Source organism: Photobacterium phosphoreum, assembly GCF_002954725.1.
In the GTDB taxonomy this organism is placed as follows: Bacteria; Pseudomonadota; Gammaproteobacteria; order Enterobacterales; family Vibrionaceae; genus Photobacterium; species Photobacterium phosphoreum.
Window position 1 is genome coordinate 171,960 of record NZ_MSCQ01000002.1, and the last position, 57,671, is coordinate 229,630.

General features: G+C 36.6%; 52 protein-coding genes and 1 pseudogene (1 of these 53 only partly in view). 32 read left to right on the forward strand and 21 right to left on the reverse strand.

Features of this window, described 5'->3' with window-relative positions:
* Positions 1-561: 561 nt before the first annotated feature.
* The gene (locus BTO21_RS12900; RefSeq protein ID WP_105026844.1) at positions 562-951 is read left to right on the forward strand and encodes an MbcA/ParS/Xre antitoxin family protein; all 390 of its coding nucleotides are present in this window, start codon (positions 562-564) and stop codon (positions 949-951) included.
* A 181-nt stretch (positions 952-1,132) separates the two neighbouring features.
* Here BTO21_RS12900 and BTO21_RS12905 read toward each other — a convergent pair whose 3' ends face one another.
* Positions 1,133-2,278, reverse strand: coding sequence for a M14 family metallopeptidase (locus BTO21_RS12905; protein ID WP_045030010.1), 1,146 nt, complete (start codon positions 2,276-2,278; stop codon positions 1,133-1,135).
* A 313-nt stretch (positions 2,279-2,591) separates the two neighbouring features.
* On the opposite strand from BTO21_RS12905, the gene BTO21_RS12910 reads away from it, so the two are divergent.
* On the forward strand, positions 2,592-3,638 hold the full coding sequence (locus BTO21_RS12910) for an FUSC family protein (RefSeq protein WP_045030008.1): 1,047 nt from the start codon (positions 2,592-2,594) through the stop codon (positions 3,636-3,638).
* A 9-nt stretch (positions 3,639-3,647) separates the two neighbouring features.
* On the opposite strand, the gene BTO21_RS12915 is transcribed toward BTO21_RS12910, so the two are convergent.
* Positions 3,648-3,986, reverse strand: a complete 339-nt coding sequence (locus BTO21_RS12915; RefSeq protein WP_045030007.1) for a c-type cytochrome — start codon at positions 3,984-3,986, stop codon at positions 3,648-3,650.
* Between the two features lie 159 nt (positions 3,987-4,145).
* Positions 4,146-4,976: a DNA ligase gene (locus tag BTO21_RS12920; protein WP_065194255.1), complete on the reverse strand. Its 831-nt coding sequence runs from the start codon at positions 4,974-4,976 to the stop codon at positions 4,146-4,148.
* A gap of 428 nt (positions 4,977-5,404) precedes the next feature.
* Between BTO21_RS12920 and BTO21_RS12925 the strand changes: the two genes are divergently transcribed.
* Entirely contained in the window at positions 5,405-6,463 is a 1,059-nt protein-coding gene (locus BTO21_RS12925; protein WP_105026943.1) for a PTS sugar transporter subunit IIC, read from the forward strand.
* A gap of 131 nt (positions 6,464-6,594) precedes the next feature.
* Here BTO21_RS12925 and BTO21_RS12930 read toward each other — a convergent pair whose 3' ends face one another.
* Positions 6,595-7,101 carry a hypothetical protein gene (locus BTO21_RS12930; RefSeq protein ID WP_045030004.1) on the reverse strand — a complete coding sequence of 169 codons (507 nt, stop codon included), beginning with the start codon at positions 7,099-7,101 and terminating at the stop codon, positions 6,595-6,597.
* Positions 7,102-7,389: 288 nt separating this feature from the next.
* Here BTO21_RS12930 and BTO21_RS12935 point away from each other — a divergent pair, with 288 nt between their 5' ends.
* Positions 7,390-8,088, forward strand: a complete 699-nt coding sequence (locus BTO21_RS12935) for a hypothetical protein (protein ID WP_052672669.1) — start codon at positions 7,390-7,392, stop codon at positions 8,086-8,088.
* A gap of 83 nt (positions 8,089-8,171) precedes the next feature.
* Here BTO21_RS12935 and BTO21_RS12940 read toward each other — a convergent pair whose 3' ends face one another.
* On the reverse strand, positions 8,172-9,644 hold the full coding sequence (locus BTO21_RS12940; protein ID WP_045030002.1) for an FAD-dependent oxidoreductase: 1,473 nt from the start codon (positions 9,642-9,644) through the stop codon (positions 8,172-8,174).
* A gap of 561 nt (positions 9,645-10,205) precedes the next feature.
* Between BTO21_RS12940 and BTO21_RS12945 the strand changes: the two genes are divergently transcribed.
* The 4 genes from BTO21_RS12945 to BTO21_RS12960 all read left to right on the forward strand — a co-directional run bounded on the left by BTO21_RS12945 (position 10,206) and on the right by BTO21_RS12960 (position 13,290).
* Positions 10,206-11,240 (forward strand): OmpA family protein, encoded by a 1,035-nt coding sequence (locus BTO21_RS12945; RefSeq protein ID WP_045030000.1) that lies wholly within the window; start codon positions 10,206-10,208, stop codon positions 11,238-11,240.
* A 208-nt stretch (positions 11,241-11,448) separates the two neighbouring features.
* The gene (locus BTO21_RS12950; protein ID WP_045029999.1) at positions 11,449-11,877 is read left to right on the forward strand and encodes a hotdog fold thioesterase; all 429 of its coding nucleotides are present in this window, start codon (positions 11,449-11,451) and stop codon (positions 11,875-11,877) included.
* 5 nt (positions 11,878-11,882) lie between these two features.
* Positions 11,883-12,119 (forward strand): DUF3389 domain-containing protein, encoded by a 237-nt coding sequence (locus tag BTO21_RS12955; protein ID WP_045029997.1) that lies wholly within the window; start codon positions 11,883-11,885, stop codon positions 12,117-12,119.
* 172 nt (positions 12,120-12,291) lie between these two features.
* Positions 12,292-13,290, forward strand: a complete 999-nt coding sequence (locus BTO21_RS12960) for an outer membrane beta-barrel protein (RefSeq protein WP_045030019.1) — start codon at positions 12,292-12,294, stop codon at positions 13,288-13,290.
* Positions 13,291-13,455: 165 nt separating this feature from the next.
* Here BTO21_RS12960 and rodA read toward each other — a convergent pair whose 3' ends face one another.
* Positions 13,456-14,547, reverse strand: coding sequence for a rod shape-determining protein RodA (gene rodA / locus BTO21_RS12965; protein WP_045029996.1), 1,092 nt, complete (start codon positions 14,545-14,547; stop codon positions 13,456-13,458).
* A gap of 255 nt (positions 14,548-14,802) precedes the next feature.
* On the opposite strand from rodA, the gene BTO21_RS12970 reads away from it, so the two are divergent.
* Entirely contained in the window at positions 14,803-15,708 is a 906-nt protein-coding gene (locus BTO21_RS12970) for an ROK family protein (protein WP_045029994.1), read from the forward strand.
* A 73-nt stretch (positions 15,709-15,781) separates the two neighbouring features.
* Here the strand turns inward: BTO21_RS12970 and BTO21_RS12975 are convergent, their stop codons facing one another.
* Entirely contained in the window at positions 15,782-16,942 is a 1,161-nt protein-coding gene (locus tag BTO21_RS12975; RefSeq protein WP_202907346.1) for an MFS transporter, read from the reverse strand.
* A gap of 554 nt (positions 16,943-17,496) precedes the next feature.
* Positions 17,497-18,453, reverse strand: coding sequence for a ribosome biogenesis GTPase YlqF (gene ylqF / locus BTO21_RS12980; protein WP_045029992.1), 957 nt, complete (start codon positions 18,451-18,453; stop codon positions 17,497-17,499).
* A gap of 986 nt (positions 18,454-19,439) precedes the next feature.
* Here ylqF and BTO21_RS12985 point away from each other — a divergent pair.
* From BTO21_RS12985 to BTO21_RS13025, 10 genes are all read left to right on the forward strand, one after another.
* The gene (locus tag BTO21_RS12985) at positions 19,440-19,943 is read left to right on the forward strand and encodes a toxin-activating lysine-acyltransferase (RefSeq protein ID WP_052672670.1); all 504 of its coding nucleotides are present in this window, start codon (positions 19,440-19,442) and stop codon (positions 19,941-19,943) included.
* Positions 19,944-19,946: 3 nt separating this feature from the next.
* Positions 19,947-21,323: a protein adenylyltransferase SelO family protein gene (locus BTO21_RS12990; RefSeq protein ID WP_105026845.1), complete on the forward strand. Its 1,377-nt coding sequence runs from the start codon at positions 19,947-19,949 to the stop codon at positions 21,321-21,323.
* A gap of 11 nt (positions 21,324-21,334) precedes the next feature.
* Entirely contained in the window at positions 21,335-22,507 is a 1,173-nt protein-coding gene (locus tag BTO21_RS12995; RefSeq protein WP_045029989.1) for a glycosyltransferase family 2 protein, read from the forward strand.
* Between the two features lie 63 nt (positions 22,508-22,570).
* Positions 22,571-22,810 carry a hypothetical protein gene (locus BTO21_RS13000; RefSeq protein WP_045029987.1) on the forward strand — a complete coding sequence of 80 codons (240 nt, stop codon included), beginning with the start codon at positions 22,571-22,573 and terminating at the stop codon, positions 22,808-22,810.
* A 57-nt stretch (positions 22,811-22,867) separates the two neighbouring features.
* The gene (locus BTO21_RS13005) at positions 22,868-23,335 is read left to right on the forward strand and encodes a hypothetical protein (RefSeq protein WP_065194117.1); all 468 of its coding nucleotides are present in this window, start codon (positions 22,868-22,870) and stop codon (positions 23,333-23,335) included.
* Positions 23,336-23,369: 34 nt separating this feature from the next.
* Positions 23,370-23,975, forward strand: a complete 606-nt coding sequence (locus BTO21_RS20255; RefSeq protein ID WP_239998022.1) for a radical SAM protein — start codon at positions 23,370-23,372, stop codon at positions 23,973-23,975.
* Positions 23,975-24,358 (forward strand): hypothetical protein, encoded by a 384-nt coding sequence (locus tag BTO21_RS20260; protein WP_239998019.1) that lies wholly within the window; start codon positions 23,975-23,977, stop codon positions 24,356-24,358. Before BTO21_RS20255 ends, BTO21_RS20260 begins: the two co-directional genes overlap by 1 nt.
* 12 nt (positions 24,359-24,370) lie before the next feature.
* A complete protein-coding gene (locus BTO21_RS13015) occupies positions 24,371-25,639 on the forward strand; it encodes an HlyD family secretion protein (RefSeq protein ID WP_105026846.1) in 1,269 nt (422 codons plus the stop codon).
* Between the two features lie 3 nt (positions 25,640-25,642).
* On the forward strand, positions 25,643-27,775 hold the full coding sequence (locus BTO21_RS13020; RefSeq protein ID WP_105026847.1) for a peptidase domain-containing ABC transporter: 2,133 nt from the start codon (positions 25,643-25,645) through the stop codon (positions 27,773-27,775).
* Positions 27,776-27,779: 4 nt separating this feature from the next.
* Positions 27,780-28,421: a DapH/DapD/GlmU-related protein gene (locus tag BTO21_RS13025; RefSeq protein ID WP_045029986.1), complete on the forward strand. Its 642-nt coding sequence runs from the start codon at positions 27,780-27,782 to the stop codon at positions 28,419-28,421.
* Here the strand turns inward: BTO21_RS13025 and BTO21_RS13030 are convergent.
* Positions 28,419-28,592, reverse strand: a pseudogene (locus tag BTO21_RS13030) (transposase); the annotation flags it as partial. The gene BTO21_RS13025 and the pseudogene BTO21_RS13030 sit on opposite strands and share 3 nt — an antisense overlap.
* A gap of 799 nt (positions 28,593-29,391) precedes the next feature.
* On the opposite strand from BTO21_RS13030, the gene BTO21_RS13035 reads away from it, so the two are divergent.
* From BTO21_RS13035 to BTO21_RS13050, 4 genes are read left to right on the forward strand one after another with little or no spacing between them, the layout of a single operon-like run.
* Positions 29,392-30,171 carry a Wadjet anti-phage system protein JetD domain-containing protein gene (locus BTO21_RS13035; protein WP_105026848.1) on the forward strand — a complete coding sequence of 260 codons (780 nt, stop codon included), beginning with the start codon at positions 29,392-29,394 and terminating at the stop codon, positions 30,169-30,171.
* A 3-nt stretch (positions 30,172-30,174) separates the two neighbouring features.
* Positions 30,175-33,114 (forward strand): sbcc family protein, encoded by a 2,940-nt coding sequence (locus BTO21_RS13040; protein ID WP_045029984.1) that lies wholly within the window; start codon positions 30,175-30,177, stop codon positions 33,112-33,114.
* On the forward strand, positions 33,107-34,516 hold the full coding sequence (locus tag BTO21_RS13045; RefSeq protein ID WP_105026849.1) for a hypothetical protein: 1,410 nt from the start codon (positions 33,107-33,109) through the stop codon (positions 34,514-34,516). The genes BTO21_RS13040 and BTO21_RS13045 overlap by 8 nt, the downstream gene beginning before the upstream one ends.
* Positions 34,513-35,082, forward strand: a complete 570-nt coding sequence (locus BTO21_RS13050) for a condensin complex protein MksE (RefSeq protein WP_045029982.1) — start codon at positions 34,513-34,515, stop codon at positions 35,080-35,082. The genes BTO21_RS13045 and BTO21_RS13050 overlap by 4 nt, the downstream gene beginning before the upstream one ends.
* Before the next feature lie 59 nt (positions 35,083-35,141).
* Here BTO21_RS13050 and BTO21_RS13055 read toward each other — a convergent pair whose 3' ends face one another.
* A complete protein-coding gene (locus BTO21_RS13055; protein WP_045029981.1) occupies positions 35,142-36,809 on the reverse strand; it encodes an RluA family pseudouridine synthase in 1,668 nt (555 codons plus the stop codon).
* Positions 36,810-37,067: 258 nt separating this feature from the next.
* Here BTO21_RS13055 and BTO21_RS13060 point away from each other — a divergent pair, with 258 nt between their 5' ends.
* Positions 37,068-37,349 (forward strand): HPF/RaiA family ribosome-associated protein, encoded by a 282-nt coding sequence (locus BTO21_RS13060; protein ID WP_045029979.1) that lies wholly within the window; start codon positions 37,068-37,070, stop codon positions 37,347-37,349.
* A gap of 151 nt (positions 37,350-37,500) precedes the next feature.
* Here BTO21_RS13060 and BTO21_RS13065 read toward each other — a convergent pair whose 3' ends face one another.
* Genes BTO21_RS13065 through cyoA form a run of 8 tightly spaced genes read right to left on the reverse strand, consistent with a single transcriptional unit; the run spans position 37,501 to position 44,071 of the window.
* Positions 37,501-38,001 (reverse strand): hypothetical protein, encoded by a 501-nt coding sequence (locus BTO21_RS13065; RefSeq protein ID WP_045029977.1) that lies wholly within the window; start codon positions 37,999-38,001, stop codon positions 37,501-37,503.
* A gap of 13 nt (positions 38,002-38,014) precedes the next feature.
* On the reverse strand, positions 38,015-38,518 hold the full coding sequence (locus BTO21_RS13070; RefSeq protein WP_045029975.1) for a copper chaperone PCu(A)C: 504 nt from the start codon (positions 38,516-38,518) through the stop codon (positions 38,015-38,017).
* A 12-nt stretch (positions 38,519-38,530) separates the two neighbouring features.
* The gene (locus BTO21_RS13075) at positions 38,531-39,151 is read right to left on the reverse strand and encodes an SCO family protein (protein WP_045029973.1); all 621 of its coding nucleotides are present in this window, start codon (positions 39,149-39,151) and stop codon (positions 38,531-38,533) included.
* Positions 39,148-40,065 (reverse strand): heme o synthase, encoded by a 918-nt coding sequence (gene cyoE / locus BTO21_RS13080; protein WP_045029971.1) that lies wholly within the window; start codon positions 40,063-40,065, stop codon positions 39,148-39,150. The genes BTO21_RS13075 and cyoE overlap by 4 nt, the downstream gene beginning before the upstream one ends.
* A 13-nt stretch (positions 40,066-40,078) precedes the next feature.
* Positions 40,079-40,447, reverse strand: coding sequence for a cytochrome o ubiquinol oxidase subunit IV (gene cyoD, locus BTO21_RS13085; protein WP_045029970.1), 369 nt, complete (start codon positions 40,445-40,447; stop codon positions 40,079-40,081).
* Positions 40,447-41,091 (reverse strand): cytochrome o ubiquinol oxidase subunit III, encoded by a 645-nt coding sequence (cyoC, locus tag BTO21_RS13090; protein WP_045029968.1) that lies wholly within the window; start codon positions 41,089-41,091, stop codon positions 40,447-40,449. The genes cyoD and cyoC overlap by 1 nt, the downstream gene beginning before the upstream one ends.
* Positions 41,092-41,106: 15 nt before the next feature.
* A complete protein-coding gene (gene cyoB, locus BTO21_RS13095; protein WP_045029967.1) occupies positions 41,107-43,194 on the reverse strand; it encodes a cytochrome o ubiquinol oxidase subunit I in 2,088 nt (695 codons plus the stop codon).
* Positions 43,184-44,071 carry a ubiquinol oxidase subunit II gene (gene cyoA / locus BTO21_RS13100; protein WP_045029965.1) on the reverse strand — a complete coding sequence of 296 codons (888 nt, stop codon included), beginning with the start codon at positions 44,069-44,071 and terminating at the stop codon, positions 43,184-43,186. Before cyoA ends, cyoB begins: the two co-directional genes overlap by 11 nt.
* Positions 44,072-45,039: 968 nt before the next feature.
* On the opposite strand from cyoA, the gene BTO21_RS13105 reads away from it, so the two are divergent.
* From BTO21_RS13105 to BTO21_RS13130, 6 genes are all read left to right on the forward strand, one after another.
* Positions 45,040-45,483 (forward strand): DUF6789 family protein, encoded by a 444-nt coding sequence (locus BTO21_RS13105; RefSeq protein ID WP_052672668.1) that lies wholly within the window; start codon positions 45,040-45,042, stop codon positions 45,481-45,483.
* 198 nt (positions 45,484-45,681) lie between these two features.
* Positions 45,682-46,221, forward strand: coding sequence for a redoxin family protein (locus BTO21_RS13110; protein ID WP_045029964.1), 540 nt, complete (start codon positions 45,682-45,684; stop codon positions 46,219-46,221).
* A 216-nt stretch (positions 46,222-46,437) separates the two neighbouring features.
* The gene (locus BTO21_RS13115; RefSeq protein ID WP_045029962.1) at positions 46,438-47,403 is read left to right on the forward strand and encodes a LacI family DNA-binding transcriptional regulator; all 966 of its coding nucleotides are present in this window, start codon (positions 46,438-46,440) and stop codon (positions 47,401-47,403) included.
* A gap of 92 nt (positions 47,404-47,495) precedes the next feature.
* Positions 47,496-49,229, forward strand: a complete 1,734-nt coding sequence (locus BTO21_RS13120; protein WP_045029961.1) for an alpha-glucosidase — start codon at positions 47,496-47,498, stop codon at positions 49,227-49,229.
* A gap of 59 nt (positions 49,230-49,288) precedes the next feature.
* Positions 49,289-50,911 carry a PTS transporter subunit IIBC gene (locus tag BTO21_RS13125; RefSeq protein ID WP_045029959.1) on the forward strand — a complete coding sequence of 541 codons (1,623 nt, stop codon included), beginning with the start codon at positions 49,289-49,291 and terminating at the stop codon, positions 50,909-50,911.
* 90 nt (positions 50,912-51,001) lie between these two features.
* The gene (locus BTO21_RS13130) at positions 51,002-51,814 is read left to right on the forward strand and encodes an endonuclease/exonuclease/phosphatase family protein (protein WP_045029957.1); all 813 of its coding nucleotides are present in this window, start codon (positions 51,002-51,004) and stop codon (positions 51,812-51,814) included.
* Positions 51,815-51,893: 79 nt separating this feature from the next.
* Here BTO21_RS13130 and BTO21_RS13135 read toward each other — a convergent pair whose 3' ends face one another.
* Both BTO21_RS13135 and BTO21_RS13140 read right to left on the reverse strand, forming a co-directional pair.
* Positions 51,894-52,490: a DUF3157 family protein gene (locus BTO21_RS13135; RefSeq protein WP_105026850.1), complete on the reverse strand. Its 597-nt coding sequence runs from the start codon at positions 52,488-52,490 to the stop codon at positions 51,894-51,896.
* A gap of 185 nt (positions 52,491-52,675) precedes the next feature.
* Complete coding sequence (locus BTO21_RS13140) at positions 52,676-54,793, reverse strand: FUSC family membrane protein (RefSeq protein WP_239998017.1); 2,118 nt, start codon at positions 54,791-54,793, stop codon at positions 52,676-52,678.
* Between the two features lie 249 nt (positions 54,794-55,042).
* On the opposite strand from BTO21_RS13140, the gene BTO21_RS13145 reads away from it, so the two are divergent.
* Positions 55,043-55,702 (forward strand): nitroreductase family protein, encoded by a 660-nt coding sequence (locus BTO21_RS13145; protein ID WP_105026851.1) that lies wholly within the window; start codon positions 55,043-55,045, stop codon positions 55,700-55,702.
* Between the two features lie 18 nt (positions 55,703-55,720).
* Here the strand turns inward: BTO21_RS13145 and BTO21_RS13150 are convergent, their stop codons facing one another.
* Entirely contained in the window at positions 55,721-56,662 is a 942-nt protein-coding gene (locus BTO21_RS13150) for a LysR family transcriptional regulator (RefSeq protein ID WP_045029954.1), read from the reverse strand.
* A gap of 328 nt (positions 56,663-56,990) precedes the next feature.
* Here BTO21_RS13150 and BTO21_RS13155 point away from each other — a divergent pair.
* Positions 56,991-57,671, forward strand: part of the annotated coding region (locus BTO21_RS13155) for a GEVED domain-containing protein (protein WP_211298256.1) (this coding region is incomplete at its 3' end). The annotated region continues 1,567 nt past the right edge of the window; 681 of its 2,248 annotated nt are in view.

Consider the following 57,671-nt stretch of genomic DNA (forward strand, 5'->3'; position numbering starts at 1 on the left):
ACCGTTTCTCGACTTCCGAGATGACGGATATTGGGCTGAATGAATGCTAAGCTCAACGATCGCAAAAAAACATAGGACAGCCATAAAATCACACTAGATTTGACGGATAATAATACCGTCATTATTTTCCGTGAATGCCTGCGAGGGCAATAGGGAATCAATTCACAGCGATATGGGTGTCCAATGTTTAGCCATCCAATGTTTATCGAGTAACATCATAAAATTTGACGTGCTTCACTGGTGTCTTTAAGGCTCAATCACGCATTGAGTAGATCACGGATAGCCTCGTTTCTCGACTTCCGAGATGACGGATATTGGGCTGAGTGAATGCCAAGCTCAACGATCGAAAAAAGATAAGACAGCCATAAAATTTGTAAAGATATGGCTGCCCTGTGTTTTACTGTGTGTCTAAAGTAGATAGCTCTTACAGGACAAGGCTAGCGCTGTTTTAGGTGGTGGGAATTCGTTTTTTCAAAATAGTGTATTCAATTGTCATGGTATTAAAAGCGTTTACATTAGTCCTTGTGTGGACTAAATAAAACTCCATTTGAGGATTTTATTATGAGTTTAGCAAAAGAGAGTGGTTTTGATGCTAAGGCATTATCAAGGACAGGTTTTAAAGCTGCCGATAATATTTTATCGTCATGGGGATGTACTGCCCAACAAAGCCAGAATATTTTAAAGTTGTCAAAATCGTCGTACCATAAATTTAAAGCGACGCCTGAAACAACTAAGTTAAGTGATGATCAATTAGAACGTGTCAGTTATATATTAAATATGCATCAAGCATTACGTATTGTATTTAGTAACCCTGTCAATATCAGTAATTTTATGGGTATGAAAAATAACAATGATTATTTTGCAGGTCGTTCACCGTTGGAAATTATTGAATCAGGAAAGTTTGGTGATTTATATGAAGTTGCACGATGTGTAGATGCACTACGGGGATAGAAGATAGGTGAAATAAATAGGATTAATCATATGAATATTTAGCTGTCGCCACTTGCTAGTTTTTCTCTAAAGACGTTTTATAGTACCAATTTAATACTTTTATTTTGTTATTTATATGAGCAAATAAAAAACGGCCACCTAAAAAGGCAGCCGTTAATATTATACGTAGAAATAATCAGTATTAACGAAGATCATTAGTAACAGCAAGTACTGCTGCTAGGGTGTCGTGACCAAAGCCAACACTACGCTCTGGAGACCAGCCGTATAGGCTATCTGGATGTTTATTATGATCTTTAAATGGCATTTCAACAGTGTAAGACAAGCACTTAAATTGCTCACCCACCCAGTTTGATGCCACTGTTAGGTTCGCTTCGCCTGGCTTATCTTTGCCGTAGCCGTGTTCATCTTGGAATTCTGGCGTTACTGTTAATAGCGCTTGTTTGAATTTATTTTCAAGATTTTCAAGGCGCGCATCGTATGATGGAATACCTTCAGAACCTGCAACGAAGTTAAATGGAATTGCTTCATCGCCGTGGATATCAAGGAACATATCCACGCCAGTCGCTAGCATTTTCTCACGTACATAGAACACTTCAGGGCTGTTTTCTAGTGACGGTGTTTGCCACTCGCGGTTAAGGTTCACACCAATTGCATTTAAGCGTAGGTGACCACGTGCGCTGCCATCTGGGTTCATGTTAGGCACAACATAGAATACGGCTTTGTTCAGTAGAGCACGACCAACAGTGTCGGTTTCATCTAATAAGCGTTGTACTAGGCCTTCAACAAACCATTCTGCCATGGTTTCACCTGGGTGCTGACGTGCAATAACCCAGATTTTTTTCTTTGGTACTTCTTCGCTTTCAGTTGCTTGCTCATCACCGATCACTAATAGGCTTACATCACGGTTATCTAATGTATGGCCTAGTGTTTCTAAGCGACAGTTGTAATGGCTTTGTGCAAGGTGTAATAGATCTTGATGACGATCGTAGCTGTACGGGGCAAAGTAAGCGAAGTACATTGATTGATTTTCAGGAATAACAGTAAACGTTAATGTGTCACCATCAAACTCTGAAGGAACACGGAACCATTCTTCACGATCATAAGAAGCAACAACATCGTAGCCGTTCCAACCTTCAGGGTAGGCTGAGTTAGCAAGATCTAAGAGCTTAATAGTATGTGGCTGTTGAGCCTCAGATTCTAAACGAAAGTGAAACCATTGATGTAATTCAGATTGGTTATCGTTAGGAATGCTAAGTTGAATGTCGTCTTTGCTGTCTGCTTTAACAACATTGATGCTACCGCTTTCGAAGTTACTGAAAATTTTCATGGTGGTTACTCGTTATCGTTATAAGTATTGAATTAGGCTATCACAAACAATAGCAATCGATAATGATTTTTGTTCATCAAAATAAGGTTTCATTGTTAGGTTGAGTGATTAATCATCAACGATGCTGCTTAACTAACAATGTATAGCTCTTATTAAAACAGCGATTAAACAATGTTGATGTGATTAAGTTGGCTTTTAGAGTGATAATTTATGCACAGTGGCTGTGATGACATATTTTATGTGGCTGGTTATCTTGAAAATGGTGTGTTATTGGTAGTACTTAAATTGCGTCTTTGTGTGGTTACAGAACCGAATGAAAACCTTACACCAACAAATTATTAAGTACATGCGCTTATTTCATGTACTGCGTATTATTATCGCCTGCATTGTTGCTTTCTCTGTTGATATTATTTTTAAACTTCCCTATGGCACCTGGGCTCCGATTACAATTATTGTGGTGATGTCAGCCAAGTATTCAGGCGAAGTGTCAGATAAAGCCAGCCAACGGATTTTAGGTACAACAATCGGAGCAATATTAGGATTATCACTGTATTTTTTCCCGATTGATAATGTCTATTGGCACTATGGTTTATTGCTAGCAATGCTGAGTGTGTCACTTTATTTTACGCTTGGTAAATATTCATATAGCGCTATTTTAACCTCAGTAACATTAGTATTAGTGGCTGGTAGTGGTCCGGGGGATTTACATATCGCATTATGGCGTACAACCAATGTGCTATGGGGTGGGTTAGTGGCAATTATGGCGAGCCAATATTTATTTCCGGCTAAAGCGACGGATCATTTTAAATTAGCTTGTGGTGATTTCTTACGCTTATTTCATCAAAACTATTCAGAGCACAATGCACTCGTAAACAGTGATGACGATTATCGTGAAATTCAATTAAGTAAATTACGCCAAACATTAAATAAGATCACTGCGTTAGAATCGAGTATTGGTCATGAAACGCCTGAAATGAAGCTGTCGGTGAAAAAAGCGATTGCGTGTCAGGTGAGAATGTTTAACTTGCTGGAAAATATCATCCAAACTCAGTGGCGGCATCAATACAGTAAAGAAAAAGTGCAGGAAATACGGGCATTGTCACAAGCAAAAGAGCAATTATCACTGATGTGCGAATCATTAGGCGAAGATCTGCTTGCTCCTGAAAAACCACTAATGGTACTCAATAAGAAGCAGTTAGATATTTTAGCGTTATACCCTAAGTTGGCATCAAGTGTAGATAGCCGAACCGATATTAGTTATTACGGTTACTTGTGGCTAAATCGAGAATTGGCACGTCAGGTGGCAGAGCTTTCTGAGTGGTTGTGCCAATTTGAAACAATCAAAACAGACGTACTTTAATGTGAACGGCTATTTCATTGCTGAATAGTAAGCTGCGATATCAGCAAGATCTTGGGCGTTAAGGTTTTGTAATTGTCCTTTCATCATCGTTGCCATTGGGCCTATACGGGTATCATTGGTATAAGCGAGCATAGCGTCATAAAGGTATGCTTGCTGTTGCCCTGCTAGATTAGGATAACTGGGTTGTGGCGCAATACCATTACTGCCATGACAAAAACGGCAACTTGGGGTTTTTATTTCACCTTTGCTTGCATCGCCTTTTGGCATCGCATAAGCGTTACTGCTGATACCAACAATAAGCAGTATCGCTGTTGTTAGGGTGCGAAAACCGTTAAATATATCTGTCATTGTAAGCCATTATGTTGTGTGGAATAAGAAAGTTATAGTAAAGAGATACTATAACTAATCAATGACTTAATCTGTGTTTAGCCTGTAAATTATGTAACAATCAATGTCATAATAAATGCCGCAATAAATGACATTTAGGGCTATTTGTTATGCGTAATATTAGCTATCAGGATTGTTACGAACGCGAATAAATCGGGCGAAACGAGGAATGCCATTGTTAGTATAACCGTTATAACGATATTGAATGGTGGAACCAATAGCGGGTGGAACTTGTCGTTGTTGATCGTTAAAACCCGATCCTATTTTGAAGGTGTCATTGGTTGCGGTTCTCACCCAGACCGATCCCATCATGCCTTGGTATTTCCCATTACCTTCCTCATAGCCAATGATAATCGCTTCAGCATCCTGATGATTCTTTAGCTTTAATAAGTGTTCAGTGCGGCCTGCTGTGTAATTATTCGATTTGTGATGCAGCATTAAACCTTCGCCATTATGGCTACTAACAATATCTAACCATTGCTCTAATATGGCCAGATTATCAAGTGACTTATGTTCAACCCACTGCAAGTGATTAAGGGGTTGGTTATTTTGATCTCGCTGCTGCTGAATTAAGGTTTGTAATTGCTGGTAGCGGTCACTGAAAGGTGCGTTGTTATGAGGAAGATCAAACACCATATAATTGACACTTCTCCATGCTTTATCATTAGGCTCACTATCAAGCACAATGCGTGTTAGTGCTTGAAACTGACCCCGTTCTATCCACAGTTCGCCATCTAACGGAGTCGCTGGAAAGTTAGCGTAAAACCAGTTTGGTGCATGAATGATATTACCGGTTTTAGTGAGCAATTGCTGACCGTTCCAATAAGCTCGAATACCGTCTAATTTTTCACTGACTAAATAATCAGCTACGGTAAAAGTATCGTGAATTTGATTGTCATCACTATAGTGTGCTGGATTTAATCGATCATTAGGTAAGCTTTTAGCCAGCATTAATGGTGACTGTGCCGCGGTAATAGGAAAACTGATAGAGAGAGTAATTAATGCTGCAATAGGGGCTAAATGCTTATTAAAACGTTGAAAATTAGAACTATCATGACAATGTGACAGCGGCTGATATTGTAGTAAAGGCATGATATGTATTCCTAGTAAGCACAAGAGGTATAACTGTAAATAAATGCCATTAATGGGTAAATTATAATGATCTACTTTTGGCGATGTTTGTGTTGATGTTGGAGTTACTCAATGTGAATCAAGTTACAGTTACATAATTAATGTGTTGGAGGTGCTAAATAGGAATTAACTATGTTGAGTATTAATATAGCCAAAATGATAAAAAAAGTAACTAATTTGACTGTATTTATAAGCGGGCTAAGGTAAAATTCTGCCATTATTGAGTTCTTCATATGGTCTTTGCTGTTATGCCGCCTCCTTTGTCGCGTTTTTTTCTTGGTGTTAATCGTTTCCTCGTGTCTAAAAATATCAATATCTCTTTCCATTGTTATTTTATTCATGCAATGAGTTTTATGGCACTTGGGTTGTTTTCCTCGCTACTAATTGGCTCAATTCTAAACACGATTGGTATCAAATTTTCGATACCTTTATTGAGTGACGTACTGTGGCCTATCGCGAAGCAAATGACAGGGCCAGCCATTGGTGTTGCGATTGCTTATGCATTAAAAGCACCGCCTTTAGTTTTGTTTTCCTCAACGATTGCAGGTGCTGCGGGCGCGGCAATGGGTGGGCCTGTAGGTGCTTATGTCGCCAGTATTTGTGCGGTAGAGTGCGGTAAATTGGTTGCAGGAGAAACTAAAGTCGATATTTTAGTGACGCCAGCAGTAACGGTATTAGTTGGAGTGATGGTCGGCAGTTGGATCGGGCCTTTAGTGGGCGCGGTGATGACCCAATTTGGGCAGTTAATAATGTCGACCACACAATTACAACCGTTATTAATGGGGGCATTAGTGGCGGTCTTAATGGGGATGGCGTTAACCTTACCGATCAGCAGTGCAGCCATTGCGATTATGTTGAGCCTAAATGGTTTGGCTGCTGGTGCTGCAACCGTTGGGTGTGCGGCACAAATGGTGGGTTTTGCTGTAATGAGTTATCGTGTTAATGGCTGGGCGGGTATTTTTGCGCAAGGGTTGGGAACCTCGATGTTACAAATGCCGAATATCGTTAAGAATTACAAGATTTGGATCCCACCGATTGTTGCATCTGCAATCCTTGGACCTATAGCGACCGTTGTATTTCATATGGAAAATACACCACTTGGCGCAGGTATGGGAACATCGGGATTAGTTGGACAGATTCAAACATTGATTGCGATGGAGCAACCTGGGGTGAGTAGCGGTTATATTTATGGATTAATCGTCCTTATGCACTTTATCTTACCTGCGGTAATTACACTGATTATTGCATATATTATGCGTCGCCAAGGTTGGATTCAAGACAGTGATTTAGAGCTAAAACTAGGTTAATAACGTTAGGTGTTAGATGTTAGATGTTAGGTGCTAGGTGCTAGGTGCTAGGTGCTAGGTGTTAGATGCTAGGTGCTAGGTACTAGGTACTAGGTACTAGGTGCTAGGTGCTAGGTATTAGATGCTAGGTGCTAACGATTGGCTATAGTCGTTATTGATTGTTGTCCTACGCAGCGAAAAAAGGCGTCTGCTTGGCGTTGGCTGGCAATAAAAGCCAAAGGATTAAGCCCTTCAATGTACAATCTGGTTCGGTATCCGTGCAATTTAAACGCCTCTGTAAATTGTTGAGGACTGATATTATCATTAGCAATCGTGGTGGTATAAATAGCGGTTTGGTTATCTAAGCGTTTAAATAAGTTGTGGTCAACGACATAGTTAAGTTTTTGATCTTGTTCAGCATTATCAATTGAGTGTTGTAATAGCTTACCTCGAGAAGGTGCTTGAAGATCGTTTAGGTGATAGATTTTAACGTCGTAGTGATGTTGTCTGTCCGTTGACATTGTTAGCACGATATCATCTTGCAGACGTTCCTCTTTGACAGTGAGCGTACAGTTAGTCTCTGTTTGGCTATAGGTCGAATTTTCAAGTAAAGGGATTGAAAATGCTGAAACAGTTAAAACAAACAGTGGTGTGATCATAAATGTACCATTAGTTATACAGTGTATTGAAAGCTGTTAAATTAATCCTAGTTTGGTTGGATTGTATTTATTGGCTAATCTCACAATATATTATGGCTGAAACACATTATTAAAATTGAGAATTAAACGGTAATTTCCTCGAATTTATTCATTATTAAGGTTTTTTCCCAGAGATATAACATTATTTGATACAGAATTAACAATTTATCACAAGCAAAGTGTTAATCTCGTCAATAGTTAAATGTATTAGTTGTTCTTAATCCGAAAAATAAAATGGAGAAAGTGATTATGTCTACTATGGCGACACGTAAAACCCCTTTGTTATTCTCTCTTTTCGCGCTCGTTGTTGGCGGGGCAATTGGTTACGGGATTGGTGTGAAAGCGGAACAAAGCACGAGTGCACCGAATCTGCAAGCTTGTCAGCAGCATCTTCAGTCTCAAACAGAACGACTTGATCAACGTGCTGAACAATATCAAGCATTGGTGACCAGTAATGAGCAGCAAAGCCAGCAGTTAGCGCAAACAACGAAAGATTTAACAGCGATAACTGAGCAAATGGAGAAACAAAAAGCGGATTTTGCCGAACAATTAGCGTTGTTGGATCAGAAGAAGCAACAGTTATCGGTCAATCAAAAAAAATTAGAAGTGACTAAAAAGAAATTAGACACTGAAGTGGTAAAATTAAAAACCACCACCACTAAACAACAAGTGGTTATTGATAAATCACAACAGTATTTTAAGCGTCAAGCTGAGATGCAGGCGAATGTAAAAGAAACCCAAGCGAGTGTGACAGAATTAAACCAAGCTGCTAAAGGTTTTAAGAAAGCGTGTGATGAGTTTAAATCGGGTAATAGCTGGAATTGGGTATCAAAAAAAGATTGTGATAATTATGATCAGCAAATGAAATTATTAAAAGAAAAGCAAGCGGTTTTAGTGACTCAGCAACAAGCATTAGCGGCGATTAATGTTGAAATTGGTAAGAAATAACGTTCAATCTATTGAGACTGTATTGAAAGATAAAAATAGCTGCATTGGCAGCTATTTTTATATCTGCTGTGGTAACATTTTACTTAGTGGCCAATAGGACGCGCGAGGGAGGTTGGAAAACCACGCTCTGCTGCTAATTGTTCAGCATAACTGACAATATCGTTGAGGCTTAACTGTTGAGCAACAGGAAATTCATCTTCACGGGTTTGCGGTATGGGTTTTGAAATTAAATCCAATACGGCAAGTTGATCAAGGATTGCATCAGCGACAGATAACGCTGATGAGGCTTTTACAATTTCAGATCGTGCATAGCGTTGATGAGAATAAGAAACATCAGCCGCTCGCAATGTAGGATCACTGCCGGGAATTTGCTGGGCACCAAATAACGGCTTGCCACCGACAGTGGCTTGTTCAAACTTTTCAACAAACTGCGCCATGTGGTTAATTGCCCGCTGTGTGCGTTGTTCTATCTCTGGCTGTGTCCAATGCTGTTGTAATTTGGCTTTAAAAGAAGCATCTAATTGTGGCTGAGCACTGTTTGCATTTGATGACACTAACCCATTTTTAAATAGCGTAATATCTTGTGTCATGCCATGGAGTTGGAAAAATCCATCAGGGTAAGGGGTTAGTTGCGCCATACCATTTGGTGTACCTCGTTCACCGTGAAAAATTACTTCAGGCCATTGTGCATCACACTGCGCCCAATGAGTGATATAAGCCGCTTTAAACTCCACCATTCGTTGACGTGGAATATGCGCTAAGTCATCAATTGTCCCCGTTCGATAACCGCCAGCATTAACTAAATAGTCAACATTAATCTGATGTTGATCGCCCGTTAAATCTTGGTAGCTTATTTTCCAACCGGTGTTTTGTTCAGCTAAAGATGTCACTTTAGTATTGGTATGAACATGACACGCTGTCAGCTTTTGTAATGCGAGGGTTAAGGTTGCTGCAATTCTAAACACACTTAAACCATATTCTTGCACCATCACTAATGGGTATTTGAATTGATCTAAATTGATTGATTTAGCAACAGGGATCATCCATTGATCAGGTGTTAGCGGATGGCGAGGATTATCTTGTAATGCTAAGCGTTCCATATCATTACGCTGATACAGCTTAAAGTAATCGTTAGGCTCACCCAGCACTTTATTTTTAGGATCGTTTTCGACCAGTGCTTGGTATGTCTGTTGTAATAACGTTAAGCGGGGGAGTAAATCATTAGGATCACCTGCATCATTGCAAGGGATCGCAATAACTGTCGGTCTAATATTTGAGGTGTGTTGATAGACACGTAGCGTATCAATAGATTGCTTGAGTAGTGTCACACATTGTTGATCTGAGATCTCGCGATACAGATTTCCACCTGCATGTAAGTGACAAATTGGGGGGCCATTAACTAAGCTTTTCCCTTCTTCAAATAACTGAACATTAATACCTTGTTCTGCTAATCGAAGTGCAATGGTTGATCCAGCGATACCGCCACCAATAATACCAACCGTGATTGGTGAATTAGAGAGGGGAAACGATGTCGTTTTACTTTCAATTAAATTCATAAGGTTTGAACACGTAAATCAGTTAAAAACAACCAAAGGGTTTATTTGACAGAGGAATACTCAATAAATCCCTTGAATGTATGAATGGAACTATTTTACGTTGTAATGGGGTAAAGAGAAATAGCAGGATATTAAAATACTATTAAAAGCGTATTAGTATTATTCACTACGTCAATAATTTCTGTTAGCTATATGGGTAATATCTTCTAGGTATGTATTGGTTGTTTTACTCCTTTGTTAGTTTTTAGTTATCCCGTATTACGATATTTAAGGCATCATTCAGTCGTAAATGTAATGTTTTAAATACTTTTTAATAATAAATGATATGTTTTTTCGAATAAATACAGCAAAGTGACTTTCCATTAAGTTGTTTTTTATCAATACCTTATGATTTTAATGTGGCATTGGTATTTATTTATTCTGGATTTTTATTTTCCCTTTTGATAAATTAAATCCTGTTTTTTTGAACTTAAATATAAAAATGTGGTCGTGAATTATCTTTTTATATCGAAATGACGAGAAAACAGCAGTAGTGGTAATAATTATAATAAAGGATAAATAATGTCTAAAATGAATCTAGTGGTTTTACCTCTTGCACTTCTTGTTTCTGGTGCAGTAAACGCAGCCACTGTTAATCCATTCTATGTGGGTGCGCGTGCTGGTGGTGTTCATTACGCTGATTTCGATGCGAAAACAGGCAATGATCATTGGAACCCAAGTCACTCAACATCAATCGATAAAGATGATTTTGCTGGCGGTATCTTCATGGGTTACAACGTAACTCCTTGGTTTGCTGTTGAGACAGGCTATACTTGGTTAGGTGAAGTAAAGCTGAAAGAAGCGAATGCAAAAATAAAGCAACAAGCAATTGATTTTGTGGGTAAGTTTACTTATCAAGCAACCGATTCTTTAGATTTATACACTAAAGTGGGTGGCGCATGGCAGTTTTCTCATATTAAAGCTGAAGGCCTATCTGATCGTGACGATAGCTTAGTGGCGACTGCGGGTCTTGGTGCTGAATATCACTTCACAAATAACCTTTCTGTACGTGCTGAATACCAGTACTACCACGATATGGAAGTGAAACCAACTGGCGAGAACACTAAACTTAACTGGGATGCGCATTACTACGGTGTGAGCCTTGTTTACGGTTGGGGTGCACCAGCAGCCGTTGTTCCTGTTGTAGCGGAAGTGGTTGAAGCAACAACCGTTCAACTTGAGCCTATTTCGGTTGAAATGCCATTCTCATTTGATAGTAATGAACTATCAGCACAAGATAAGCAACGTTTAGAACCAATTGCACAGCGTCTTGTAAACTTCCCTGAAGCCCAACTTGTTGTTATTGGTCACTCTGATAGCACTGGCGCAGAAGCTTACAATCAAAAACTCTCTGAAGAGCGCGCATTAACAGTGGCAACGTACTTAACTAAGCAATTCAACATTGATCCTAGTCGTGTCTCTGCTGAAGGTCGTGGTGAACTCGATCCAGCAGCAACAAACGATACCACTGAAGGTCGTGCTGAAAACCGTCGTGCAGATGTAACAACCCCTGGTTTTGAAATCGAACAAGCGGCTGTAGAAGCTATTGCTCAATAACGATGAGTAAAACATAGTCTTGTTAAAAAGCGCCTGATTGGCGCTTTTTTTATGCCTGTCAAACTTCGGCATGCTGAATGTATCGTTTCATGGTGGCTATTGCCGTTAATAATGTGAATATTATTTTTTCTGACTTATCTTGAGAGTGATATTATAGCGAAATCACGTAAGAATAGATGTTATACCTAACCAATAAGCAGAGCATATTATGGCGATTTGGCAACGACCGTTTACGTTAGCACTTTTTAATCAGACCTCTAAAAATACCTTAGTTGAACATTTAGGCATTGAATATGTTGCGTTTGATGATTCTTCATTATCAGCGACGATGCCGGTAGATTGTCGTACCCATCAACCACTAGGCATGTTACATGGTGGGGCATCCGTTGTATTAGCAGAAACACTCGGTTCACTGGCCGCAAATTTTGCGGTAACTGACGATTATTATTGTGTTGGTTTAGATATTAATGCCAACCATATTCGCGCGGTTCGTAGTGGTTTTGTGACAGGAAAGGCGACACCATTACATCTTGGTGCAACTACCCAAGTATGGCAGATTGAAATTCGCGATGAGCGTCAGCGTTTGGTGTGTACCAGTCGTTTGACAATGGCCGTTTTGAAACATAAAAAGCAGTAAATACAATGATCATTACTTTTTCTCAAGGCAAAATTATTGCAACGCAACATGAAGTTGTTATCCGTATTGATGGCGACTGTCGAATAATGATGCAAGCGCAAGTGGACGAACTGACATTAATTGGTGGTGCGAATGTGATCACCGCTGTGGGCAGTGGTTTGAATTGGTCGGTTAAATTAGATACTGATGAACAGTTACAGCAATTAGCGACTGAAATAGGTATCGCTATCACCCAATATTAAGGTGTTGGTCTATTGTTTATACTAAGTGAGCGAATGGTGATATTTATCGTGATGGAATGATTTTATTTCTATTTACGTATGACAATGAAATGCTATTTTGGCATTATTAACTAAGTTTGCAGACCATTGCATTCAGAACTTATTTAATATTAATCACTATAAAGTAAATAGCATGTCTAATAAATATTTTGCACTGTTACCTCTCGCTGTTCTTATTTCTGGTGTTGCTCATGCAGCACCTGCTAATCCTTATTATGTTGGTGTGCGTCTAGGTGATGCTAACTATTCTCATTTTGAACAAAATAACCATGCTTCTAACCTTGGCCTAAAACAAAATGATCTTGGTGCGGGTATCTTTGCTGGTTATAACATCACTCCATGGTTTGCGGTTGAGACGGGTTATACGTGGTTGGGTGATGCACAAATTAATCATCAAAATATTAAACAACACGCGTTTGATTTAACCGGTAAGGCAACATGGCACGTTAATGATAGCTGGGGCCTATTTGCTAAAGCGGGTGGCAGTTACATGCTAACGGCTTACCATGGCAACGGTATTAGTGATACTGATGACCATCTTGTGGGTACTGTTGGCGCGGGTGTTGAATATCAATTAACCGACCACCTTTCAACCCGTGCTGAATATCAATATTATCATGACTTATCATCAAAACCTCGTGGTACTGATTTAAGCTACAAGTTTGATACTAATTTCTATGGCTTAAGCTTGGTTTATAACTGGGGTGCAGCACCGGTTGTGGTTGATACTATTGCTCCAGCAGTAGCGCAAACAGTGACAATTGAGCCATCGACATTATCATTAGGCTACGGGGTTAATCAGTATAAACTCACCACAGCAAATGAAAACGCACTACAGCCAATGATGAAGCGTTTAACTCGTTACCCAAGCGCTAAAATTGTGGTTACTGGTTATACTTCAAATACTGGTACTGCTGCTTATAATCAAACATTGTCTGAAAAACGTGCTCATGCTGTTGCTTCTGAGTTAGCAAAATATGTGGTTAATCCTGCACAAGTGACTGCGCAAGGTATGGGTGAACAACATCCTATCGCAACCAATGACACTACTGAAGGTCGTGCGCAAAATCGCCGTGTAGAAATTACTTCTCCTGCGTTAAAAATTGCAACAGAAGCTGCCTCTGAGCGTTAAGCTACAATTTATTCATTGAATGGTTGCTGCAGCATTGTGTCGTCAGAAGTGAATAAACAGAATTAAGCAATAGCATCATAAAAAGCCAGCCATGTGATTATTTTCTTCGTAATTAAAGAATAAACATGACTGGCTTTTTTTAGCGCTTATTTAAGGCGTAGCGCGTTATTTCTCTGGAGCACAAATAGACTTCTTGCGAAGGCACAGTGACATGATCATGCCAAATATTGCCCCCTGAGTAATAATGGCAGAACCACCATAACTAAAGAACGGTAACGGACTTCCCATAACAGGTAATACGCCACTCACCATACCGATATTAATAAAGCTATAAAGAAAGAAGCTTAATGCAAACGAGGCGCTGACTAAGCGTGCAAACGGTGATTTTGATTGATTGGCTAGCCAAATTACTCGAAACGTCATAAAGCCATAAATCCCAAGTAAGAATACACTGCCCCAATAGCCCCATTCTTCTGCGAAGGTTGAGAAAATAAAGTCAGTATGGCTTTCTGGAATAAACCCTAAGTTACCTTGGGTTGCATCTGTCCAACCTTTACCGCGTATACCTCCTGAACCAATGGCAATTTTTGATTGAATAATTTGATAACCCGAACCAAGAGGATCAGATTCAGGATCAAGAAATTGTAATACCCGTTTTTTCTGGTAGGTTTCCATTACAAAATACCAGGCTAAGGGTATTGTGACACCAATGATACCTAAAACAGTCGAAATTAACGTCCAGCTCATTCCCGCATAATAAAGTACAAATAGCGCATACAGAATGGTAAAAATAGCACCATCAAGATCGGGCTGAATAAAAATAAGTCCGGCTGGAATCGCTGTGATCATCAAACAAATCAGGACTTTTTTAAGTGTCGGACGTCCAGCTTCAGCAATCAGTATCCATGCCATCATTAACGGCACTGCGATTTTAACCAGCTCAGACGGCTGAAAACGAATCGGCCCAAGGGCTAACCAACGTCGTGAACCGTTAGTACTGTCACCAATGACAAATACGCCTAGAAGCAAAATAACGGTCACTATAAATAAATAAGGTGTATAGCGTTGGTAAGTCGTGGGAGAAATGGCTGACATGACAATTAATGCGCCAATGGCTAACAGACCACGAATAAGATGACGCTCAATGATGGGGACGCTAAAGCTACTTGCGCTCCATACAGTTAATGAACTAAATGTGATTAAAAGAAGAATTGATATACAAAGTGGCATATCAAGATAAGGACGGTATTTATTCATTAAGTACTACTGCAAACCACGCGTAATTGCGCACCGGTGAAAAGTACCGCTACTTTAAAATATTCTTGTTTCTCTACAAGGAATATTTTGCAAGAAAATGTATTTCTGTTGCATTAGCCGAATAAATGTACAAATTATTCGTTTAAATAGTCTTAATAAGAGACATTATCGTGTGAATTTTCGGCAATGTCGCAGTATTTAATACTATGCATCAAGTATAATTATCGAAAATAATAAAATAACAATGGAGTGGAAATGGATCGTTATTACTGGGGTGTTGATTTAGGCGGTACTAAAATTGAGTGTGCAGTTATTGAACGTAGCACTGATATGTGTGTTGTCAGGGAGCGGATCGCAACAGACAGCGATCAAGGCTATGCTCATATTTTAAATCAGATTACATTGCTGATTGACCGTTGTGCAGAACAATTAGGTCAGCGGCCTCTAGCGATTGGTTTTGGTACTCCCGGTACATTAGATCCTCATTATGGTGTGATGAAAAATTGTAATTCAACTGCGCTTAATGGCAAGCCACTTGATAAAGATCTGACAGAATTGCTGGGTGCAAAAGTTGTATTAGCCAATGATGCGAATTGCTTTGCTCTCGCTGAAGCACATTTTGGTGCAGCAAAGCGAGTAAAGCCTAATGCTGAAGTCGTGTTTGGCATCATCATGGGCACTGGCGTTGGTTCTGGTGTGGTCGTTAATGGTAAATGTCTATATGGTTGTCATGGCATTGCCGGAGAGTGGGGGCATAATGTTATAGAGCCTGATGGTGCACCTTGTTATTGCGGTCAATCTGGTTGTTTAGAAACCGTGATCTCAGGCAAAGGCTTGGAACGATTTTATGCTGAGCAGTCAGGACAAACATTATCATTACCTGAAATCGTCACTCGAGCGGCTGATAATGATCTTCATGCTCAAGCTACGATGGCAAGAATGTCACATTATTTTGGTATTGCTGCCGCACAAATTATCAATGTACTTGATCCTGATGTGATCGTTATTGGTGGTGGGGTGGGTAATATCGATGCTTTATACCAACAAGCAGAACAAGCGATTTTACCGCATCTATTTAACGGTGAATTAAACACTCAGATTGTGAAGCCTGATTTAGGTGATAGTGCTGGTGTCTTTGGCGCTGCTGCATTGGTAAAATAAGAACAAACTAACAAACTAACAAAAAGGGCACAACGGTATTAACCATTGTGCCCTTTTTTACGCATACTGTGTATTAGCTCGCCAATACTTGTGGCTTACGGTGTAAGCTTGCAATTAGCATATAAATGGCTGTTGCCAGTAGTACGATAAAGAAGAAGTCCATCAAACCATTCTGTTCAGCCATAAAGCTATTAGCACCAATAGGGCCAAGTGCTGAACCAATGCTGTAGCTAAAGAGCATCACTTGTGTTGCTGCTACAATGTAAGATGAATCTAAATTATCACACGCTAATGTAATAGCAATCGGATAAAGTGCAAATGCCGACATACCTAATAATGCTAATGCGCTGACTAGCATAATGTAATCTGACGATAAATACGTTAAACCCATTGCAAACACACCCAGTAATGACATTAACGCAAGTAATAACGTTTTGCTCATTACAATAGAAAGCTTGCTAATAATTGGCTGAATAACCATACCGCCAAGAATAACTGCTGCCATCAATACACCAACTTGATTGGTAGAAAGTGAACTGGCTTTAAGCGCTAATGGCATCAAACCATAAATACTTCCCATCACCACACCTGATGTGATGCAACCAATAATTGCTGGCTTACTTAAACGTGAAATTTGTTTAAGTGAAAGCACTTGGTGACCATGGCTGTTTGGCTGACCTTGCTTAACAAACAATGGTGGCAAAATGGCAATTAATAATAGTACTAAGATCACGATAAAAGGTACAAAACCTTGTACACCAAAGTAACCCACAGCAAGCTGACCGATAGTCGTACCGCCGTACAATGACGTCATGTAAAATCCAAGACGCTTAGCTCGCTCTTTTGCACTATCGCCAATCAATAACCATGATTCAACAACAACAAAAATACCGGCTACAGCCATACCTGCAATTAAACGTGAAAATAGCCATAGTTCTTTATGTGGAAACAAAGGTAATACAGCAACCGTTGACGCTAATAATGTAAGAAAGCTAATAAAGGCAATGCGGTGACCTATTTTAGCAATAATAGGTTCGATCATTAATGACCCTATTAATAAACCAAGATAATAGATACTCGCTAACCAACTGGCATAACTACTATCAATATTAAAATTTGCTAATGATAGTGGGATCAAGCTCATTAAGTAGCCTGAAGCGATTGCAAATACAGTTAGTCCTGCAACTGGCACGAACATGCCGCTGCTTTTTTGACAAGTAGTGGTTTGTTGCACTACCGTACTCTCCACATTAAATTCGGTTTAGATAATCTGTCTCTTTATAAAGGAGTAACCCTGAAAGAGTAGTCAAAAACCCGTCGACCGAAAAAGGCAGAAGGGAGGAAGAGACAGTGCTGTTTAAGTTTACTTCCGATTGAAAGCGGAGCGATTATTCACGCAACTGAGGTGGGAGTAAAATGAGAAAAACTAATCCGAAACTGTATTTTTATTTATAATATTGTTGATACTAAAAAAATGATTAGTGTTATGTTTAATCAAATATATTCAATAGCGTAGGTGCGGGGTAAAATTACAAGTTATTTAATGGGTTATAATCATTAAACGGGTGAATCAATCAACTAATTACCACAAAATCATTAGTGTTGTAATTGAGTTGATAAGTAATTATTTTCAAATTTTATACGAAAATAATTAATCATCGCCAATAAAAATTTTTCTTAGGAGAGAAAATTATCGAAGGCATAAAAAAAGTCACTCCATCAAGTATAAATTAATAAACAGATAGCAGTGACTATTAAATATTATGTAAAAAAATATTGTTTTATTACTTAGCGTTTATTTTTAAGGTAACGCTTACGACGCTCTTCTTTCTTCTTGATTTTTTCTTCAGTTTTACGCTCAGATGCAATCGCAACATTGATCAATTCTTCAGTGATCATATCTGGATGTTCAAGAGTGATGTTACCCAAGGTGCCATTACGTAATTCATTGATCAAAATAACAGAGGCCTTGTGTAAATCAACACGACCACCACTTTTTAAACAACCACGTTTACGACCGATCTCTTCGATTAATTCAATTGCAGACTCAGGCAAATCATCATCAAGGTTGTAACGGGTTTTGATCATTTCAGGATAGGCTTTGATCAGGTATTCAATAGTAAAGAAACCCACATCAATGTAATCCATGGCGGTATCTTTAATCGCACCCGTTGCCGCTAAACGAAAACCACTGTGAGGGTTTTCTACTTTAGGCCATAAAATTCCCGGAGTATCAGACAGTAAAATACCATTATCTAAATTAATCCGTTGCTGCTGACGAGTAACGGCAGGTTGGTTACCCGTGATCGCAACTGTACGGCCAGCAAGGGCATTGATAATGGTTGATTTACCTACGTTAGGAATACCCATGATCATGGTACGAATTTTCTTACCCGCTTCTTCACGCTGTGGCGCAAGCTTACGGCAGAGATCCATGATCTGGTTTACTTCGTTTAAGTTCTCAGTCGTAATAGCAATTGCCTTTACGCCTTGTTCTTTTTCAAGGTGATCAATCCATAATTGGGTCATTTCAGGATCAGCTAAATCACGCTTGTTCAGTACTTTAACAACAGGCTTTCCATCATTCGTTTCACGGAAAGACTTGATCAGCGGATTTTCACTACTAAAAGGAATACGGGCATCTAACACTTCGATGATCACATCGACTTTTGGCATTGCCTCTTCAATTTCTTTACGGGCTTTATGCATATGGCCCGGGAACCACTGAATTGTTTGACTAGTCATTTGATTTTTATACTCTTTATTTTTGCTAGTAGCCCCATGGGGTACATCAGGGGGTACTAAAAACTTTTGTAAAAGATAGCAGTGGACATTATTTTCTATCCACACTGGTAATGCTGCTATCGCTTACATACAAATACTTATCACTGAGTTTACCATAACTGCTAGGGGATGCTTGCCCGTTAATGTATTTAGACGTTACAGCGTAGTATGCATGGTTAGTTATTGTGCGGTTAGCTATTACCCTGTAGTTATTGTTCAAGCGCTATTACTCAGTCGCAGCTAAGGCCTGTTGCCAGATATTAACTAAGCTTTGATCAAATAAGTAAAAGCTAATATATAGGTTAACCTCTAAAATTACAGCCAGTATTTATTGACTATTACAATATTGAGTAATGATTTATTTGGTGTAATACCACCATATTCATCGCTGCAGAGTAGACTTGATCTAAAACGAATTGCTCGGATTCCAATTGAAATTCAGGGCATTCTTTTAGTCATCGTGTCAACCATTAAATTATAATGTGATGATATCATTTCTAACGAGCTAGCTAAATTAACTATGCTTTTTCCATCAGAGGTTTATATATAAAAATAGCCTTGATTTTTAAAAGGATAATTACATTGTACTTATAGGTATAAATAAAATATTGAACTTAATCATATGTAAAAAATAAAATAGTAGAAAGTTATATGTATATTTTGTTAAGTTATGGTTTGATCTGTTATAAATCTAAGTATTAACCTTATAATATGGCAAAGTAAGTCATGTTTTTAGCAAGTTAAATTTAGTGTAATAATATGGTTAAATTGTAAATTATAAAAAATAAATGCGAATATACTCACACTTTTAAAATAGCTTAATATTATAGTGTGGGTATGAATGTTAAAAAATATCATCACTTACTTATATTGAATTATATAATTTAAGTAGTTAATGATATTAATTAATAGAGTTATTTTTAAAGTTACTCATGGACGCTTTTATAATGATTTTAGATAAGTCAAATCTCTCGGTTAGCACTAAAAACTCTTTATTTATGGAGAGGGAACAATCAGGTAAAACTAAGAGTAATATATTACAAGAGATTGGGTTGTTATTAGAAGTAACAGTTAAAGATGGCAGTCATAAAAATGTAAATATTAATTCATTTTTATATTGGGTGAAGCCTGCTATATTACACGACCAATATATATTAATTAAAGGGAAAGGTGATATTAATCCAATCGGTTATGTTTTTTGGGCTTGGGTTGATAATAAAACACTTACTGAATATCTATATAATAATAAATTTATTCTTCATCCAATGTGTTGGAATGATGGTGATAATTTAATTATTGTTGACTTCATATGTGCAGAAAAACAATATTCTTCATCTGTAATTAAGAAGTTATATCGAAATGCAAGGCATAAAGCATTTATATCATGTAAAGATGTAAATATATGTATTCGAGATAAATCAGGTTTAGTAATTAAACACAATAGGAAATAACTTATGAGTGTTAACAAAATATCTGTGGAAAAAATAAGGCAGTTAAATGTTCTTGAAACAGGTTTACCTGATATAGCCTTTTCTTCTTTTGATACATTTCGATTAAAAGGAACAGAACTTATTTGGGTTAATAACGATTTGTTGAAAAAATATAATATTAATGGTTCAAAAGAAGAGATAGAAGAATTTTTATTAAATGAATATTCTTATGTGACATCAAATTATTTAAATTCTAATCGGTTAATTATTAATAATGTTAAAACTTTTTGGGCGGATCGCTATGGTTCTAGACATGAAGTTTGCAATGGGGGCAGTGCGCGTTGTGGATTTGATGGTGTTTTTCAAGTTAAGGGGATAGGTATAACACCGTTAGTTGCACAAAATATGAGTAAATCACATTCTCATGGAAAATTATTTTTAGATGAAGCAATTTCTGAAGCTATTTGGGGGGAAATTTGTCATCAACATTTACCTTTTGGATCAATTAGAACTTTAGCTATTATCAAAACAAATGTTCAAGAAGAGTTTTCATATTTAGATAATTGTCCTAAGAAACCATGTGCTTTAGCGATAAGGGAGTTTTCTATTCGTCCAGCACACTTTGAAAGAGCAACATTTTTTTGGCCCTTTCCTGAATATATTTCTTTAAGAAATGATGATACAGCTCGGGTGAAAGAGTGTATTAATTATTTACCGAGATCATTAGGTCTGAGTGATTCAATATTATCATCAAAAAAAGAGTTATTTGATTGTTTAAAAAACCTTGTACTTCGTATAGCAAAACAAATTGCATATTCTAGAGTAAAGGGAATACCACATGGATCTTTGACTAGTTCAAATATAGGCATTGATGGTCGTTTTCTTGATTTTGGAACTATTACTGCTGTTCCTGATTTTGGTAACTATGTTATTGCTGATGGTGTCGGTGCTGTTTGGGATGATCATTTATTAATTACACAGTGGTTGAAAAATTTATTTTTTAACATAAAAAAGTATTCATGTTTGAAAGATGATTTATCACGAAATGATATTAATACGTTAATTGATAATTTTATCAATGAATTGGATTATCAAGAAAATTATGCGATTTTAGAAGAGCTTGATGTTAAGAATAAAAGTGAAGATAACTTAATATTAGCAGATGAGGTGAAAAGAAGTTTGATATCTCGACATAGAAAAAATATTGGTGATTTTTGTGTGGATAAATTTAAAAGTAATATTATTAAACTAGCAAAAGAAAAAAAGTTGAAAATTGGTAATGTTAAGTTTGAACTTAGAAATTTTAAATACTCATCATTTACTATTTTGAATGATGAGTACTTAAGTAAGACAAAATACTCTAATGAATCAATTAAAATATTAATTGCCAAGTATTGTTAAGGTATCGTATCGTGTTTTATTTTATTGAGTTAACTTTAATAGTAATATCATCAATAACGTTGTTTACTACAATTGTATTATTCGTATTTTATAAGTATGGAAAAGAAAAAGAAAACTTAAATTTATTATCTTCAGTATCCATTTTTGTTCCTTATTATAACGAAGAAGCGGATATTTTATTGAGAACATTATCATATATAGAAAATCAAACATACCCATTGCTACTTGAGGTTTTAATAATAGATGATGGTTCAACGAATAATAGTACAAAAGTTATTGAACAATGGTTAAAAGCACCAAGGAATCAAAAATATTTGTTAATAAAAAAGAAAAATAATAATGGCCGTAAAGGTTTTGCGTTGGATTATGCTCTTAATTTAAATATAGCTACAGGAGATACTTATGTCATTGTTGATAGTGATACATTTATTGAACCAAATGGCATTAAAGCGTTAGTTAGTAAGTTATGGTCTGATGATAGATATGCAGCGGTATGCGGATATATTACTCCGAGCAATTATAAGGACAATTTTATTGGATTATTACAGCATTATGAGCATATCAGTTTTTATGGTGCGATAAGAGCCGCACAGGATAAATTAGGTTGCGTCCCTGTTTTAGCTGGCGCTTTTGTTGCTCATCGCGCATCAGTAGTTAAAGATCTTGGCGGTTGGAGTGAATGGTTGGTTGAGGATATTGCTTGGTGTTGGAAAGCAATATCGAATGGATATAAAACAGGGTATGCGCCAAAAGCAAAAGCTTCAACACAATGTCCAACTGATTCAAAAAGTTTATTTAATCAAAGACGAAGATGGGCAAGAGGGCGAGTAGAAGCGTATGTTGTCGCGTGGGAAACGCATTGGTTTGCTGGTTTTTGTTCAACCCCTTGGTTTGTTATTACAGCGTTACAATATATTTTTCCATCGAGTATGATTTTATTAGGGGTAATGGTGATATTTCATATTTGGATCCCTCTCCTTTTAGGTGGAATAAATATGATCTTTTATTTAATGCTTGTTCATTTATATATCAAAGAAAACAATTTACAACAGGAATTAACGACGAGTCAAATATTAAAGGCACCTTTGTTTTCATTAGTATTAGAGTCGATTACTTGGTTACCAAACCTTTTGGGATATATGGATGAAATATTAGGGAAAAAGAAAACATGGCTAACAAGGTAAATGATATTTTAGCCTTAAATGAGTGCAGTACTCTTTTACTGTAAAAATAAAAAGGAAACTATTATGTATAATTTAAATACAAATGAGATATTGCTGGTCGATGGTGGCGGTGATGGAGGTTCTTTAAAAGGGAAGATAGCTAAAGAGGTAATAAAATCTATCGGTAGCGATTATTTAATTAATAGCTTCGGTCGAGGTAATTATAATAATCATTCTGGTATTGGAATAGGTACAAGTCAAACTTATGGCAGAAATGGACTTTCTGTTGGTGGTCAGATGATGGGGGCTGGCCGTAGTTTTTAAAATTAAAACATATAAGGTAGGTGTATTTTACCTACCTTATAATATAAGGGTTGTTTTATGTTTATCTTAAACTGTAACTCTAACATCATGGTTTATATGGTTAAATCAATATTTTTGTGTGTTTTGACTGCATTTTTAATTGGTTTTATAACGTATTGTTTTTTTTATCCCATTATTGGTGAGGTAAGCTTAGAACGAGGTGATGGATATGTTGATTTCTTTGGTTCAATTATTTTGGCTCCTTTTTTTGAAACGCTGTTGCTCGTATTTTTTGTTTTTTTAACAAAAAAGCTAATATCAAATATGATGTTTGTTTCTTTGTTTGTTGCGCTTTTGTTTTCTATTATGCATTCAACAATATCTATATTATGGGGGGTGGTTGTTTTTTTTCCATTTTGTATTTATGTATTGTCGTATCAAGTTTGGTTATTTAAAAGTAACAAATATGGTTTTTTTACTAGTGCATCTATTCATGCAGGCGTGAATGCTACCTCTGTATTATTAAGTTCATTACTATTTAGTTGATTTTTTAATATTACACCTTGATTATGGTAAGTATATGTTTTTTAGTCTAAAAAATAAGTGTAACTATTTTTCAGTGAATTGGGCTTTAATGAATAACTGTAATTATAAATGCAGCTATTGTCATCCAGACTTAAATAGTGGATCAATTAAAGCGCCATCGTATGAAGTTGTGGTTCAGTTTGTAGAAAATATTAGTTCTCATGCCAAAAAGCTTGGTTTAACGCCTTATTTTGAGTTTGGAGGAGGGGAAGTAACTCTTTTACGTTATTTTAGTAAATTAATACAACTGATACATAAAAATGGTGGTTTAGTTTGTATTGTTTCAAATGGTTCAAAGTCTTTGTTATGGTGGCGAGAGAATGCTGAATATTTGAATGGTGTGAGTTTGAGTTACCATGTAAATGATATTAAGGATGAAGTTCATTTTTTGAAAGTTGCCAAAATATTAGAAAATTCGAATAATACTCGATTGCATATCAATGTGATGATGGATCCACATAAATTTAATGATTGTAATTCATTTGCTGAACGCTTAAAAAACAGGTTAAATGTTCAATTGCATTGCAACCTTTATTTGAAGGGTTTGGCAATGGTGCTATCACAAAAAAATATCAATACACCGATGTTCAAGAGTTATTGATGCAAAGTTTTAGAGGGCGACCAGACGGAAAAAATCTTCCAGAATCTAGTTCTTCTTTAGACATAGAATATACGGATGGCTCGAAAAAGACTGTTTCGACTTTTGATTTACTTATTAATGATCAAGTAAATTTCATTGGTTGGGATTGCTATGCAGGGGTTGAAAGCATAGTTATTACGTTTGCTGGTGAAATATATCGTGCATGGTGTATGCAAGATGGAACAATTGGTTCTATATATGATAAAGAAGTTATTTTACCGATAAAACCAACTCGTTGTCGTACTAAAATTTGTCAGTGTGGCGCAGATCTTTCTTCAACCAAAATTAATAAAAGTTTAGTTGAACAATTAAATAATCCTATTGCCGTAACGCAACTTCTTTAAGGGATTATAGCTATGGTTGCACGAGGGAAACATCTTTATCGACCAGAATATTTTGAAGCACAAAAAATAAGTAATGAAGGTCGTATTTTACTTAATACTTCCTTTAATCAAAATATTTATTTTGTGCTATCAATATTGGTATTGATAGCTGTTATTATTTTTATCTCTTTTGCCGAATATATAAGGCGAGAAACGTTAGTCGGTATTGTTAGTCCTATAGGTGGTATGGTTAAAGTTCAAGCTAATGATTCTGGCTTTGTAGAACAATTATTTGTCAAAGAAGGGGATCGTGTTGAAAGTATGACACCTCTTTATGAAATAAAAACAGAGAGGTTTGATGATACAGGTGTTGGTGTCAAAAAACGTATACTAGTATCTATTGAAAAGCAATATCAGCTTTTATTTGAACGTAAGAAACAAGAAATACAAAAGGCAGATTTTGAGCGAGAAGCGTTGACTGATGATATTAATAGATTAGATGACGAAGTTAGTATTTTACACAATGTATTAAAACTTTCAAATAGTGAACTTGAGCTTACCCGATCGTTATTTAATAAACAAAAACCATTATTTAATAAAAAATTCATATCAGAAGTTGAGTATCAAAAAAAACAACTTGAATTGTATTCTAAAGAGTCCCAAGTACAAATTCATAAATTAAATATTCAAAAATTAATAAGAGAAAAAGAAAAGCTCATATTTACGCTTAAAAGTACTGATATTAACTTGAGTCTTATGTTGAAAGATATTGATAAGCAACTTGAGGTTATTACACAGAATAAAGTGGAATTTATATCTCAGAGTGATAGTCAAGTTCTTTCTCCTATTAAAGGTGTAATAGCCTCAATACTTGCGGTTGAAGGACATTCTGTGAGTAATGGTCAGACTTTATTAGTTATTTCGCCTGACAGTGAAAAAGCATTTATCGAACTGTATGCCCCAAGTAGAAGTATTGGTTTTATAAAGGTTGGACAGAAAGTTAGATTGAGATTTGATGCATTTCCTTATGAAAAATTTGGGGTGCAGGCAGGGATTATTACTAGCATATCTAAATCAGCAATTGCAGCCGATATGATTTCAAATCACGGTTTGGTAAATAACACTGAAGTTGGAGGATTGTATCAAGTAAGGGTTGAACTATTGAAGCCAACAATAACGGTTTATGGGCGTGAAGAGCGTTTTGTTTCTGGTATGACTGTTATCGCTGATGTTGAACTTGATACTCGTAAAATATACGAATGGATGCTTGAGCCATTATATACAATCAAAGGGAAAGTTTAGTTCATGGAAATAAGAAATGAATTGGATTGGGGATGGGGAAATAAACTTTCTTTAGTGCGCCAAACTGAAAGCGCAGAATGTGGTGTTGCTTGTCTGGCAATGATCGCTGATTGGCATGGTTATAAAATAAGTTTAAGGAATTTGAGATCAAAGTTTGGTATTACACAGCATGGAATGTCATTTACTCGTCTTATTGAGTGTGCTGAGCTTTTAAAACTTTCAGGTAGAGCGGTGAGACTTGATTTAGATGAATTGCATCAGTTGAGTACACCTTGTATTTTGCACTGGAATTTAAATCATTTTGTTGTTCTTAAATCTGTAAAAGGAAATAAGGCTGTTATTCATGATCCTGCAAATGGTGCCGTTAATTTAACGCTTGCTGATGTGAACAAGCATTTTACTGGTATTGCTCTTGAGTTAACACCTACACATGAGTTTAAAAAAACAGATGAGAAAGAAAAAATAAGGCTATTCGAGCTTATTGGTAAAACAGTAGGTTTAAAATCTTCATTAATAAATATTTTTGGATTTGCTTTAGTGTTAGAAGTTCTTTCTCTATTACTTCCGATGCTAAATCAAATCGTTATTGATGAGGTCTTAGTAGGTTATGATGAAAATTTATTGGTATTGATTATACTCGCTATACTTCTTATTACAGCAACTCAAACATTAATAGGTTTAGCGAAGGAGTGGGCAACGATAACACTGTCAGTTAATTTTAATATGCAATGGACAGCAAATGTTTTTCATCATCTATTTCGTTTACCTATAGATTGGTTTGAAAAACGTGATATTGGTAGTATTAGTGCAAAATTTTCAGCTGTGAATGTTATTCAAAATACGTTAACAACCAGTCTCATTCAAGCATTGCTTGATGTTGTTTTGGTCGTAGGTACATTAACAGTGATGTTTTTATATAGTCCATTACTTTCGGTGATAGCGATTATTGCTGCTGGTATTTATGTGATATTACGTTTTGCATGGTTTGATACATTTAAAAGAGCAGAAGAAAATACGTGGGAAGCCAATACTAAAGAGGAAAGTTACTTTATAGAAACAGTACGTGGAGTATTAAGTCTTCGAGTTAATGGAACATTACCATGGCGAGAATCAGCATGGAAAAATTTAAATATTAATAGACGAAATGCACAGTTATATGAATTAAAGTTAGGGATGATATATAACACGATAAATATAACTACTATTAGTTTGGTTTCAGCAGCAGTGCTTTGGTTTGGTGCAAAGTTGGTTCTAAGCGGACAATTTACAATTGGGATGCTTGTTGCTTTTCTATCATATCAAGGACGTTTTTCAGGAAGTATTAGTTCATTAATAGATAAATATTTTGAATATAAAATGCTTTCTGTTTATAACGAGAGACTGGCAGATATTGTTCTTAATCAGAAAGAAGTAAACAATGATGATATAATTGCATCAACTAAATATAAACCAGACGGTGATGATATTTATTTGATTGATTTTTGTGACGTTTCATTTTCTTATGGCATAAATGAACCACTTTTATTGAATAACGCTTCATTTAACGTAAAGCATGGGGAGATCGTTGCTTTGATCGGCTCCTCTGGATGTGGAAAATCGACAATATCTAAATTATTACTTGGTATTTATAAACCGACAAAAGGTTGTATCCGTTTTTTTGGAAATTCCAATTTATCAATAAAAGAGATCCGAGGACGTATTGGTGCTGTACTTCAAGATGATCAATTATTTAGCGGTTCAATAATTGAAAATATTACTTTTTTTGGTTCGGAATTAGATGAAGAATGGTTAGTTGAATGCGCTCGAAAAGCAGGTGTACATGATGATATTGATCGATTGAACATGGGATATCATACTTTAATTGGCGAAATGGGGGCGAGTTTATCTGGAGGTCAAAAACAAAGAATACTCATTGCCCGAGCATTATATAAAAAACCAGAATTATTGATATTAGATGAAGCAACAAGTAGTTTAGATATTTATACAGAATCACTTGTTTGTCAGACTTTCAGAGATATAGGGATCCCTATTATTATGATTGCTCACCGACCAGAAACTATTGCATCTGCTGATAGAGTATTTTTATTACATGATGGTTCAATAAAGGAAGTACCTAATACATTTAGAGTAGGGTGACTTTATGTATATTTCAAAGAGAATACTGTGTTCAAAAAATGATTCAAAATTAACAGATATACAAGTGATGGAACGATATGCTCAATATTTTAACGCTAACTTTTGGGTTAGTTTTTCGGGTTGTCCATCTATTACGATGACACAAGTAAATGGCTCTGGTGTGATTTCAAATTTAGATATCAAAACAAATACAATAGATATTGATTCTGGTTGTTATATTGAATCAACAGAGCTTCCAGCCTTTCCTTCTGGTCCAACTAAATTGACATGTGTTGCATTAAGAGATGAAAAGTTTGGTCGAATTAGAATAGGGAAAAAATGCGTTCTCCAAGGAACATCTATCTGTTCATATAATTTAGTCGATATTGGTGACAGAGTTATCTTTGGTCCTAATGTGGTTATTATGGATTGTAGTGGACATGCAATTGAACGACGGGGGGATTCTGATGAATGGGAACGATTAAAAATATCACCTGTTTATATTGGGGATGATGCATGGTTAGGTTATGGCGTTATTGTATTACCAGGTGTTTCTATAGGTAAAAGATCTGTAATTGGTGCAGGTAGTGTAGTAAGTAAAGATATTCCTGATGACTGTGTAGCTGTGGGGAATCCTTGTATAGTTAAGCGTTTATTGATCCAATAGTGAATTTGACTCTGGAAATACTTTTCTGTTTTTAATCGCTTTATGAATAACACTATTCAGTGACTCAATAGCGTTCGTTGTATAAATTGCTTTTTTGATATCCTTTAGGTGTCTGAAAAACGTATTTAAATTCTCCCAATTATTTATCCATGACCTTGATATTTGAGGATATGAAGTGGTCAAGGAAATGGTTGGCAGTCTGGTGGGCAATATTACAGACAGACAAGACAATATGTAGGTGTGCTGTAATTGGTTTTGGTACTGGCTGGGGTGCTGCAGCTGGTTTAGGCTACTCTAAGTTGTAATAAATAATAAGACGAGATAAAAACGGAGGAAGAATATGATATGTCACAATGTCATATTCATTTAAAATGATGGAAATATGTCCTGTTTGTAAAAATAAAACAATTTCTTTATCAATGCGTTTAAAATCAATTAATGGGAAAATAAAGTGTCCATACTGTAAAAACAATTTTAATATTAAAATGAATTTTTTAGGAATTATTACACTTCCTTTATCAATTATTCTCTCGAGTGTTTTCATTAGAGAAAATAAGAATGATTTTAATTATGTTTATTTAATATCATTTTGGTTGATATATTTTATTATTTATAATTGTTTTTTTTGAAAGTTAGTATTAGGAAAAATAGTTAATCTAACTACTTTTTATTAAATGTTTTATTTGATACTGATTGGGTTATCATAAATGATGAGAATAGATCTGTTTCCAATATTATTAGATGTAGGGGATTTAAGGGTTAAAACTGTATTATAACTTGAATGCAAATGAGATATTGATGGTTGATGGTTGATGGTTGCGGAGATGGTGCGGGAACAAGTTACTTGTATTTAGTATTATAGAAGAGTATTGAAATTTTGGTGTTAGATCACGAACACTATGTTATGTGTTCGCGTAAATGTATAAGAATTAGTAGCATCATTATCTCTTCGAAATGATGGATAATTAGTATGAGGCTAAATCAATATTTACAAAAAATTGAACAAGGAAAGGTAATAAAGTTAGAGTGCTTTATTACTTATTTGCCTTTTTCAGATCCTCAACAATGGCGCGATATTTATCAGGCTGAGCGAGTTCGTGGTGGTTATCTTTTAGATATTATTGATGCCGAGAAACATCAAGCACTTTATAAAACGATTGCACAAGATCGAGTTGAGGCAGCCTATCAAGGTTCATCGCATGATTTCACGACCAGTTTTTCACATATTTTAGTGCTAAATCAATACTGTGAATCTCAAATTCCTTTTGTTGTTCTATCAACTCACTCTGGATTTAAATGTGCAGGAGAACTGATAGGTAAACAGGCTGTTATTATTGAAAATCAGGAAAATTTCTATCGCTATCAGGATTTTTTAGCTGCTATTGGTGTGCCTAACTATGCTGATGACTGTGATATATTATTGGGTGCCGGCAATCAGATTTGTCATGGGTTAAATAGGAATTTTCTTGCAACTTATGATGTTATTTATTGCGCTCAAGATCTTGACCTTGGCGGTTTAACTATTTTTCAAACTTTAAGAAAAACACTTCCTCAATGTTCTTGGTTAGCACCTAATGATTGGGCTACTTATAGACAACAATTTAAGTTACCCCCTAAAAATGCAGCTCAATTAGCTAAAGCAATTCAGCTTGCTCGTGATTTGGGTCTATCTCAAGAAGCAGACATTATGAATCAAACCCGTGCTTTTTTAGAACAAGAAGCGTTACTTCCGGTATTTTTTCAGGATTAAATTATGCAAAATGATGCTATTGATAATTTGTTGATCAGTATTTCTCGTTTCGTCGCGGTGGATTCTGCTGGTGTTGCTATTACTGAGATAGATCTTCGAGATGGGGGCATACTCATTGGAGGTGGTAATATTGGCAAAACATCGTTGTTGAATGCTATTCGGTTATTTTTATTGCCAGAAGAAAATTTTAAAAATTCCAAAAAGAAATTTGGCTTTGCTGATAAAGAAGGAAAATTCTATTCTGATGATGAAAGTTTTGAACATTATTTTCCTAGTAATAGCAGCTTTTTAATTCTTGAGTGTGATAACTATTTAGGGGGGCCTTTACCTCACTGTCAGATCCTCTATCGCGGTAGTTCTGAAAAGTTTGATTATCGACGGATGTTTACTTCTTTACGTTATGGCCAAATTCGTCATTTATTTTGGAATGATAATAGTGGCGATGATGGTATTGGTGGGCGCGTCGATGGTTTAAGCCCAGCAAAAGTACAAGCATTCCTTAAGCGTGAGGACAAATATTTTAAGACATTGATGCGCGCAACAGCGATTAAAGAAGTGATATACGCTAATCAATTGCTTGATATTGATGCTATGCGCTTTTGTTTATTTCCACTAAAAGAAACTGATGATGCTAATGTTGGTGCATTTCGAGCGCTGGTTCGATTATTGTTTGATATGAAAACCGGATCTGACACGGTTAGATTGGCTGTTGCCAATATTATTGAATCACAGAAAAAAGAACGCAAAGATACACTTAATTTCGATATTGATGCTTTTATTGAGCATAATAATAATTTATCTCGCAGTGAACGTTTACTTAAACATATTCATAGCTTAAAGCCTAATTTTGATAAATTGGTAGCCAGTTATGAATCGCTCATTTTAAATAAAAGTGCTGAAGATGATCTTATGCAGTATGCGATGATGCTACAAGATCGTATTAGTAAAGAACATGTTGATCTTGGTATTGAAGATACATTACGGCAATCGATAGAAGGTCGTGTTAAAACGCTTAACCATGATATTTTGCAAACCCAAAAACAACAACAAGAGCTTCATGGTTCGAGGAATCAATTAGAACGCCTGCAAAAGCAGCTTGATGATAAATTACAGAAAACTCAACTTGTTATTAACCAATATAATGAAAGTGAAACTATTGAGTCTATTATAGTTGGGCATCGAGAGCATCTAGCGGATAAACAGCAGGAATTAGAATTCAAGCAAGATGTACAGAAACGTCAAGATGAGTTATTAAACCTCAATAAAGAAATAGCGCAGCTTAAAGAGCGAGAGTTGTGTTATCAAACGTCGATAGATAATCAACAATATAAGCTTTTTAATCAATTAGCTGAACCGGTATGGTTAAAATTTTCCGCTATAAATATAGAAGTTGCAGAAGCTAATCCAAATCGAGAATTAACATCATCTGAGATTGAAAAGATCATTGCTTTTACTGATCTTATGGTTTCTCATCAAGATGGTTTTGATCTCTTTGGTGTAAAACTTAATGCTATTACGGTTGATCAACGTGAATCTGATCAAATACGGTTAAATAAAGTACGCGAACAATTACAAATTAAACAACGGCAAGCAAATAATATTATCGCGATAGATAAAGAAAGTCGTATTGAACAGATTCGCACAATTTCTACATTGACAACTGAAATTAAACGTACTGAAGCTGACATTGAGTTATTGATGGCATTTACGTCATGTCGTCAGCAGTTAAAAGAAGTGTGTAGCGAGCTAGAAATATTAGAAAATAAGCAACAAAAATTAATACAGCAACAGCAAAGTCAACAGCAAGTAGTTAATGAAGAAAAACAGAAACTCGCGTTACAACAAGAAAAAGTAACGCAATTAAATATGCATTTTTCCCAATTAAAAGAGTACCAATCTTCCGCTCATTCATTGCTTGAAGCACATAATTTACCTACTCGAAATTTTTCAGTAATGCCAAATCTAACTTTAGCGTTAACGGAAGAGGTATTGCATAAGTATAGTGATAATTTACGTAAAAAATATGCAGCTAGAACAGAGGTTACTGAGAGAATCCATGATTTTGTTCGCGAACAAGTCTTAGAAAATGACGATAAGATTATGCATTCTTTTGTTGCTGAGGATGTATTAGCTCATGCTTTTGGACAATTGCAATCTCGATATCAAGGTTTGGATGATGAATTTGATATTTTGCGTAAACACTTTATAGAGCATAAACATTCTATTCATAGCATCATTAATGAGTTGAAAAATAATCGCGAAATGGTACGACAGTTTGAGCAAAGTATTAATCGCGCATTTTCTGGCGTGTCTATTAATGATCTGATTCAGGTTGAAGCATCAATTAAAGTAGAGCCAAGATTTAATGATCTTGTTGCTGAAATAGAACATTTGGATACGCATTCAGATCAAAAAGCATCTGAACAATTTATTGAGCGCTTAAAAGCGTTTAGTCAAAAATTCTTTCCTGATGGTAAAGCGGCGTTATTAACAATGGAGCAGATCGTGTCAGGCGTTGCTTATCGTGTGATAAAGCAGGGGCAAAATGGATGGGAAAGTAAATCACAATCGACTTCTACCATTATGCTGATAAATCTTAAATTAGTTGAAATTTTATTAGGAAGATTGCGAAATAGTGCCTGTATGACGCATTTCCCATTAATTATCGACGAAGGGGCTTCTGTTGATAGTTCGCAGTTTGATTGGTTATTGCCTAATTTGAAGCTGGCTGGATTTCGAGTATTAAGTGCATCGACCAACTCAGCATCAAGTGAGATTATTTTCAAATTTGGTCAACATTTTCGTTTAGATGCTATGCGTACTGCAACACCTTATCACCCAGCTCGAACGATTGCTTTTACTGGTATGCCAGATTGTTTTTACTCAAAAGGGAGCTTACTTGATAGAGAACAGTTAGATATGTTTGGAGAGGCTGATGAGTGATCAAAGATTACTGACGATTCCAACATTTTCTATTATGTTAGAACACCATACGATCATGCGCGATGTGATTCGCGAGATGGATGAAGAGGGTGAACCTTATATTCGAGAAGCGAGATTTATAAGTTGTCTTCATCGTCATATACAAAATGTTGGGAAAGATAAGCGTAAACAGCTTAGTACTGCATTCTCAACAGAGAATTTATTAGCTGCTCATATTTTAGTAGATAAAGATGAGTTTGGTGGTGAAAGCCGATTGATTTTTGATCGTTCTGTTATTGGTGTTTTTCGACTTTTTGATCGAAGTTTATTTCAAGATCTAACTGATGTAGCGCTTAAGGTCCAATTAGTCGGGGTAAGGCTTTTACTTTCTCAATTAGAATCAGAGGCTCTATTATTTAGTGATACTGATCTAGATTATAAAGAACTGATGGATGAGCTATTTCGTCGTTTAAGTGAGTTACTTAATAGTATTCGTCTCAATTTAGTGAAAATGCAAGAAATTAATCAAGAGCTTAGTGATGCAAGTGAGCATGCTGCAAAAACGGATAATCCTCACGTTTTTGCCTTACTACAACAAGAATCAATCGGTAAGATATCTCGTTTATTATCGCGACATATATTACCAACTCGACAGTTTTTAGATGAAAAAAGTCGGCTACAAGATGGGCGAAATCTATTTGAATGCTTACAAATGTTTCGTCGGCTGTTTGAACGGCATCAAGATCATCAACGTGCGTTGGCAATGTTGAGGTATGAGATAACGTTTAATAGTTTTCATTCACAAATGAGTAAAGTTTCCCATTCTGTTGATCAATTTTTAGCGCGATCTAAAAAGCGCCTTAGACAGTTTAATGCTATTGAGGCTGCATTTGGTGAATTAACATGCGCTCTTGATGCCACCCAACAAAATCTTAAGCGTAGTTTAATTGATAGCGAATTTGCTCGAAATAATGGCTCATTTATGGGGTTAATGCAGCAAGCAAGGCCAAAAGTTTTACGTATTAGCCGCTCAGAGGCTTATTTAAATAACGTTATTAGTGATATTGAGGCTCGAGTAGCTGATCTGGGCGTACTTAAACAACATCGTTACGCTCAGTTAGTAAGTTCAAAAGATGATTCAACAGAATGTCGACTCGCTCGTGCGGAGCAAATCTTTGATTTAGTTAAACAGATGAAAATGTCTGAATATCAAGATCTAACGTTTGCTTTACATCGAAGATTAAGTGACAACATAACAGATTATCACTTCATTGATTTGCTCGAGGGCCTTAATTTTTTACTATGTAATCATGACATGTTAGATGGCCATAAGTTAAAAACAACCAATATGCGAAATCGTCTTGCACAAGATGAAATCATCTATTTATATAGAAAAATCAGAACCGAGAGAGTAATTTTATGACTGTTTCTTTTTCACAAATTAATATGCTAAAAAGCCAGAAGATTTATGCTACTTTTGTCAATGGCAAGGTTATTACTAAGCAATTTTATGATATTTATCAGCAGTCGTTTATTGAAAATACGCTTTATACTGAATTGTTTAATAATTTAGACCATTTTACTCAATTATATCAACATATTGGTTATTATCTGAATTTTAATGTTGAGGGTGAGTTTTTCTATATTAGTCGTAGTGAAGTAGAAGAGGATGCTGATACGAACGCGACTAAAATCCAAGCTATTCTGCTTATGATTGCTCGATATTGGGTAGATAAAGGTTTTGATCTTGATGATTTGGCAACGCCAGTTATTGGCCTGAATCGATCGGCGTTAGATGATATTGCAGATCAAGCGATTTATAACGATATAAGAAAAGCATTAGGAATCGAAACGTGGGATAAAGCGATGACGTATTTAATGGATCGTAACTTTCTTTATCTTTGTGGTGATAAACATTACATTTTAAGTTCTGCTGGCGTGTATTTCTTAAATCGACATGTTGAAAAATATTCAGAAGAATCATTATAAAAACAATCAAAAAGCTAACATCGCTGTTAGCTTTTTAGATTCATCCCATTTAACCTGACTTAAAAATCGGCATCAACTTCAAACACCATTGGCTCGCCAGTGACAGGGTGGGTTAGGCCAAGATATTGGGCATGCAGATGTAAGCGGTTTGATTTTTGACCGTATAAGTCATCACCGACAATCGGCATATTCATACCGTTTTGGTGGGCTGAGTGAATGCGTAGTTGGTGAGTTCGGCCTGTTTTCGGGTAATAATAAACCTTGGTTTTACCGTCTTTACGTTCGAGAACCTGCCATTTTGTGAGTGCGGGTTTGCCGTATTCGTAACAGACTAACTGGCGTGGGCGATCGTCTAAATCAACCCGCATTGGTAAGTTAATCTCACCGTGATCTTGCTCCGCAATACCATCGAGTAATGCCACGTAACGCTTTTCTGCGGTGCGGTTAATAAACTGTTTTTGCAAGGCTTTGTGAGCGTCTTTGGTTAATGCAATTACGATCAATCCTGATGTCGACATATCTAAACGATGTACGATCAGAGGGCTATCACTGTCAGGGAACATCGTTTGCATACGGCTGTAAACTGAATCGGTGATGGTTTTGCCTGGGACTGATAGAAACTCTGCGGGTTTATTGATAACAATCATCGCATCATCTTGATAAACAATTTCTAGTTCTTTGCCTTCGGCTGGGTTTTGTAATAACGGGTTAGCATCAATGTCTAGTCCAGCTAGCATATGCTGTAAAATCGGTTCGCATTTGTTTTTGCACGCTTCATAAAAGTATTTATGTTTGCGAATGTGTGCTGGTGGAGATGCTCCCCACCAAAATTTAGCCATCGCTAACGGTGTTAGATCCTGCTTAAAAGCATACTGTAGCAATTTGACTGCTGCACAATCTCCAGCACCTTGTGGTGGCGTTTGATCAATAAACAACGCATTGAGATCTTTTGTTTCACCAGCTTGATTTAAGAATTGATATTGCGCGTAACGGTGTTGTTGTAATAATGCCGTAACGGTTTTATATTCTGCTTTTAGTAGGGTAAGCGCATCGGTATCAGCTTGTAATTGCTCGCTAATATCGGTGAGTGTTTGTGTCCATTGCTGGCGAATTGCTTTTTGTTGATGCTTATCAAATGCACTTTCACGGGCTAAACGATGGAATTCTTGGGTCATAAATTCGCTATCGTTACTTTGCTCGGCAGCTGTGCGTTGTAATTTACGCTGTTTACGTTGCTCTATCATTTGTAACCGAAATGATTCAGAGGCTAACTCTGCTTGATCTTGGGCTGTCTGGTATTGATGTTGCAATATAATGTAGCTTGGCTTGGATTCAATCGCGGTTATTTTAGTGCTAACGTCATCAATCAATGCTTGATGACCCTTGATCGCAGGATCGATATTTTGATCATCAAACACGGGGGGAACAAAATGCGCTAGGTGTGCAAGATTGGCAATCTTTCCTGAAAATGCAGATAAATAACCGATCTCACCCTGCTGGTTTTGAACTAATAAAACCCCAAACATATGACCAATCGCATCATCATTGTCCAAACCAAAATTATGCTGCCACTGATTTTGGGTTGCGATATGTTGTTGTAATTCTTGAGCGGCTAACACACATAATGGATGTGGTGTGTAGCAAAATGGAAAAGTAAAGCGCTCAGGTAATGGTAGCGTATCAATCGCAGTGATGAAGCGGGTAAAGGTGTTGTTAGATGAATGCATGATGTTATCTATTGCGAACAGGGGCAGTGATTCTAGCATTTCCAATACGTAAATTCGAGTAAGCTAACGGTAACTGTTTTGGAAGGCATTTAAGGAAAATAGGTTAGATACTTTTTATATTTAAAAGGGACATGTTTTAGTTAATTATGATAAGTATCAAATTTTGAGTATTAATATTACTTTTTTATGATAGAGACATTGTTACGTTTTAGGATTATTGTTTGTTACAGATATTTAAGATAATTACTGAGGTGTATCATGAGCTTAAAAATCAAATGTGAACATATGGAATTAACTGATTCAATTAAATCATTAGTTGCAGATTATATTGAAAAAATGATGGTTATTGATCCTGAATTTAAACATATTCATGTTGATATCATTAAAGAAGATACAGGTTATGCTGTTGATTTAAAAATGGATACAGAAGAATTTAATAAAGTAAGTGCTAAAGCTCATAATGTAAATATTGATGAGTGTATTAAAGAAGCATTCTTCCATTTTGAAAAAGTAATTGAAAAGAAAGCAGCACATCAATAATAGAGTATTGTTTATTGTTGTAATGAGAAGGCTCTTATTTAGAGCCTTTTTTATTTGCTGTTGTTTATAATACGAGATTGTTTTTATTGATGAGAAATAAAAAAGGGTAGAGTAACAATTGTGACTATACCCATTAATAATAACAATAATATTAATTGCTGATCACTTGTCGGGTGGTGATTAAACAAATATTCGGCAATTGATCGGTTAAAAAAGCTTGTTTGCCTTTAATTCGTTTACTGTTGAGCACATAGGTTCGTTCATTCAATTTACCTTGAAAATCCCACTTACTGAATGCTTCGTGACGAGCATCAGAACACGATGTTTGTAATACATAACTTTCAGTGACTGAAGTATCACAGCGACCTGCGGTATTTTTTACACCATGAAAGCTAACATGGCTATCACGATCTCGATAACTGGTTACTGCGAGTGCATTGAAAAGATGAATCTCATCAGACTTATCGTTGTAAGACAATATACGGTGTGGGTTGGTTTTCAATGTTACCTCAGCAAGTTGTATTAATTCGCTTGAACAAGGGATCGATTGACTCTTTAGTATACTGTCCATTGATGTTTTTGCTGTTGCTGGTGCAATAAACATACTTGGTAATAGACAGGCTCCAATAATAAAAAGCGGTGCACATTTCATGTGAGTTCTCCGATCAATGCTTTTTCAGTGGCATCACTAACAACTGCACATCAAAGTGTTCACCATTAGCTTGCTGCATGCTAACAGTAATTACTTGATCAGCTTTAAGGGCACTTTTAACCCCCATAAACATTAGGTGATAGCCATTGCTTGCAAGCGTAACACTGTCTTTTGCGGGAATTTCAAGAGCATCTACTTTACGCATCGCCATTTGACTATCACGCATAAACATACGATGAAACTCGGTATGCTTAGCAATAACGCTGGTTGCGCCGGTGAGGGTGATCGCTTTATCACTCTTATTGATGATTTTCATGTAACCAGAGCTGACTTTAGTTCCGGGAATCGTGGCTTTCGCAGTGGCATTTTCAATGGTTAATTCAGCGTTTATTTTCTGAATATTACTATAACCATGTTGGGTTGATGGTTGATGGTCGCCATGATCCATATCTGTTGCAAAAGCCGCTGATTGAAAACAGCTAAGTAATAATGCTAACCACAAAGAATTTTTTTTCATTGTTTATATCTCCTATTGTTTAGCAATTGATTTGGCGTAGATACGCTCAATACCAGCAGCAAGCTCAATCGGGGTTGTGTTATGGCTCATCGCACCAACTAATGTGCCTGTTTCATCAATAATGTAGAAACGTGAAGAGTGATCAACGGTGTAGCTTAATTCCGATGATTCCATATCAACAATGTCAAAATAGACCCCATATTGTTTGGTGAGTGCATCAATTTGTTGTTTTGTACCTGTTATGCCAACAACGTGGTCATCAAAATATTTGGCGAATTGATTTAAGGATTCTAAATCATCACGTTCAGGATCAACACTAATGAACAACCCGCGTACATGGTTATAAGTTTGTGGTGATAAGCGCGACAAAGCTGTCGATAACACTCCCATTGATGAAGGACAGACTTCAGCGCAGTTAAGAAAGCCAAAATAAAGCACAACGATATTGCCTTTATATTGCTCAAGGCTGACAGTGCCATTTAAACTATTAAGCTCAAATGGGCCCCCAAGATCTTTAAGTGGCTTAACGTTTTCGCCTATTGGTGTGGTGGTGTTGTAGATATAGCCGCCCATTAATGTGGCAAGAAACAGTGCTCCAAACAGAAGCACTATTTTAGTTGGATTTTTGGTCATGAATGCGGCTCCATTATTACAGCTGGAAGTGCATTAACTTGATAGTTTTCGTCAAGACTTTCAGATGAAAAATCCAGTGATATCAAGGTGCAAAATACCATGATGTTAAAAATAGAGCTTAACAGCATTTTCTTACCCCATTGTGCATCTGGGACTTTTTGATAACCGACTTTCGCAATATAAAGCCAGTGTAAGCTGACTAATCCCATCCCTAATGCATACCAACTGCCAGCGTAACCGAGATAAGTTAAAGTGAGTGCTGCCATTGCAAAGGCAATGATGTAACCGATGATATGGTAACGTGCACGCGCAATACCGATCTCAACAGGTAAGACTGGAATCGATGCTGATTTATAATCTTCGAAACGGTAGATCGCAATCGCATAAGAGTGTGGAATTTGCCATAAACAAAAAGTGATGAACAATATCGCAGCGCCTGTATCAAACTGACCAGTAACCGCACAATAACCAATAACAGGTGGACATGCGCCAGATAAGCCACCGATTAAAGTGCCGTGAACAGATTTACGTTTGAAGTACAGGCTGTAAAAACCAACATAAACCACAAATCCAAGCACACCAAATTGAAAAGCAACTAAAGATGTATATTGATAAAGGGTAAAAAATCCCGCAAGGCATAATGTGCTCGCCCACATTAATGCATGTGATACAGGTACGACTTTTTTGACCAACTCACGTTCACAGGTACGTTTCATTAACTTGTCGATATCAATATCGATGACATTATTGAACACACAACCAGAGGCTACAATTAAGGTTGTACCAACGCATACCGCGAGTAGTAGTAACCAATTAATATTGCCTTGAGAAGCAAGCAGTACGCCACCCACGGCGGCAACTAAGTTGCCACCGATGATGCCCGGTTTAGTAAGTTTCAGATAAGGTTTAATCATAGAACATCCCTGATCAATGACCCATTAGCATGTTGTGGTTTAAGTGATCCATGATCCACAACGAACCAATAAGAATAATAGAAACAATGACGACCACGAATACGGCAGATGACGTATTCCACATTTGTTCTGATGAGGTGTTCATGTGTAGGAAGAACACCAGCTGTACTAGGATCTGTGCTACGGCAAAGACCATGATCACACCAATAATGAATTGGGTTGAACCGACACCTGCCATAACCATAGCGAAAGGAACAATGGTCAAAATAATTGAGAACACTAGCCCTCGAACATATTCTTTTACACTGCCGTGTGCTTGACCACCTTGACCATGTTCAGCTAAATGTTGGTCAGTTGAGTGTTGGTTAGTTGAATTGCCCATTACAATACTCCCATTAAGTAAACAACACTGAACACACAGATCCAAATAATATCGAGGAAGTGCCAGAACAGGCTTAAACAGGCTAAGCGTGTTTTGTTTTCTGCTGAAAATCCATCACGTTTAAAGTGGAAGAACAACACGATCATCCATACCAAACCTGCAAATACGTGCAGTCCGTGAGTCGCCACCAGACCATAAAATGCTGACCAGTATGCGCTGCTATGGAACGTTGCTCCTTCATTACTGAAATGATAGAACTCATACAGTTCCATGATTAAGAAAGAGAATCCAAGCATGAAGGTAATGCCTAACCACTTGAGCATGCCTTTCATGTCTTCATGATTAGCCTTTAACATTGCCATGCCAAAGGTAAAACTACTGAACAGTAGTAACGCCGTTTCTGCTAATACAAAGCTTAAATTAAATAGCTCTTTAGGCTCAATTAAGCCAGCAAAGCTGTTGGAGTAAACGGCATAAACGGCAAATAATGTACCGAATAATAAACAGTCACTGAGGATATAAATCCAAAAGCCAAAAATGGTATCACCAGCATAGTCGTGATGGTCATGATCATCGAGATCATGACCGTCATTAGACTGAGCAGGGACAGTAAGGTTAAGTGTATCTTTTACGTCTGTAGTCATAACTGCTCTCGTCCCTTATGCCATTGAGTCTGCTGGTTTTAGACCTGATGGATCGAAATCATCATCATCTTCACCATCTTCGTTTTCAAATGTCTTCTCACCACGTGCTTTTGTAAGATGTTTACTTTCAATGGCTTCAACTTCAGATACTTCAACGTAGTAATCTTTATTGCGTTGGAAGCTGTAAACGATCCAAGATGCAATCATGCCGACTGCACCAGCAATCACCATCCACCAAATATGCCAGATGAAAGCAAAGCCAAACATTAATGAGAACATACTGATAACCACACCTGCCCACGTATTTTTTGGCATATGAATGCGCTTATAACGTTCAGGCTTTTGGTAAGCTAAACCATGCTCTTTCGCATAATGATGTTCATCACGATCATGAATCTCTGGTAACAAAGCAAAGTTATAGAATGGAGGAGGTGACGATGTTGCCCATTCCAGAGTACGGCCATTCCATGGGTCGCCAGTAAGATCTACATTTTTCTTACGATCACGAATACTGACGTAAATTTGGTAGAACTGAACCGCAATACCCGCAGCAACAATGCATACACCAAATGCAGCCACCCATAAGTAAGGTGCCCATTCTGGATTATCTGCCACATTAAGACGACGTGTCATGCCGTTAAAACCAAGAACATAGACAGGCATAAAGGCGACGAAGAAACCGACAGTCCAAAGCGCACATGAGATCTTGCCTAGGCGTTCATCAAGGGTGAATCCTGTTGCTTTAGGGAACCAATAAGTCAGGCCAGCAAAGTAACCAAATAGTGCACCACCAATAATCACGTTATGGAAGTGGGCAATAACGAAGAGGCTGTTATGCAGCACAAAGTTAGCCGCAGGTATCGCCAGCATTACGCCAGTCATACCACCAATCGTAAATGTGATCAGAAATGCAATCGTCCACCACATACTGGCACTGAACTCGACTCGGCCTTTATACATGGTAAATAACCAGTTGAAGATCTTAACCCCAGTTGGAATTGAGATAATCATGGTTGCAATACCGAAGAAGGCGTTGACACTTGCACCTGCCCCCATGGTAAAGAAGTGATGCAACCATACGATAAATGACAACACCATAATCACCATTGTTGCCCACACTAATGAGGTGTAACCAAATAAACGTTTACGTGAGAACGTAGCGGTGATTTCGGAAAAAATACCAAAAGCAGGTAATACTAGAATATAAACTTCAGGGTGACCCCATGCCCAAATCAGGTTGACGTACATCATTTGGTTACCACCCATATCAGTGGTAAAGAAATGGGTACCGACGTAACGATCGAGAGTCAGCAGCGTCAGAGTGACTGTCAAAATAGGGAAGGCAAGAACAATCAGTGCGTTGGCACACAGTGATGTCCATGTAAATACCGGCATTTGCATCATTTTCATGCCAGGTGCGCGCATACGAAGGATGGTAACAACAAAGTTAATGCCCGTTAGTAGTGTACCAATACCTGATATTTGCAGTGACCATAACCAATAATCAACCCCAACCCAAGGATTGGCATCCATACCTGAAAGTGGTGGGTAGGCTAACCAACCAGTGGCAGCAAATTCACCAACAAAAAGGGACATGTTAATAAGAATAACGCCGACAACGAAGAGCCAAAAACTCAGGGAGTTTAAAAAAGGGAAGGCAACATCACGAGCACCTATCTGCAACGGCACAATAATATTCATTAAACCTACCACGAATGGCATCGCAACGAAGAAAATCATGATCACGCCATGGGCAGTAAAGACTTGGTCGTAGTGTTCTGGTGGCAGATAGCTGGCATCAATAGTTGAAGCCGCTTGTTGAGAACGCATTAATATCGCATCAGAAAAACCACGTACTAGCATCACCATTGATACGATGATGTACATAATACCTATTTTTTTATGATCGACAGAAGTAAACCATTCGCTCCATAAGTAATGCCATTTCTTTTGATAAGTAATCAAACCAAACAGTGCTAATCCACCCAGCACAACCGCCATCATAACGGGGAAAACAACGGGATCGGTAAAAGGGATAACATCCCAATTTAATTTGCCGAAAATTGGATCCACTTCGGCGTATACATCTCCTTTATAGGCCATTTTGGACTCCTGCGTGCTTCTCAATAATGTCTTTAAATTTCAGCGGTGCGACAGAGGCAAAATAGGTTACTGGATGTGGTGCAGTAATTTGCTCTTTAGCATTAGCTGTCAATTGATCGTAAGTGTTGTTATTTAGAACTTGCTCAGAGGCTTTGACTTTTTTGATCCATTGGTCAAAATCAACATCGTTCACTGCGTGGGCCTTAAATCGCATGTTGGCGAAGCCGTAGCCACTGTAATTGGCTGAAATCCCTCGATAAGATCCTTCTTCTTGTGCCATGAGGTTTAAACGGTTTTCCATACCAGCCATTGCATAGACTTGGCTACCTAGCTGTGGAATAAAAAATGAATTCATGGCGGTATCTGAAGTGACTAAGAATTTAACGGGGCGGTTAACGGGTAGAGCAATTTCATTGACTGTCGCGATCTGTTGTTCTGGGTAAATAAACAGCCATTTCCAATTCATTGCGACGACTTGAATGATTAATGGTTCTTTATCGGAAACAATCTCTTTTCTTGGATCGAGTGAGTAAGAAGTTTGATAGGTGATCCAACCTAATGCGAGAACGATCAGGCAAGGTACTGTCCACACAATGATTTCTATTTTGGTCGAATGTTCCCATTCTGGTGCGTATTCAGCTTTCTTGTTGCTATGACGGTATTTATACGGGAAATAAATGGTCATGAACAAAACAGGTACGATGATGATAGCCATCAAGAGTACTGATGTAATGATTAATGATGACTGGGCTTCACCAATGACGCCTTTAGAGTCAAAGAGCACCATGTTGCTACTGGCGAATAGAGCCACCAAAAGTAATGTTGAAAGTAGTGTAAGGAGAATGATTATCTTCTTCTTACTGCGGATTATTTTCATTTTTCCTCCTTGAACTTGATTACTCATAACAAATCAAAGTAGTAACTGTTACTGGATAAGAATTATTTTGTTATCTAATGTTTGTAAGTTTGTTGTTATCGTATCATTTCAAATAATGAAAAATAACACTCTGAGATATAATATTTAATTGTATTTAAGTAATAAAAAGCATCGAAAAGCTATTTTATTGTTATCTTTTGTATGTTAAATGGCTAATTTGCTACTGTATTGTAAATTTTATTACTCTATTCTTGATCAATTTAAGCAAGTAATAAAATGCTTATTTTACTTAAATGTATTAAAAATGTTAAAAACTGAACGTAGGTTATACTTTTAAGAATAAATTTTATGATTATGAGCGAAGTTGTTTTTTGAGCGGTTAAAAAGCAATCAAAAATTAAAGAGACAACCTAAAATGAACTGTTTAGTTTAAATTTATTGACGGGGAGTCGTTTTAGGTTTAAATTACACTGAACTGTTTAGTTCAATTTATCGAAAAGGTTAAATAGAGTAGAGAATAGAATAGATGTAGATCTATTATAGTCAAAATTGGCTGTGCTAATCGATGTTGGGGTCTTATTCAAAATACAAATCATGATAATCATATGACGAATGTAACGGTATTTGATCTGGATGTTGTTATTAAGGATGGCTGCCAATGAATATTTCCAGCTAACTAATCAGAAATAATAAAGAATAATTGTGGTGTTATTAAACCATTAACTTATTTATTAATATATTAATAAGTGAAGTTTAAGAGGTAGCTAATAAATAGAGATGACGTTGTATATTTTACATTGATAGATTTTTAGAGATTAAACGTTTATATTTGTTTTTCAAAATCCTATTTATGAAATCTTATCAATCAAATTAGTGTTATTTTTATGCCTGATTTAATAGAGCTTCAATTTAAATAAATCATTATACTCATCGAGTCAGATGACAATTAACATAATAGTGGAGTCAATATGTCTAATAATATTTTTAGTGCAAGTAATGTAATTAAAGCTTTTATTGGTGGTTTCCTTGGTACGTTAGCTTTTACTTTAATGGGTAAATTTATTGCACCACACCTTATTGGACATTCGATGAATGTTGCCGCTATTATTGCTAATATGCTGGGTACATCTGATAGTGTCGGTTTGATGATGCACTTCATGGTCGGTTCAATTATATTCCCTATTGGTTATTTACTTGTTGGGTATAAATATCTACCAGGCCCAGGTTGGTTACGTGGTATTATATTTTTAATTCCAATTTACCTTATTGCGATGACCGTTGTTATGCCAATGGCGGGTAAAGGCTTGTTTTTTAATAGCGTTCCTATGTCAATGGTTGCTTTGATGGGGCATATGGTTTTCGGTCTTATTCTAGGATTGGTTGTTGGTACGCCTAAAAAAGCAATTAAATAATAACTATAATTGTTATTAATACTATATCTTTTATTAATAACAATTTATCTAGTTATTCCTTTTTTCTTATAAACATTAAAGTGTTCTTTTTGTTCTTAGTACTCATGTTTAATAAAATCGAGCTTTATTTTACATAGATAAACATGTTTATTAAAAAGAAATAGTGTATATATTAATGATCTCTAACGAGGGTTCAATATGACAACTTCAATAAAACTTAATGCGGGTGATCTATTCCCAGCAACACAAGTAACATTACTTGATGGTACTTCTGTTGCTTTAGGCAAGCCACAAAGTAATGCAACATGGCAGGCTGTATTTGTTTATCGAGGTAAACATTGTCCATTGTGTACAAAATACCTTAATGAATTAGAAAGCTATAAACAAAAGTTGTTAGATTCGGGTGTTGAAATTATTGCTGTTTCTGCGGACTCAAAACAACAGTTAGAAGAACATATTGAAAAATTAACGATCAGTTTCCCTATTGCTTATGGTTTAACTGAACAACAAATGCAAACATTGGGATTATATATTTCGATTCCACGTTCAGAGCAAGAAACAGATCATAATTTCGCTGAGCCAGCATTATTTGTCATTAATGAAAACGGTGGCTTACAAATTGTTGATCTATCAAATAATCCATTTGTTCGACCAGAATTAGAATCATTAGTAAATGGTATTGGATGGATTCGTAATCCAGACAATAACTATCCTATTCGTGGTACGTTTAAGTACTAAGAATAAAAAACACCAGCCCAGCAAAGGCTGGTGTTTTTCTATTGGTAGCAAAAGAAGGGGATAGATATATTACTAAATCTTGATAATTTTACTGTTGTTATTGAATGGAACTCAGCATAGTTTTATTACTTTTCAATAGATTAACGTTAGTGCTGTATTCTTTGTCAATATATTGGGTACTATAGCGATAATATTGATTATTGTAGTGAAAGTGTTATGGCTCAGAAAATGACGATGGCTGATATTTCAAAACAGCTTGGAATCTCTAAAATGACAGTGTCACGTTATTTTAATGGTGGCTATGTGTCAGAAGAAAATCGGATTAAAATTGATACGATCGTAAAAGAAAATCACTATACACCCAATAAATTTGCGCGATCTATTCGTAGTCAATCTAATATTATTGGTTTTATTGCACCACGAATTGAGTCTTACACGACTAGCTTAGTGATTAAAGGTGCTTTAGCAGCAGCAAATGAGTCTAATGCCCGTATGTTATTTCATGCGACAGGATTTAGCCATGAATCTGAGCGCCAAGCAGTAAGTGAGTTCAACGGCCTTAATGCATTAGGTACTATTGTTATTGCTTCAAAGCACAGTATTGAAGAACCTTTTTATAAGGGGCTAGAAAATTTAATCTTTATTGGAAAACAAATTTCTGATCATTGTTGCTTATATTATCCCGAACAAGCGGCAATAACGGCACTTGTCTCTCACACCATTCATCAGTTACAACAACAGCAAGCCCCATTTTCAGCTATTCATTATATCTATGATGCGCGTATGCTTTCATCGCGAACTCAGCTGATGCAAACCACGCTGGCTCATATTGCACCGACCTTACCGCATTCATTACAAGCATTAGCTGATTCTGAACAAAAAGAAGCTTATCAATCAATTACATTGAAATCTAACCATGTTTACTTTTGTGCTACTGATAATATTGCGATACGGTTATACCGTCGAGCCAAAGAACAGCATCTCAAAATAGGGCATGATATTTGGGTGATAGGTATTGGCGATTATGATTATAGCGACTTGTTAGTACCTAGTTTAACAACGGTGGCATTTAATTATTATCAAATGGGTTATCAAGCAGTGAAGAAGCTAATCAAGCGCGATTCAAGTTCTTGTGAAGGCCAATTTGAATTAAAAATTAGAGAAAGCTCTCAGTTCATTTAAAAACCTTTTGCATATCACTACATTCGATCTTACCGTGTGTGTTATCGGTAACACATACGAATATGTAGTATACGTTTAGTAAGGTTAAATGGATGAATCACCCTAATAATACGTCAGCAACATCGCTTGCATGGTGGAAAACTGCCACTGCTTATCAAATATACCCACGCAGTTTTTTTGACAGCAACCAAGATGGTATTGGTGATATTGCTGGAATTATTGCCAAGCTTGATTACTTAGTTGAACTTGGTATTGATTTGGTATGGATTTGTCCATTTTATCAATCACCTAATGATGATAATGGTTACGATATTAGTGACTACCAAGCCATTCACCCAGATTTCGGCAGCCTTGCCGATGTTGATCGCTTAATCAATGCCGCACATCAACGCGGTATTCGTATCATTATGGATTTAGTGATTAACCATACTAGCGATGAGCATCCATGGTTTATTGAATCACGCCACAATAAAACTAACTCTAAACGTGATTGGTATATTTGGCGCGATGGCAGTGAAGCAACGGCTGAAAAACCAACCTTTGAGCCGAATAACTGGGAAAGTATTTTTCATGGTAGTGCGTGGCAATATGATGCTGATACTGCGCAATATTACCTACATCTATTCTCTAAAAAACAGCCCGATCTTAATTGGCAGAATCCAGAAGTAAAACAAGCGTTATTTAGCATGATCCATTGGTGGTTAGCACGTGGTATTGATGGTTTTAGAGTGGATGCGATCAGCCATATACAAAAACAACCTTGTTTACCCTCATTACCAAATCCAAATGGTGATAATTATGTGTCTTCGTTTGACTATCACATGAATGTTGATGGCATTGAACAGCATTTATATGAATTGCGTGATCAGGCATTTGCACCATTTGATATTGTCACTGTTGGTGAAGCTAATGGGGTTGAAGCACAAGATGCATTAACGTGGGTGGCTGAGCCCACTGACAACGATAAAGGTGGCGTCTTTAATATGATTTTCCAATTTGAACACATGAAGTTGTGGTCAGAAGAGCAAAATCGTGAACAGTTTGATTTGGTGGAATTTAAGCAAATTTTAACCCGTTGGCAAAATGCGTTAGAAGGTAAAGGGTGGAATGCTTTATACCTCGAAAATCACGACCAAGCTCGTAGTATTAATACGTTTGCAAATGCCAATTATTGGTATGGCAGCGCCACCGCATTAGCTGCCTGTTATTTCCTAATGAAAGGTACGCCATTTATTTATCAAGGCCAAGAAATCGGTATGGTTAATCATACGTTTATCGCGTTAGATGATTTTAATGATGTATCAGCTAAAAACTTAATCATTAAATTACAACAGCAAGGAAAAACGGAGCAACAGATATTAGAGTTGCTAAACCAAGTCTCGCGTGATCATAGCCGCTTACCTATGCAGTGGAATAAACAGGCATTTGGTGGTTTTTCAACAGTGACACCTTGGCTGGTCGTTAATCCTAATTACACCGATATTAATGTTGAACAACAACAGCGCGATCCGCACTCGATTTTACAGTTTTATAAACAGTTAATCGCCCTTCGAAAAAATAATCCAAGTTTGATTACGGGGCGCTATCAATTATTACTAGAAAATGATGCCCATATTTATGCTTATCAACGGATTGAATCAGATCTGACGTGGACAGTTATTACGAATTTAAGTGATCACGAGACCAAGGTTGATCTGGATGTGGCTCAGCTAGGGGAGTTAGTGCTCGATAATCAAACGCCAAATAATAATAACACTCGTAGCGACTTTATGGCGACACAATTAGCACCAGCTTATGCGGCTTATGTGTTTGTGAAAAAACAATAGTTATATTTATGGCAGGTCAGTGATGACGTAAACCTGCCTTCTCAATCAAGGACATCGTTATGAGTAAATTACTTTCGTTTGATTTTTGGCAACGGTTCGGTAAATCACTGATCGTTGTGATCGCCGTAATGCCTGCTGCTGGTATTATGATTTCGTTAGGTAAAGTTGTCGCTATGTATGCAGGTGGCATTGGCGCTATCGAAACTCTTGGCCATATTATGGAAAATATTGGCTGGGGTGTGATTGTTAACTTACATCTATTGTTCGCCGTTGCAATTGGTGGTTCATGGGCTAAAGAACGTGCAGGCGGTGCATTTGCCGCCGTGATTGCTTTTATACTGATCAACCGTACCACTGGGGTTATTTTCGGGGTTAATGGCGGCATGATGAGTGATCCTCATGCGACTGTTATGAGTCTGTTTGGTTCTGAGTTGCCTGTATCTCAATTTTTTACCACTATCTTAGGCGCTCCAGCACTGAATATGGGCGTATTTATTGGCATTATCTCTGGTTATTTAGGGGCTAATTTATATAACCGTTATTATGACTTTTCTCGATTACCTGAAGCGTTAGCGTTCTTTAACGGCAAACGTTTTGTTCCTTTCATGGTGATTTTCTATTCAGTGATCATTGCGTTTGTATTAGCGGTTGTTTGGCCATTAGTACAAGGTGCATTAAATGAATTTGGTCAATGGATTGCAAGCTCAAAAGATAGTGCGCCTATTATAGCTCCGTTTGTCTACGGTACCTTAGAGCGTTTATTACTGCCATTTGGTTTACACCATACGCTAACTATTCCAATGAATTATACCGAACTGGGTGGGGCATATCAGTTATTAACCGGACCAAGTGCAGGTTCAAGTGTTTATGGCCAAGATCCATTATGGCTTGCATGGGTGAGTGATTTAAATAATCTTAAATTAACCGATCCTGCGGCTTACCAGCATCTATTGGCGACTGTTCACCCTGCACGCTTTAAAGCAGGTCAAGTGATTATTGCAGCATCTTCTTTAATTGGTATTGGTCTTGCCATGTACCATTGTGTTGATAACGATAAGCGTCTGCAATATAAGCCAATGTTCTTTTCAGCATGTTTAGCTGTATTACTAACAGGTGTGACTGAGCCAATTGAATTTATGTTCATGTTTGTTGCGCCTGTTCTCTATGTTGCCCATGCAATATTAACCGGATTGGCTTTTGCGCTGGTGGATCTGATTGATTTACGCGTGCATGCTTTTGGTCTGATTGAACTGATTACACGCGTTCCAATGATGATTTCGGCGGGCATTGGTGGGGACTTAATTAGCTTTGTGATGGTGTGTATTGCCTTCTTTGCGATTAATTATGCTTTATTCCGCTTGCTTATTATTAAATTTAATCTACCAACCCCTGGGCGTGCAGGTAATTATATTGATGAGAAAGCCGAAGGGATGTCACAAGACGATAAGCTTGAAATTATTATTCAAAACCTTGGTGGTCGTAGCAATATCGCAGAGATTGATGCCTGCATGACACGTCTACGTATTACGGTTAAAGATCCTGCATTAGTGGCTGATTATACCTTATGGAAGTCAACGGGGGCGTTAGGATTGGTCATTAAAGATCAAGGGGTACAAGCTATTTATGGTCCGGGTGTTGATGTTATTAAATCTGCATTAATAGATAAGTTTGCGATGGCTTAACGAGTTGTTGTAACAAATGACATTATTGATAAGCGTAGTTGAAATGCTACGCTTTTTTATCTTAATACATCATTAGTAAGTGAATGATTTATGAAGTTATTGACATTAAATACTCACAGTTGGCAAGAATCAGATCAATTACAAAAGTTAGCCATAGTTGCTCAAGCTATTATTGATCAAGATTGTGATGTGATTGCATTACAAGAGGTTAACCAACACCATCTTAGCGCTGTTGTAAATGAACAGATATGCAGTAATCATCCCGTACACAGCGATAATTATGGCTATTTATTACAGCAAAAATTAGCCGAATTGGGGCATGATTATCAGCTAACATGGGATTTTGTTCATCAAAGTTATGACGTTTATCAAGAAGGATTGGCTTTTTTAACCCGCTTACCTATTATCGAGCATCAAGTGATCGATTTAAGTGATCATTATGATGTCAGTAATTGGAAACATCGTCGCGCTGTACGTATTAAAGTGGTTTATCAACAACAAGAGTTGGATTTTTATAATTGCCATTGTGGTTGGTGGAATGATGAACAAGGTTCGTTTGCTGATCATTTAAATCGAATTACAGCGACATTATCACCGCGATTGAGCTTCTTATTAGGTGATTTTAATAACCCTAGTCATATTCGCGATCAAGGTTATGATTATGCGTTACAATGTCACTTATTTGATTGTTATGCCATGGCAGAAACGAAAGATACAGGGATAACAGTTGTTAAAAATATTGATGGTTGGCAGCAAAATAGCCAGTCATTGCGTTTAGATTATATTTTTAGTAATCAGCAACTGTCTGTAATAAATCATCAGGTTATTTTTAATTGTGATTTTTATGACGTGGTGTCAGATCACTTTGGCATTATTACTGAAATTAGCATTAGCAGTAAATAGATTGTCAGCTATATCATAATTAGTGACTAAAAAGCTCAAATTTAAACCATGATTTGAGCTTTTTATTGTAATTTTATGGTTATCTCATATCAACATCAGTGATTTCAGCATCAATAAAGTAACGCTCAGCTTTTGGTGCATCAAAGATAATTGGTTTACCTTGATGCTGTGTTTTTGGACGGAAATAGGTGTCTGGCATACGGTTAATTGAGCGCCATACGGTGAACTCGTCCGTGGCTATTGTTTGACCGTCACTATTACTTAAACGCACTTTCATGGTGACATTGACTACTGATTTCGAACTTTGGTTTGTCATCATGGTTGGAATAATCAGTGTACCATTTTCGTAATGTGCAGCCGTTAATAGTACGTCTATACCGCTATTACTTAGCTGTTGAATTGCTTTTTTCGACCCTATTTCAACGGCAACACCTTTTGATGCACTAATAACAGGAATAGCCATAGCTGATGTGGCGATAACGGGAATTGCCGTTGTTGTTTTGAGAGTAGGGCTGGTGGTTGGATGATTGGTTTGTGCTTTATATTGCCAAGTAAAGTTATCATGCAGAATAACTTGGCGTCCGTCTTTAAGTGTGATGGTTTGATCCGCTGCCCATGCTGAACTTGAAGCGATTAAAGTAATAACAATACCGCACAGTTGCGTTTTTTTTAGCATTATTCTGTCCTTAACTTCTGATGCTTTTAGGGATGCAATTCTAGCAGTTTTATAGCTAAATAACGCTAATTCAGTTATTGATAATTGTTATTAAATAGTATGGTTAACCCGTATTTAAAAAAGCCAGCATGATAACTGGCTTATAGAGAAACAACGTACTGTTATTATAAACAATGAAGTCGTAATTATTCTTGTGCTTGATGGTCGATAGCACTAAGAAAAAATGCAATTTCTTTTGCCAGTAACGCGATTAACTGATTGTTATCAAGACGATATATTTCATCTTCAATATAAGTAAAAGATTGATAAATTAACTGCTCTTGTTTCGAAATATGTTTGAATAACTCAGTATGATTTAAGGTTTGTTGCAACAGTTGTTGAAGTTGTATTAATGAATGGGTTGCACTTTTTATCTCTGATTCTATTTGATTGCTGAGTATTATTTGTTCTTTATTTTCATTGATTTGCGTTAATATGCGTAAAATAATATTAGAGCTACGACTACAAAGAAGAATGTGTTCACTGGTTTGTGAATTACGTTGTGGTTCGCCTAAATATCCCATCCAGTGATCAAATAAGTTGGTATCGTAGACTACACAATCTTGGAAGTGGCGTTGTAATTTTTCGATGTGTTGTGGATCTTTATTTGCTAAGTAAAGATGAAAGCTAATCAAGTAGTCAGTATAACCTTTGATAGTGGTTGATAGTTGGGTTGGAAATGATTTCTTTTGCCAGCCAGGAGTGAGAATAAACACAAAAATAAGAGGAATAAATACTCCTAATACGGTGTTATCTAACCGTGGAAGCATGATGTTGTCTCCCTGACCATTGAGTGAGAAGCCAGCAAAAACAAATAAAGTAACGAAGAAGACTGCAAACCCATAATGACGCGCAGAAGTATGAAAAAACAGTACAGCAGCAATACAGAAGACAAAAGGTAAAATGTCGGTTGATACTTGAAAGTGCAGTAAACCACCGACCACAATCAATCCACAAACCGTACCTGTAAGACGCTGTAACAGCCGTGTCCATGTCATGGATAAATTCGGACGCAATATCAATAAGCTGGTCATTAATGTCCAAAATCCAAAATCGAGATTCAACGAACGAACAACGATAAGGCCAGTGGTAAGACTCAATGTTCCACGAAGTGCGTGACGGAAATAACTTGATTTCAGTGTCATTTGACTAATGAGTTTTGAAACAAGATCTTTCCATTTCCATGTTAGAACAATAGGTTTAGCTATAATTTGAGGGGTGATTGTAACCGTGGTTGCTTTGTTTTTAAGTTCTTGTAATAAAAGATAAATAATATCTAATTTATTAATAAACGAATGTGCTGTTATTGCTTCATTTTGCGCTTCTTCTGCTACCTGATATTGACGTAAGGTTTTGAAATCGATCTCAGGTAGAGCTAAATGGTGTACGTTATTAACACTGACTTGCGCTAAATATTGGCTAATCTGTTGGTTTGCATAATGAATATTTTCTAACCATTGTGGGTTATATTGCTTTAATAATGGTGTTGACGTGAAATACATTAAGCGTGTTTGCTCGTTAATACGTTCTGCAATTTTTAAAAAACGATAAATGTCCTGTAATTTGGCGCTGTCTTCACCACAACAAAATTGCTGATGAATGCGGTATTCAAGGGTATGTGACAAAGTTGCTATTTGAGATCGGAATTGGGCAGATTTAATAAAGATCTGGTTTTTATCTGTTGCAAGTACAAACCCTTGATCGTGAAGCATGAGTTTCTTCGCTAATACTTGATAAAGATCCGATAAAATATCTTTTGATTCCTGATTTGGAAGGAAGTTAATTGCTAATGCTTGCCAAAAAATGTACCACACCGCGCCACCAGTAAGCCATGTGGGTATCATCCATACCGGACGGCCATCAAGGTGTAATAACATCGCGTAAATGGCTAAGAGAATCGCTGCAAAACCAATTGCACCTAAACGTGGCGTTAATACTGCTAGCATAAAAAGAGCAAAGCTAACAATGGCTAATGAGCCTGCAAATAGCCATGAGTGTGGGAAAACGAGCTCAATACCTAAACTGATCAAGAAAAATAGCGGTAGGGCAATCGCAAAATCGTAGATGCGGTATTTAGTCACACTTGAGGTATCGGCAAAACCACAACTAATACTGCCGAGTGAAAAAGCAATGCCCATAGTGACATGACCCATTAAAAACAATGGAATAGAACTGCTCACAAAGCTAAGGGCGGCGATATTAGTTCTTAGATTAAAGAAAGTTCGCAGTGATGGGTAACGAAGTAAAATATTTGACTGAATCATTATCGGCACGGTAGTTAATAAAAAATACGTATCTCTATAATTTATCGCTTGTTGGTATGTTTAGCCAGTGTAGTAGCTGATTTTAGTGATAAATTTATTGGATTAAAGGATTGTTTGTTGTTTTCTCGTTTTTAATTGATATTTTTGATTATGGCTAAAATCGCCATAATCATTGGAAGAAAATGCTATTTATTGTCATTGGTTTTCTCATTACTATTGCTCCATCAATAAGTTAAGAGCGATATTATTATGCAACATCAAATTATTACTGATCTAAATAGCCGCTATACTACAAAGCAATACGATAAAACTAAAAAAATTAGTGCTGAAAATATAGATGTCATTAAAGAAGCAATTCGTTTATCTGCTTCATCAATTAATTCTCAACCATGGAAGTTTATTGTTCTTGAAAGTGATGAGGCAAAACAGCGTTTTCATCAAACAGTTGAAAATAAATTCCAATTTAACCAACATCATGCAATAGAAGCATCACATATTGTTTTGTTTGCATATAACCCTTCTTATACTAAAGATGACTACCGTCATGTAGTTGATGTTGAGGTGTCATCGGGACATTTACCTGCAGAAAAATATAATGATATGTTAGATGGTGCTTATGGTTTTGCTGAATTAAATACCGATGAAAATGGATTTAATGGCCATTGGACAAAAGCGCAAAGTTATATCGCATTAGGAAATGTATTGCATGTTCTTGCTCGTTTGGGTATTGCATCAACAACAATGGAAGGGATTGATTCACAATTGATTGGTTCAGTTTTTAAAGATGAACTTGATGGTTATGTTTGTGATGTTGCTCTTGCTATGGGATATCCTCTAGAAGAACAAGATTATAACTTTGGTTTACCAAAAGCGCGTCTAGCTGTTGATGACATTATTACTGTACTGTAATTAATTGATAAATAAGTATCATACAGTTTTTTGTTTAGAGAGGTACATTTCCCAGCGTGGTGGTGTACCGATATGATCTTGTACTTCTCGAATAAACTCTTTTACCAGCATGGTATGTTTTCGATGAGGACAGATTGCATAAATAGCCGTATCTACACGAGAGATAATCATAGTTGGTAAGAGCTGTATTAATCCTTGTTGTTCTAGTGAACCCTCTAGATTAGATAAATCAATAAGCGCATAGCCTATACCATCTTTGGCTGCGTTTATCATGGTCTTTACATCACTGACTTTGTATTTAGCTTGCATTTTATAGTGGCAAAATCGCTTACTTTTATCGGTGCTTTTAATCTGTAATTGATCAATCGTTAAGTCGACATTACTGTATACAATAGCTGGAAGTTCAGATAGTTGTTGTGGTGTATTAGGCATTCCATAACGTTGAATAAAGGCGTTTGAAGCAATTAATATAAAATGAGTATCGGCGATTTTTTTCGCAATTAAGTTTGATTCAGTCAATTTTCCAAGTCGAAATGCAATATCAAATTGTTCTGAAATAATGTCAGACTTTCTATCATCGAGTGAATGTACAATTTGGATATCAGGATATTGTGTCATAAAGCGTGAAATGACGGGTTGCAAGTAGTTTTGACCAAAATAAATGGGTGACGTGATCCGTAAAATGCCTTTAGGGTGTGATTGGTATGAGTTAGCAATGAGTTGGATATCATTTAAAGCATCGCTGAGTCTGGCTGTGTGTTTGAGAATATCCTCACCAGCAGACGTTAAAGAAAATGAACGTGTCGAACGGTTTAATAGCTGAACACCTAATTCTGTTTCTAATTTTTTGATTTTTTTTGATAATGATGAATTATCCATATCATGCAATGCTGCTGCTTTTGAAAAAGAACCTTGATGAACAACATCAGCAAAAAGTAATAATTGGGTAGTAAGAGACATAAAATAATCCTTTAATATTATTGTAATAATGAATCAGCAAATTTAGGTATTATAATAACTGAAAGTTAGACACGATAGATGAATTATTAACGCTATCTGTTGAAAAATAATAATCAAAGTAAAAATAGTAAGTGAATTTTTTCATTTTGCAATTTTTAAAATAAATACATTTCCATTTTTAATCAGCCTATTGGTGATTTCTCATTTTTGATGCTTTGTTGGTTTAATATATGCATATTTATTTTACCTCTCTAAATTAGCTAGATGATAAGATATGATATTAAAGCAAGATAACAAATATCGACAAATAACATTTAGCATACTCACTATGCTAATTATCTTTTGTATCATATTTTCTACAGCGATTCATGCTGCACACTGGCGTGGTGGTGGCATAACATGGTCACCGGTAGCCTTAGATGCTGATGGTATTAAAAATGATGTGATTATTTCATTAAAAACCGCATGTCATGTTAACCGATCAGATTGTAATGGTAACCGTGTGACTGTTTCTGGAGGAACAAAAACATATCTTGGTATAATTACAAATCAGATTATTAATGGCGAATATAAATTAGAAGTATCAGAAACTCAAATTAAAGATGTTGATGTCAATACAACTTACTTTGCTAATTATGGTAGTTGTTGTCGAATTAGTTTGAAGAATAATTCTGGTGGTTCTTGGAATATTCAATCAACAATACTAGTACAAGGCGGAAATAGAGCACCGTTAATTGATTTTCCAATTTTATATCAAGTACCTCAAAAAAATAATGATGGCTCAGTATTAACAAATTATACGATGAAAATTCCAGCATTAGATCCTGATGGTGACAATATTAAATTTCGTGTCGGTAATACGAGTGAAATGGGAGGGGGTGGTAACCCTCCAGGTTTGACGATTGATGAAAGTACGGGTGTTTTAACATGGAATAATTCTGGTACATTAGCTCCTGGCTTATACAGTGCCGGTATTGTTGTAGAAGATGTTGACAATAATGGGGTTATT

What these genes read in the sequence shown, in the direction of transcription:
- BTO21_RS12900 (WP_105026844.1), top strand. Translation starts at nt 562, where the DNA reads ATGAGTTTAGCAAAAGAGAGTGGTTTTGATGCTAAGGCATTATCAAGG.
- BTO21_RS12905 (WP_045030010.1), bottom strand. Translation starts at nt 2,278, where the DNA reads ATGAAAATTTTCAGTAACTTCGAAAGCGGTAGCATCAATGTTGTTAAA.
- BTO21_RS12910 (WP_045030008.1), top strand. Translation starts at nt 2,592, where the DNA reads ATGAAAACCTTACACCAACAAATTATTAAGTACATGCGCTTATTTCAT.
- BTO21_RS12915 (WP_045030007.1), bottom strand. Translation starts at nt 3,986, where the DNA reads ATGACAGATATATTTAACGGTTTTCGCACCCTAACAACAGCGATACTG.
- BTO21_RS12920 (WP_065194255.1), bottom strand. Translation starts at nt 4,976, where the DNA reads ATGCTGGCTAAAAGCTTACCTAATGATCGATTAAATCCAGCACACTAT.
- BTO21_RS12925 (WP_105026943.1), top strand. Translation starts at nt 5,405, where the DNA reads ATGCCGCCTCCTTTGTCGCGTTTTTTTCTTGGTGTTAATCGTTTCCTC.
- BTO21_RS12930 (WP_045030004.1), bottom strand. Translation starts at nt 7,101, where the DNA reads ATGATCACACCACTGTTTGTTTTAACTGTTTCAGCATTTTCAATCCCT.
- BTO21_RS12935 (WP_052672669.1), top strand. Translation starts at nt 7,390, where the DNA reads ATGTCTACTATGGCGACACGTAAAACCCCTTTGTTATTCTCTCTTTTC.
- BTO21_RS12940 (WP_045030002.1), bottom strand. Translation starts at nt 9,644, where the DNA reads ATGAATTTAATTGAAAGTAAAACGACATCGTTTCCCCTCTCTAATTCA.
- BTO21_RS12945 (WP_045030000.1), top strand. Translation starts at nt 10,206, where the DNA reads ATGTCTAAAATGAATCTAGTGGTTTTACCTCTTGCACTTCTTGTTTCT.
- BTO21_RS12950 (WP_045029999.1), top strand. Translation starts at nt 11,449, where the DNA reads ATGGCGATTTGGCAACGACCGTTTACGTTAGCACTTTTTAATCAGACC.
- BTO21_RS12955 (WP_045029997.1), top strand. Translation starts at nt 11,883, where the DNA reads ATGATCATTACTTTTTCTCAAGGCAAAATTATTGCAACGCAACATGAA.
- BTO21_RS12960 (WP_045030019.1), top strand. Translation starts at nt 12,292, where the DNA reads ATGTCTAATAAATATTTTGCACTGTTACCTCTCGCTGTTCTTATTTCT.
- rodA (WP_045029996.1), bottom strand. Translation starts at nt 14,547, where the DNA reads ATGAATAAATACCGTCCTTATCTTGATATGCCACTTTGTATATCAATT.
- BTO21_RS12970 (WP_045029994.1), top strand. Translation starts at nt 14,803, where the DNA reads ATGGATCGTTATTACTGGGGTGTTGATTTAGGCGGTACTAAAATTGAG.
- ylqF (WP_045029992.1), bottom strand. Translation starts at nt 18,453, where the DNA reads ATGACTAGTCAAACAATTCAGTGGTTCCCGGGCCATATGCATAAAGCC.
- BTO21_RS12985 (WP_052672670.1), top strand. Translation starts at nt 19,440, where the DNA reads ATGATTTTAGATAAGTCAAATCTCTCGGTTAGCACTAAAAACTCTTTA.
- BTO21_RS12990 (WP_105026845.1), top strand. Translation starts at nt 19,947, where the DNA reads ATGAGTGTTAACAAAATATCTGTGGAAAAAATAAGGCAGTTAAATGTT.
- BTO21_RS13000 (WP_045029987.1), top strand. Translation starts at nt 22,571, where the DNA reads ATGTATAATTTAAATACAAATGAGATATTGCTGGTCGATGGTGGCGGT.
- BTO21_RS13005 (WP_065194117.1), top strand. Translation starts at nt 22,868, where the DNA reads ATGTTTATCTTAAACTGTAACTCTAACATCATGGTTTATATGGTTAAA.
- BTO21_RS20255 (WP_239998022.1), top strand. Translation starts at nt 23,370, where the DNA reads ATGTTTTTTAGTCTAAAAAATAAGTGTAACTATTTTTCAGTGAATTGG.
- BTO21_RS20260 (WP_239998019.1), top strand. Translation starts at nt 23,975, where the DNA reads ATGCAAAGTTTTAGAGGGCGACCAGACGGAAAAAATCTTCCAGAATCT.
- BTO21_RS13015 (WP_105026846.1), top strand. Translation starts at nt 24,371, where the DNA reads ATGGTTGCACGAGGGAAACATCTTTATCGACCAGAATATTTTGAAGCA.
- BTO21_RS13020 (WP_105026847.1), top strand. Translation starts at nt 25,643, where the DNA reads ATGGAAATAAGAAATGAATTGGATTGGGGATGGGGAAATAAACTTTCT.
- BTO21_RS13025 (WP_045029986.1), top strand. Translation starts at nt 27,780, where the DNA reads ATGTATATTTCAAAGAGAATACTGTGTTCAAAAAATGATTCAAAATTA.
- BTO21_RS13035 (WP_105026848.1), top strand. Translation starts at nt 29,392, where the DNA reads ATGAGGCTAAATCAATATTTACAAAAAATTGAACAAGGAAAGGTAATA.
- BTO21_RS13040 (WP_045029984.1), top strand. Translation starts at nt 30,175, where the DNA reads ATGCAAAATGATGCTATTGATAATTTGTTGATCAGTATTTCTCGTTTC.
- BTO21_RS13045 (WP_105026849.1), top strand. Translation starts at nt 33,107, where the DNA reads ATGAGTGATCAAAGATTACTGACGATTCCAACATTTTCTATTATGTTA.
- BTO21_RS13050 (WP_045029982.1), top strand. Translation starts at nt 34,513, where the DNA reads ATGACTGTTTCTTTTTCACAAATTAATATGCTAAAAAGCCAGAAGATT.
- BTO21_RS13055 (WP_045029981.1), bottom strand. Translation starts at nt 36,809, where the DNA reads ATGCATTCATCTAACAACACCTTTACCCGCTTCATCACTGCGATTGAT.
- BTO21_RS13060 (WP_045029979.1), top strand. Translation starts at nt 37,068, where the DNA reads ATGAGCTTAAAAATCAAATGTGAACATATGGAATTAACTGATTCAATT.
- BTO21_RS13065 (WP_045029977.1), bottom strand. Translation starts at nt 38,001, where the DNA reads ATGAAATGTGCACCGCTTTTTATTATTGGAGCCTGTCTATTACCAAGT.
- BTO21_RS13070 (WP_045029975.1), bottom strand. Translation starts at nt 38,518, where the DNA reads ATGAAAAAAAATTCTTTGTGGTTAGCATTATTACTTAGCTGTTTTCAA.
- BTO21_RS13075 (WP_045029973.1), bottom strand. Translation starts at nt 39,151, where the DNA reads ATGACCAAAAATCCAACTAAAATAGTGCTTCTGTTTGGAGCACTGTTT.
- cyoE (WP_045029971.1), bottom strand. Translation starts at nt 40,065, where the DNA reads ATGATTAAACCTTATCTGAAACTTACTAAACCGGGCATCATCGGTGGC.
- cyoD (WP_045029970.1), bottom strand. Translation starts at nt 40,447, where the DNA reads ATGGGCAATTCAACTAACCAACACTCAACTGACCAACATTTAGCTGAA.
- cyoC (WP_045029968.1), bottom strand. Translation starts at nt 41,091, where the DNA reads ATGACTACAGACGTAAAAGATACACTTAACCTTACTGTCCCTGCTCAG.
- cyoB (WP_045029967.1), bottom strand. Translation starts at nt 43,194, where the DNA reads ATGGCCTATAAAGGAGATGTATACGCCGAAGTGGATCCAATTTTCGGC.
- cyoA (WP_045029965.1), bottom strand. Translation starts at nt 44,071, where the DNA reads ATGAAAATAATCCGCAGTAAGAAGAAGATAATCATTCTCCTTACACTA.
- BTO21_RS13105 (WP_052672668.1), top strand. Translation starts at nt 45,040, where the DNA reads ATGTCTAATAATATTTTTAGTGCAAGTAATGTAATTAAAGCTTTTATT.
- BTO21_RS13110 (WP_045029964.1), top strand. Translation starts at nt 45,682, where the DNA reads ATGACAACTTCAATAAAACTTAATGCGGGTGATCTATTCCCAGCAACA.
- BTO21_RS13115 (WP_045029962.1), top strand. Translation starts at nt 46,438, where the DNA reads ATGGCTCAGAAAATGACGATGGCTGATATTTCAAAACAGCTTGGAATC.
- BTO21_RS13120 (WP_045029961.1), top strand. Translation starts at nt 47,496, where the DNA reads ATGAATCACCCTAATAATACGTCAGCAACATCGCTTGCATGGTGGAAA.
- BTO21_RS13125 (WP_045029959.1), top strand. Translation starts at nt 49,289, where the DNA reads ATGAGTAAATTACTTTCGTTTGATTTTTGGCAACGGTTCGGTAAATCA.
- BTO21_RS13130 (WP_045029957.1), top strand. Translation starts at nt 51,002, where the DNA reads ATGAAGTTATTGACATTAAATACTCACAGTTGGCAAGAATCAGATCAA.
- BTO21_RS13135 (WP_105026850.1), bottom strand. Translation starts at nt 52,490, where the DNA reads ATGCTAAAAAAAACGCAACTGTGCGGTATTGTTATTACTTTAATCGCT.
- BTO21_RS13140 (WP_239998017.1), bottom strand. Translation starts at nt 54,793, where the DNA reads ATGATTCAGTCAAATATTTTACTTCGTTACCCATCACTGCGAACTTTC.
- BTO21_RS13145 (WP_105026851.1), top strand. Translation starts at nt 55,043, where the DNA reads ATGCAACATCAAATTATTACTGATCTAAATAGCCGCTATACTACAAAG.
- BTO21_RS13150 (WP_045029954.1), bottom strand. Translation starts at nt 56,662, where the DNA reads ATGTCTCTTACTACCCAATTATTACTTTTTGCTGATGTTGTTCATCAA.